This is a genomic window from Streptomyces sp. NPDC017448 (assembly GCF_044330565.1).
Lineage (GTDB): Bacteria > Actinomycetota > Actinomycetes > Streptomycetales > Streptomycetaceae > Streptomyces.
The window spans coordinates 55519-112213 of sequence record NZ_JBIRLM010000019.1 but is presented as its reverse complement, the minus strand read 5'-3'; the positions used below and the strand labels follow the sequence as shown (position 1 = coordinate 112213).

The following is a 56695-nucleotide window of genomic DNA, read 5'->3' as shown; positions in this document are numbered from 1 at the left end:
TGAGCCGGACGTCGTGCGAGAGCGCCCGCGCCATGGAGACGATCTGCTGCTGGGCGGCGGAGAGGTCCCCGACGCGCCGGGCGGGGTCGATCTCCGGGTGCCCGAGGCGGGCCAGCAGCGCTTTCGCGGCGGCGCGCCCCTCCCGGGCACGGACGATGAAGCCGGCGCTGGTGGGTTCGTGGCCGAGGAAGACGTTCTCGGCGACTGAGAGGCCCTCGACCAGGTCGAGTTCCTGGTAGATGGTCGCGATGCCCAGCCGCATGGCGGCGATCGGGGACGTGAGCCGGACCTTCCCGCCGCGCCAGGCGATCTCGCCGCCGTCGGGCTGGTGGGCTCCGGCGAGCACCTTGATGAGGGTGGACTTGCCGGCGCCGTTCTGGCCGAGGAGGCAGTGGACCTCGCCGGCCTGGACCTCCAGGTCGACGCCGTCCAGGGCGCGGACGCCCGGGAAGAGCTTGGTGATACCGGACATCGTGAGCAGGGGTGGTTCTGGTGCCATGACGAATCCCCTCGGCGAATGGGGTCTCCCCTGCTCGGGCGGTGCCGTGGGGCCGGGGAGGGCCGGTGAGCGGACAGGGCGCAGGGCTGGAGGTGCCGTGGAGCCGGCGGCACCGCGAACGGCTGCTGACGGGTACCTGACGAACCGAGGATCGGACTGACGGGTACCTGACCAATGAGGACGGGGCCTGACGGGTGGTGCGGGGCGCGCCGGGTGGTGCGGCGGGTGGTGCGGGGCGCGCCGGGTGGTGCGGGCGGTGCGGCGGTGCGGGCGGCCCGGGATCAGGCCGGTGAGAAGAGGTGGTCGCTGATGAGCCGGGCCGCGCCGATCACTCCGGCGGCGGGGCCCAACTCGCCCAGCACGATGGGGAGGTTGCCGGTGGCCAGAGGCAGGGACTGCTTGTACACCTGCGTGCGGACACTGGCGAGGAGGTTGTGACCGAGGCCGGTGACCCCGCCGCCGATCACCACCAGACCGGGGTTGAAGAAGCTGACCAGGCTCGCGATCACCTGGCCGAGCCGGTTGCCGCCGTCGCGGATCAGGTCGAGGGCGGCGGCGTCGCCGGCGGCCGCGGCGGCGGCCACGTCGGCGGCGGTGAGACGCCCCGCCGCCTCCAGCCGGGCGGCGAGTTCGGGTGAGCGGCCCTCCCGGGCGGCGTCCTCCGCGTCCCGGGCGAGGGCCGCGCCGCTGAAGTGGGCTTCCAGGCAGCCCCTGTTGCCGCAGGCGCAGGCCCGGCCGCCCGGGTCCACCCGGATGTGCCCGATGTCCCCGGCGCTGCCGGTCGTCCCCCGGTAGACCTCGCCGCCGACGACGATGCCGCAGCCGATGCCCGTACCGATCTTGACGCAGAGGTAGTCGCCCACGGAACGGGCCACGCCCGCGTGCTGCTCCCCCATCGCCATGAGGTTCACGTCGTTGTCGACCATGACCGGGCAGCCCAGCTCCTGGCTGAGCGCCTCGCGGACCGGGAAACCGTCCCAGCCGGGCATGATCGGCGGCGCGACCGGCACGCCCTCGGGGAAGCGGACGGGGCCGGGAACCCCGATGCCCGCGCCGTCGAAGCCCTCCGCGAGCCCGGTGGCCCGCAGTTTGGCGGCGAGCGACAGCACCTGCTCGAAGACGGCGACCGGGCCCTCGCGCACGTCCATCGGGTGGTTGAGGTGTCCCAGGACCTCCAGCTCCGCGTTGGTGACGGCCACGTCTATCGAGGTGGCGCCGATGTCGACGCCGAGGAAGCGCAGTTCGGGAGCGAGCCGGATGTTGTGCGAACGGCGCCCGCCGCGCGATGCGGCGAGTCCGTCGGCCACCACCAGGCCGGTCTCCAACAGCCGGTCCACCTCGACGGCGAGCTTCGACCGGGAGAGCTCGACCTGATCGCCCAGCTGCGCGCGGGAGTTGGGGCCCCCGTCACGCAGCAGTCGGAGCAGCCGTGCCTGATGCGCGTTCGCGGGTCGTGCCGTCATGCGTCTCACGCGTCCCTCCCCGCCACATCGGCCAGTCCGTCGGGCTTTCGAGGGGGAACGTAGCAGCGCTTTCCCGGAGGGGGAAGAAGTTGCGCAGGAATCGGCCCCAACTTTCTCCACACTCAGGACAAAGATGCCGGGGGACCCTCAGGAGGCCCCGCGGCGCGGGCTCCTCAGGGGCAGCGGATGACCTGGCCCGCGTACGAGAGGTTCCCGCCGAACCCGAAGAGGAGGACGGGCGCGCCGGAGACGACCTCGCCGCGTTCGACGAGTTTGGACAGGGCCATCGGGATGGAGGCGGCGGAGGTGTTGCCGGAGTCCACCACGTCCTTGGCGATGACGGCGTTGACCGCGCCGATCTTCCGGGCGACCGGCTCGATGATCCGCAGGTTGGCCTGGTGCAGGACGACCGCGCCCAGCTCCTCCGGCGCGACGCCCGCCCTCTCGCAGACCCGGCGGGCGATCGGCGGCAGCCGGGTGGTGGCCCAGCGGTAGACGGACTGGCCCTCCTGGGCGAAGCGCGGCGGCGTCCCCTCGATCCGGACCGCGTTGCCCATCTCCGGTACGGAGCCCCACAGCACCGGCCCGATGCCGGGCCCGCCCGGGGCGTCGGCGCCGGCCGGGTCGGCGGTGACGACCGCGGCGCCCGCCCCGTCGCCGAGCAGGACGCAGGTGCTCCGGTCGGTCCAGTCGCCGATGTCGGCCATCTTGTCGGCGCCGATGACCAGCGCCCGGGTCGCCGCGCCCGCCCGGATCGCGTGGTCGGCGGTGGCCAGGGCGTGCGTGAAGCCGGAGCACACCACGTTGAGGTCCATGACGGCCGGCGAGCCCATGCCGAGCCGGGCGGCGACCCGGGCGGACATGCTCGGGGACCGGTCGATCGCGGTGGAGGTGGCGACGAGGACCAGGTCGATGTCCGAGGGGTCGAGCCCGGCCCCGGCCAGCGCCTTGGCCGCGGCGTGCGCGGCCATCTCGTCCACCGGCTCGTCGGGGCCGCCCACGTGGCGGGTCTTGATGCCGACCCGACTGGTGATCCACTCGTCGCTCGTGTCGACCATGGCCGCCAGGTCGTCGTTGGTGAGCACCTTGGCGGGCTGGTAGTGGCCGAGCGCCACGACTCGCGAGCCGGTCATACGGGTTCCCATCGTCGGGTAGGGCAGGAAACCTCCAGTCTTGGTCGCTACCGCCGGGTACGCGTGCACGTGATCCCACAGGAATCCGGCTCACTCGTTGGAGCCTTGACAACACGCTGGTCGGCGTGGTGCACGGACGATCGCGACACGCCGGAGCGGGTGTCGGACAATGGCGGAGCCGGGTTCCGGTTCCCCGGTCCGGGGAGCCGCCGGCGCGCGGCGCCGGGCCTTCGCGGGCGGATCCACCGCCCGCGGGACCGGCGCACGGGAAGCCATCGCACACGGACAGGATCGGATTCACACCTATGGGACGGGCCACCGAACGCCGCCGCACCCTCCGCATCCGGGACGGGGCGGTCTCCACCCGTGCGGACACCCTGGTGGCGGAGGAGCCCCTGGAGATCCGGCTGAACGGCCGGCCGCTGGCCATCACGATGCGCACGCCGGGCGACGACTTCGCGCTGGCGGCGGGCTTCCTGGTGAGCGAGGGGGTGGTCGCCGAGGGCGACGAGGTCCAGTCGATCGTCTACTGCGCCGGGGCGACGGCGGAGGGCGGGAACAGCTACAACGTGGTGGACGTGAAGCTCGCGCCCGGCGTCCGCGTCCCCGACATCACCCTGGAGCGCAACGTCTACACCACCTCCTCGTGCGGCCTGTGCGGCAAGGCCAGCCTGGAAGCGGTCCGCACCACGACCCGGCACCCCGTGGCCGACGCGCCCCCGGTGCGGGTCTCCCCGGAGCTGCTGTCCGCCCTCCCGGACCGGCTGCGGGCCGCACAGCGGGTGTTCGACCGGACGGGCGGCCTGCACGCCGCCGCGCTGTTCTCCGAGGAGGGCGAGCTGCTGGACGTACGCGAGGACGTCGGCCGGCACAACGCGGTGGACAAGCTGGTGGGCCGGGCGCTGACCGACCACCGGCTGCCCCTGTCGCGGACGGTGCTGCTGGTCTCCGGCCGGGCCTCGTTCGAGCTGGCGCAGAAGGCCGTGATGGCGGGGATCCCGGTGCTCGCGGCGGTCTCGGCGCCGTCGTCGCTCGCGGTGGACCTGGCGGCGGAGGCCGGACTGACGCTGGTCGGGTTCCTGCGCGGCCCCTCGATGAACGTGTACGCCGGTGAGCACCGGATCGCCCTGGAGGGGGAGCCCGGCCGGGTCTGAGGCCCGCCCCGCCGTGGGAGCCGAGGCGGGGGCAGGGGCGGCGGGGGAGGTGCCTCTATGTCCTTCGTCAAGGTGTGACCGTGTGCCGCAGTCGGCGACCCTTGAGCACCCCGGCAACCATTCCGGCTCGGCGGGGGTCCTCCATACCAGGCCCCCGCTCGGGGCCATCGACGTAAGAGGGAGGAGCGCCATGGGGGTCCGCAGGGCAGCGAAAGGCGTCGGCGACTTCCTGGTCGAGACGCTGGGAGAAGCCGTCGCCGAGGTGATCCTCAGCCTGCTCGCCTGTGCCCTGCTCGGCTGTCTGGCTCTGATCGCCTACCTGAGCTGGTCCCTCAGCCCGCGCTTCACCATCGCGGGGGTCGGGCTGCTCAGCCTCCTCCTCGCCCACGGCGCCTGGCAGACCTTCCGCACCCCCGCGAAGGGGCGCCGTCGGGGCCTCGCAGCCCTGACCGCTGTCGGTTTCACTGTGACCGCCATGACGGCCCTCTTCCTGCTGCTCTACTCCACAGGATGCGACTGCCTGTGAGGCCGTTTGGTTCAGCTACGCAAGTCCGAAGCCGGTCATGCGGTAGCTGTTTCGGGGACGCGTGACTCGTAGAAGGTGCCGTCGCGGAGCATGGCGAACAGGACGCTGATGCGTTGGCGGGCGAGACGGAGGAGGGCTTGGGTGGGGGTTTTGCCGCGGGCTCGTTGCTTGTCGTAGTAGGTGCGGGAGGCCGGGTCGGCGTTCATGCAGGCGGAGAGGAACATGGCGCGTTTGAGCTGCCGGTTTCCGCCTCGGGGTGCGTGTTCGCCGTGGATCGAGGTCCCGGACTGCTTCGTGGTGGGGGCGAGGCCGGCGTAGAAGGCAAGGTGGGCGGCGGTGAGGAAGTTGGTGCCGTCGCCGACGGTGACCAGCAGGACGGCGGCGGTCCTGACGCCGACGCCAGGCATCGACGTCAGGACCGGGGAAAGAGGGTGAGCCTCCAGCAGGGCGTTGACCTGGGCTTCCATCGCCCGGCTCTGGGTGTGGACAGCGGCGAGCGAGGCGGCCAGGGAAGGGATGACGATGTCGAGGGTGCCGGTGCCCGGGACCACGACGGTCTGCTCGTCGAGGGCGTCGAAGACGTCGTCGATCAGCCTGGTGGCCATGCGCGGTGCCTTCGGGCGGATCAGCTCCACGAGTCTGCGGCGGCCTGCCTTGCGCAGGGCGGCCGGGGATCCGTAGCGCTCCAGCAGCCTGGCGTTGCGCCGGACCGGACGGTGGCCGGACCTCTGATCAGCGTCTCCGACGAACACCCCCGGCCCCGGTGACACCACCCCCCAGGTCATGCCTTCGGCAGGGGGACACAGTCATGCCGGGCCCGGAGGCCAGCGGCCCCATTGCGGAGCTGCGGAAAACATAACGGGGGGCGGGCGCTGGGAGCGGTGGTCGCGGGGACGGTGGGCGCCGGGGGCGGATTCGGTGGAGATCCGGGCGCAGGCCGCTCACCCCGCCTTCGAAACCGGCCCGGCCGTGCGCCCGAGCCTTGCCCATCTGGCCGGTTTTCGACGGCCGAGCTGTCCGGACGGACCGGGGTGAGGAGGCTCCCGGCCCCTCCCGCCGGGCTTCCGCGTGGGGTAGCGTCGCGGCGCTGTGCGGAGCGCCACGAGGAGCATGTCATTGCGCGATTTCACTGTCCCGCCCGTGCCGGCGGCGCCCCGGGTCGGTGGCCTGGCCGACGTGGTCTTCGACTACGCGGAGGACGATCCGCACCGCGTCGCGCTCGCCCGCAAGGACGCCGGGGGGCGGTGGCGGGAGGTGACCTCCGGGGAGTTCCGCGATCAGGTGCTGGCCCTGGCCCGCGGTCTGATCGCGCACGGGGTGCGGTTCGGCGACCGGGTCGCCCTGATGTCCCGCACGCGCTACGAGTGGACGCTCTTCGACTTCGCGCTGTGGACCGTCGGGGCCCAGTCGGTGCCGGTCTACCCGACCTCCTCCGCCGAGCAGGTCCTGTGGATGCTCCACGACGCCGAGGTGGTGGCGGTGATGGTCGAGCACGAGGACCACGCGATGACCGTGGGGTCGGTGATCGACCGGTTGCCCCGGCTGAAGCGGCTGTGGCAGTTGGACGCCGGAGCGCTGGACGAACTGGCCGCGGCGGGCGCGCACATCGGGGACGAGGTGGTGCAGCGGCACCGGCGGGCGGTGACGCCCGACTCCGTGGCGACCGTCGTCTACACCTCGGGCACGACCGGTCGCCCCAAGGGGTGCGTGATCACCCACGCGAGCCTCATGTTCGAGAGCGACACGATGGTGACGCGCTGGGAGCCGGTGTTCCACTCCAAGCCGGACGACGAGGCGGCCACCCTCCTCTTCCTGCCGCTGGCCCACGTCTTCGGGCGGATGGTCGAGATCGCCGCCGTCCGGGGCCGGGTCAAGCTCGGCCACCAGCCGGAGCTGTCCGCGAGCGCGCTGATGCCGGACCTGCTGACGTTCCGCCCGACGTTCGTCCTGGGGGTGCCGCACATCTTCGAGAAGGTGTTCGACGGGGCCCGGCGCACGGCCGAGGCGGAGGGCCGGGCCGGGGCGTTCGACAGGGCCGTCGAGGTGGCGGTGAAGTACGCGGAGGCCCTGGAGCAGAAGGCGTTCGGTCTCGGGCCGGGCCCCTCGGCCGGACTGCGCGTGCAGCACCAGTTCTTCGACAAGGTCGTCTACAAGAAGGTCCGCGACGCGCTGGGCGGCCGGATGCGGCACGCGATGTCGGGCGGGTCGGGCATGGACCGCCGGCTCGGGCTGTTCTTCGCGGGCGCGGGCGTGGCCGTGTTCGAGGGGTACGGGCTGACCGAGACGAGCGCGGCGGCGACGGCGAACCCTCCCGAGCGCACCCGGTACGGGACGGTCGGCCGGCCGGTCCCCGGTACCTCGGTGCACATCGCGGACGACGGCGAGGTGTGGGTGAGCGGGCCGAACCTGTTCTCCGGCTACCTGGGCGATCCGGCGGCCACCCGGGCGGTGCTGCGCGAGGGCTGGCTGGCGACCGGGGACCTCGGCTCGCTGGACGACGACGGCTATCTGACGATCACCGGGCGGAAGAAGGAGATCCTGGTGACGTCCGGCGGCAAGAGCGTCTCCCCGGCGGGCCTGGAGGAGCGTGTCCGGGCGCATCCGCTGGTGGCGCAGTGCATCGTCGTCGGCGACGACCGGCCGTACATCGCGGCCCTCGTCACCGTGGACCAGGAGTCCGTGGACCACTGGCTGACGATGCAGGGCCGCGCCCCGCTGAGCCCGGCCGATCTGGTGCGCGACCCGGAGCTGGAGATGGAGGTCCGCCGGGCGGTGGTGGCCGCCAACACGGCCGTGTCGCAGGCCGAGTCGATCCGTACGTTCCGGATCCTGGCGCACCCGTTCACCGAGGAGCAGGGGCTGCTGACCCCGTCGCTGAAGCTGAAGCGGAAGGCGATCGAGACGGCGTACGCGGTCGAGGTCGACGCGCTGTACCACTGACCCGGTCCAGGCCGCGGGCCGCCCGGCGGGGGCGGCGCCCGCCCCTGATCATCCGGAGGCGGCGGCGGGAATGTCCGGACCCGCCCGGTCGTTGTCGTGGAGGAGCCACCCACCGACGACGTTAGGATCGACCGCACGTGAGCCAGGTCCCCTCCATCACCCTCAACAACGGCCTCGACATGCCGCAGCTCGGTTTCGGCGTCTGGCAGGTGCCGGACGACGAGGCGGAGAGGGCGGTCGCCACCGCCATCGAGGCCGGGTACCGGAGCATCGACACCGCCGCGATCTACGAGAACGAGAGGGGCACCGGCAAGGCCGTCGCCGCCTCCGGAGTCGCCCGCGACGAGCTGTTCGTCACCACGAAGCTGTGGAACAGCGAGCAGGGCCACGACAGCACTCTGCGCGCCTTCGACGCCTCGCTGGAGCGGCTCGGTCTGGACTACGTCGATCTCTACCTGATCCACTGGCCGGTCCCGGCGAAGGACGCGTACACCGACACGTACAAGGCGTTCGAGAAGATCCTCGCCGACGGCCGCGCGAAGGCCATCGGCGTGTCGAACTTCCGGCCCGAGCACCTGAAGCGGCTGCTGGCCGAGACCTCCGTGGTCCCCGCCGTCAACCAGATCGAGCTGCACCCGCAGCTCCAGCAGGCCGAGTCCCGCGCCTTCCACGCCGACCACGGCATCGCCACCGAGGCGTGGTCGCCGCTGGGCCAGGGCAAGGGTCTGCTGGAGGTGCCGACCGTCGTCGCCATCGCCCGGAAGCACGGCCGCACCCCCGCCCAGGCGGTGCTGCGCTGGCACCTGCAGACCGGAAACATCGTGATCCCGAAGTCCGTGACGCCGTCGCGGATCAAGGAGAACCTCGACGTGTTCGGCTTCGAGCTGGACGCCGACGACCTCGCCGCCTTCGCGGCCCTGGACGAGGGCAAGCGGCTCGGCCCGGACCCGGCCGAGTTCAACGTCGGCGCCTGAGCGCGTCCGGCCGCCCGGCGCCCCCACCGTGAAGGCGGTGGGGGCGCCGTCGTCGGCCGGTGCGAGGGAGGTCCGCAGCGAACGGGGAGACGAAGGAACATGAGCGGGGAACGCGCACCGGTCGTCGAGGCGGGCCCGTACCGCCTGCGCAACGTCGGCAGCGGGCTGCTGCTGGAGGTGTACGGCGCCGCCAGGGGCAGCGGGGCCCGGGTCCAGCAGGGCGCGGACGACGGGACGGCCGCCCAGGTGTGGCGGCTCTCCCCCGTGCACGAGGGGGCGGCCCTCTTCCACCTGGTCAACGAGCACAGCGGGAAGCGGCTGGACGTGGCGGGCGCCGGCACGGCGAACGGCACCCGCGTCCAGCAGTGGAAGGCGAACAACTTCGGCGCCCAGGAGTGGTTGATCGAGCAGCACGCGGAGGCGCCCGGGACGGTGACGCTGGTGAGCTTCGTCAGCGGGCTCGTCCTGGAGGTCGCCGACGCCTCCACGGAGGCCGGGGGCGCGGTTCAGCAGTGGGAGGACACCGATTCCCCCTTCCAGTGGTGGCGGTTGGAGCCGGTGGCGTAGGGAGCCCGGGCGGCCGGGCCCTCAGGCGCGGCGGCCCAGGTGCACCGTGCGGGCGGAGAGCAGGTGGACGTCGGGGCGGTGGTGGAGGCCCTGGGGGTCCTCGGGGTCCAGCAGCCGCTCCAGTACGGCGTCGTCCTCGGCCGTCAGCAGGTCGCCCAGTACCTCCCGCTCGCGGGTGATGCTCGCGATGACGTGCTCGCGGGCGGGGCGGTCGAGCGGGGCGGGCAGGTCGAGGAGGAAGCTGCGGGTGCCCTGCGGGGCGAGTCCGACCGCGCTGAACAGGGCGCTCCAGTCCTCGATCTCCCGTTTGGCCCCCGGGAGTTCGGAGCGCATGCGCTCGAAGCGGGTGGCGGAGGCCGCGCCCATCCGGGCCTCCAGGCCGGGCTCCCCGATGCCGATGTCGCGGGGCAGCCGCCGGGTCGGGAGCCCGCCCTCGACGAGCGCGACCGTGCCGCCCGGTCGCAGCAGGGCGGCGAATCCGGCCAGAGCGGCGCGCTGGTCGCCCAGGTGGTGCAGGGAGTTGCCCGCCCAGATCAGATCGGCCTCGCCCAAGGTGTCGATGTCCTCGGGCAGTTCGGCCCTCAGGGTCCGGAAGCGGTCGCCCAGGCCGAGGCGCCGCGCCCGGTCCGACGCGCGCCGCAGGAGAGCGGGCGTCGCGTCCACGGCGACCACCTCGGCCTCGGGGAACGCCTCCGCCAGCAGGCAGGAGACGACGCCGGGACCGCTGCCGACGTCGAGGATCCGGCGGACCTCGGGCGCGGTGGGCAGGGCGGCGATCCAGCGGGCCGCCTCCTCGTACTGCGCGGCGTTGAGTTCGGCCTCCTGCTCCAGCAGGGGGCCGAGGACGTCCCAGTCGATGTCCGTCGCGGGGCCGCCCCCCGGTCCGTGCGCGTGTGCGTGCGCGTGTACGGGGGCGGAGGCGGGCGCGTCGTGGTGGCCGTGGCCGGCGTGGGTGCTCATGGGACCAGCGTCGCCAACGGGGTGGCTCACGGCAAGCTTTGTTGCCGGTCCGGCAATTCCTGGGCGTCCACGCGCGGCCCGCCGCGGAACTCCTGCGGGCTCACCCCTCGGGCCCGCTTGAACGCCGAGCTGAAGGCGAAGGGGGTGCTGTAGCCGACCTTCCGCGCCACGGCCTCCACCGTGGCGTCGCTCTCGCGGAGCAGGTCGGCGGCGACGGCGAGCCGCCAGGCGGTGAGGTAGGCCATCGGCGGCTCCCCGACCAGCTCGGTGAACCGCCGGGCGAGCCCGGCGCGGGACACCCCGGTGCGGGCGGCGAGCGAGGCGACGGTCCAGGGGCGGGCCGACTCGTCCTGGAGCAGCCGCAGCGCGACGCCCACGACCGGGTCGCCCATCGCCCGGTACCAGGCGGGGGCGTCGCCGCCGGGCCGGGCGAACCAGGCGCGGAGCACGGCGATGAGCAGCAGGTCCAGCAGCCGGTCCAGGACGACGCGCTGGCCCGGCTCGTCCTGGGCGATCTCCGCGTCGAGCAGGTCCAGCAGCGGCCCGGTCCGCGCGTCGGCGGGGACCGTGAGCAGCGGGGGCAGGGCGTCCAGCAGCCGGCGGCTGATCTCGCCCGCCAGGAGGTAGGTGCCGACGAGGACCGCCGTGCCGCCGTCGGCCGCGTTCCCCCAGGTCCGTACGGACAGCACCATGTCCTCGGAGAGAGGCCGCCCGTGCAGGGTGGTGCAGTGGCCGCCGGGCCCGATGAGCGCGTGCGGGGCCGTCCCGTCCGTGTCGCCCACGGTGTACGGGTCGGGGCCGCGGACCACCGCGATGCCGCCGGGGCCGAGCCGGACCGGTTCGCCTCCGCCGGGCGGGGCGATGCGCACCGTGCCGCGCCGGACCGACATGAGGCAGATCGGGGCCCGGTCCTCGATCCGGACCGCCCAGGGGGGTTCCATCACCATGCGGAGCAGGAACGCGCCCCGGGCCCGGGGGCCGTCCAGGAGTCCGGCGAGAGCGTCCATGGCCGTCAGCCTACCGACGCGGGGGCGGGACGGGCGCGCGCCGGGGAGCGTGGACGCAGGCGTAGGCGGCTGAGCCTTTGGAGCATGTCCGGGCGGGCGGCGGCCCGGGAGTCTGGAGCCATGACGGAGAACACGTACACGCAGCTGAACAACAACGACGACGACACGGCGATCCCTCACGGGGGAACCGTTCTGGTGACGAGCGGGACGGGCAAGACCGGGCGCCGGGTGGCGGAGCGGCTGACCGCCCTCGGGGTGCCGGTCCGCTCGGGCTCCCGCACCGGGGAGGTCCCGTTCGACTGGCAGGACGACTCGGGGTGGGCCGCCGCCCTGGACGGCGTACGGGCCGCCTATGTGGCGTACTACCCGGATCTGGCGGCGCCCGGTGCGGCGGAGGCGGTGGCCGCCTTCGGGCGGATCGCGGCGGCGTGCGGGGTGCGCCGGGTGGTGCTGCTGTCGGGGCGCGGAGAACCGCAGGCGGCCGTCGCCGAGGAGGCGTTGCGCGGGGCGGCGGGGACGGTGGAGGTCACGGTCGTCCGGTCGGCGTTCTTCGCGCAGAACTTCAGCGAGGGCGCCCTGCTGGACGGGGTGATCGGCGGGGAGCTGGTGTTCCCGGCCGGGACGGCGGCGGAACCGTTCGTGGACCTCGACGACCTGGCCGACGTGGTGGTGGCCGCGCTGACCGGGGACGGGCACGCGGGGGCGGTGTACGAGCTGACGGGCCCCCGGAGTCTGACCTTCGCGGAGGCGGCCGAGGAGCTGGGCCGGGCCACGGGCAGACCGGTGCGGTATGTGCCGGTCACCGGGCCCGCGTACGCCGCGCTGCTGGAGGAGTTCGGGGTGCCGGGGGCGGAGGCCGCTTTCCTGGCCGAGCTGTTCGCGACGCTGCTGGACGGCCACAACGCGGCGACGACGGACGGGGTGAAGCGGATTCTGGGGCGGGAGCCGAAGGACTTCGCCGTCTTCGCCCGCGAGACGGCCGGGGACGGCGTCTGGCACGGCTGAAGCGGAATCCTCCGCCCGCCGCCCGCCCCGGTCGGGGTACACCGCGTGTACACCGACCGAACGGTAGGCGGAGCACACATATTGCCGGGGTGCCTCCGGGACCATAACTTGCCTTTATGGAGCTGGAGTTGCGCCATCTGAGAACGGTCCGTGCCATAGCCGACACCGGCAGCCTCACCAAGGCCGCCGCCGCCCTGGGGCTCGCCCAGCCCGCTCTCAGCGCCCAGTTGAGACGGATCGAGAAAGCCCTGGGCGGCGCTCTCTTCGACCGCGACCACACCGGTGCGCGCGCCACCCCGCTCGGAGAACTGGTGCTGGACCGGGCCCGGGTGGTGCTGCCCGCCGTCAGCGAACTCCAGGCGGAGGCAGTGAGGTTCGCCAACGCCACGGGGTCGCTGGACCGGTTCCGGCTGGGCGGCACGCACGGCCCGCTGCTCGGCGGCCTGGTGGACCGGATGGCCGCCGCGCATCCGTCGGCGCAGGTGTCGACGTACACCTCGTGGTCGGTGGGGGAAATCGCCTCGCTGGTGATCGACGGGCGGCTGGACTTCGCGTTGATCGGGACGTGCGGCGAGAGCCCGCCGCCGCTGCCGGACCGGCTGGTGTGGGAGGTCGTCGGGGTGGACCCGGTCTTCGTGATGCTGCCGGAGCAGCACCCCTTGGCCGGTGAAACGGAATTGGAGCTGGCCGCGCTCGCGGACGAGGGCTGGGCCGACGTGCCGGGCGAGGGCTGCTTCGCCGACTGCTTCACCGCGGCCTGCGCCCGGTCGGGCTTCACCCCGGTGTCGGTGTTCGAGACGGACACCGCGTCCGTCGTCCACCTGGTGCAGGTGGGGCGGGCGATCGGGCTGTGCCGGGCGACGTTCCCGCCGACGCCCGGCGTGGTGACCAGGCCGCTGGCCGGCGCGCCGCTCAGCTGGCGCCATCTGGTGGGCTGGCACCCGCACTCCCCCGCCGCCGACGCGGCGGCGGGGGCGGTGACCGGGGCGGCCCGGGCGGCGTACACGGAGGCGGTGTCCCGCAGCCCGGGCTACGCGCAGTGGCTCGGCGCGCATCCGAGGTTCGGCACGGTGGCCTGAGCCGGACGGCGTCCCCGCGGGCAGCCCGGCGCGGGGCCTTCCGAGCAGCGCGGCGCGGGGCCGGGCCGCTCGGACGGGGCCGGCGGGCCCGTCGGCGGGCGAGGCCGCGAGGGGCTACTCGGCGCCGTGGGCCGGGGCGACGGCCGACACCCGGGCGGCGAGCGCGAAGTCCTTCTCGGTGACCGCGCCCCCCGCGTCGTGCGTACGGACAGAGAGAGCCACCGTGTTGTAGCCGAGGGTCAGCTCCGCGTGGTGGTTCACCTCGTCCTGGATCGCGGCGATGTGGACCGTCAGCGCGGCGGCGGCGAGGTGGGAGGGCAGCCGGAAGGTCCGGGCGATCCGGTCGCCTCCTTCCAGCGTCCAGCCGGGCAGGTTCTCCAGGCGGCGGTCGATCTCGGCGGGCGGCAGCGGCTCGGCGGTCATGGACGGCTCCCGTGGTGGTCGTGGGGTGGGTGCGCAGGGGGCGAGGTTACGGTCTGGGCATGACGACTGTCTTGCCCGACACGGGAGTAGGCCCGCTGCTGCGGGAATGGCGGGAACAGCGGCGCATCAGCCAGTTGGAGCTGGCCCTGCGCGCGGATTCCTCGGCCCGTCACATCTCGTTCATCGAGACGGGCCGTTCCCGGCCCAGCGAGGAGATGGTCCTGCGGCTGGCCGAGGAGCTGGACGTCCCGGTCCGTGAACGCAACGCCCTTCTCGTGGTGGCCGGTTACGCGCCCCGCTACGCGCAGACGCCGCTCGACGCCCCCGCCATGTCCTCCCTGCGCGAGAGCCTGGACCGGCTGCTCACGGCGTACGAGCCCTACCCGGCGCTGGTGGTGGACGGCGTCTACGGGGTCGTGGCGGCCAACCGGGGGGTCGCCCTGCTGCTGGAGGGGGTGTCGGAGGAGCTGCTGGCCCCGCCCGTGAACGCCATGCGGCTCACGCTCCACCCGGAAGGGCTCGCCCCGCGCATCGTGAACCTCCCGGAGTGGCGGGCGGACCTGCTGGCGCAGATGGAGCGCCAGATCGCCCTCCTGCGCTCGCCCGCCCTGCGCGAACTGTACGAGGAGGTGGCCGCCTACCCGGCCCCCGGGCCGGCCGCCGACGGGGCCCGCGCCGAGCGGCTCGGCGCCGACGGCGCCGCCGACCGGGCGGGCTGGACGGGCCGGGAACGGGCCGCCACCGCGTTCGCGTTGCCGATGCTGTTCGAACACAGGGGCCGGGTCCTGTCGTTCGTGTCGTCGATCGCGACGTTCAACACGCCGATGGACGTGACGGTGGCCGAACTGGCCATCGAGACGTTCCTCCCCGCCGACCGGGAGACCGCCGCCCATCTCCACGCCCACGTGGCGCGGGAGGTCTGACGCCGGCCCGGTGGCGGGCGCGGCCAGGGGGCAGGGCGGGCCAGGGGGCAGGGCGGGCCAGGGGGCAGGGCGCGGCCAGGGACAGGGCGGGGCCCTCAACGACCGCATCGGGTCGTTGAGGGCCCCGCCGTGCCGGGCTAAGGGCGTGACGCCCTCAGACGCGCGCCCCGTTGTCGAGCGGGTCGCGGCGGGGCGTGCGGGCCTTTCCGCGCGAGACGCCCTTCCCCTTCCCCGGCGCGGGCGGCGGCGGGGCCTTGGCGCTCCGCTCCAGGGCGAGGGCCCCGGGTACGGCGGTGAACACCGAGGACCAGGTGCCGACCACGATGCCGATGAGCAGGGCGATCGCGAAGTCGGCCAGCGAATCGCCGCCCAGCAGGGCGAGGGCCGCCAGGATGAAGAGGGCCCCCATGCCGGTGTTCACCGTACGCGGGACGGTCTGGAGGACCGCTCGGCGGGCGATGGCGTCCAGCGGTGTCCGCCGGTTCGCGCCCCACAGTTCCCGTACCCGGTCGAAGACCACCACCGAGTCGTTGACCGAGTAGCCGATGACGGTGAGGAGGGCCGCCAGGAAGATGCCGTCCACCGGCCGCCCCAGCCAGGCGAACGCCCCCACCACGAGGATCACGTCGTGCACCATCGCCACGACGCACGCCACCGCGAACGTCCAGCGGAACCGGACCGCGAGGTAGGCCAGCTGCACCGCCACCGCGACCCCCAGGGCGATCAGCGCGTTGCGCCGCAGTTCGTCGCCGAGGCTCGGGCCGATCAGCTCGTCGCGTACCTTCGTCGTCTCGCCGCCCTCCTTCGCGAGCGCGGTCCGCAGGGCGTGTTCGCCGTCGTTGTCGAGCTTCCCGGTGCGTACGGACAGATCGCCCTCGCCCGCCGTGGTGACCTCGGCGTCCTTGAACCCGGCGGCGGCGAGCGTGGACCGGGCCGTCTCGACGTCGACCGGGCGGCTGGTGGAGTACTCGACCAGCCGGCCCCCGGTGAACTCGACGCCCAGATCGACCCCGCGCACCACGATCCCGGCCGCCGCGACGGCGACCAGCGCCGCCGAGACGACGAGCCAGCGGAACGGCCTGCGGAACAGCTGCGGGTCCTTGCGGACCAGCCACGTCCGTACGGCCCCGGGGCGCCCGATGCCGTTGACGCCCCGGTAGTCGCTGACGAAGCGGGAGTTGGCGGCGAGCTCGGTGAGCGCGCGGGCGATGACCAGGGCGGAGAACATCGAGGCGACGACCCCGATGGCGAGCGTCACGCCGAAGCCCTTGACCGGCCCCGAGCCCAGGAAGAAAAGCAGCCCGGCCGCGATGAGCGTGGTGGCGTTGGAGTCGGCCACCGCGCTCCACGCCTTCTGGAACCCGGTGGCCAGCGCGGAGCGCAGGGAGCGTGCGGGCCGGTCGGCGCACTCCTCCCTGGCCCGTTCGAAGACCAGGACGTTCGCGTCGACCGCCATCCCGATCGCCAGGACGAAACCGGCCAGCCCGGGAAGGGTCAGCGTGACGCCGAGGGCGACGAGCGCCGCGTAGGAGATCAACCCGTACGCGCCCAGCGCCACGGCGGCCAGCGCGCCGAAGAGGCGGTAGACGAGGGTGATGAAGAGAGCGGTGGCGGCAGCCCCGATGAGGGCCGCCTGCGCGCTCGCCTCGATGGCCGCCGCACCGAGCGTGGGGCCGACGGTCCGCTGCTCGACGATCTCGACGGGTACCGGCAGCGCCCCGCCCTTGATGAGCAGCGCCAGATCACGCGCCTCGTCCGCGCTGAACGAGCCGGTGATCTGGGTGCTCCCGGACGGCAGCCCGACCCGGCAGCCCACGGAGGGGTCGACCTGCGGCGAGGAGATGACCTTCTCGTCGAGGACGATGGCGACCCTGCGCCGGTCGTCCCCCGCGGGGTGGCAGGCGGCCTCGCCGGTCAGCTTCTTCCAGTCCTGGCCGGCGCCCTTGTGGAACTTCAGCGACACGGTCCAGCCCGCTCCCCCCTGCGCGTCGAAGGCGGCGGTGGCGTCGTCGACGCCCGCGCCGGAGAGTCGGGGCGGACCGAGCGCCAGCGAACGGCCCTGCTCGTCGGGGAGGGTCAGCTCGTCGGGGGCGGGGGTCTTCTTCTTCCCGTCCGATCCTTCGGCCGCCGGGTCCTCGGCCCCCGGGCCCTCCACCGCGTGGAAGGAGAGCTGCGCCGTCCGGCCGATGACCTCGGCCGCCTGGCGCGGATCCTGGACGTCGGGCAGTTCGACGATGATCCGGTCCTCACCGGAGCGGGTCAGGGTCGGTTCGGAGACGCCGAGCGAGTCGATGCGCTGGCGCAGCACCTCCAGGGTGCGGTCGGTGGTCTCCCGGTCCGCCTTCACCGTGGCGGTGTCCCGGGCCTGGAGCACGATACGGGTGCCGCCCTGGAGGTCGAGGCCGAGTCTGGGCGACATGGTCAGAGTGATGAATACGGACGCGAGCAGGACGGCGACGGCCAGAACCGCTCGCACCGCGGTGGCGCGAGTCATGGAAATCCTCCGGTGGGGCGCCGGGCGCCCTCACCTCAGTGAGGACGTGACGCCGGATCGGCAGTACAGGACGGGTGACCGGTCGTGGGACCGGCGGTCCTGCCCGGAGGAGGTCCCCGTACGCCGGGGAGGGCGCCCCGGTGGCAGCCGGGTACGGAGAAGGTGTCCGCGGCGCACAGCCGCACGCCGCCGCGCGGCACGGTCGGCCCCGGCGCGGCGGGCGGAAGCGCGTCGTGCGGGGGCGGCGGGGCGTGCAGCAGCAGATACGCCCGGCCGGAGCCCGCCCGGGGGGTCTGCACCGGATCGGCGGCCGCCCGGGGGTGCTCGTGCTCGGCCCGCGCCACCGCGGCCGGACCGGACGCGGCGGCGTGCGCGTGGCCCCGCTTCCGCGGGCCCTGCCCGACGGCGGTCCGGGGGCCGGCGTCCCTGCCGGGTCCGGTGCGGTGCCCGGCGCCAGGGCCCGTCTCAGGGCCGGTGCGGTGCCGGAAGGGGGGTCCGGGGCGCTCGGTCGGCGGTGCGGACGGGCCCGGGGCCGCCGCCGGAGCGCCGGGCCCGGCGGTCGGGGCGGCGGGGGCCGCGCCGTTCGCCGTGGCGGCGCCGCCGACCAGGGTGAGGACGGTGAGGAGCAGCGCGGCCAGCAGGCACCGCAGCCGGGACGCGTCGGCCCGGGGCGGCCCCGGGTGCGGCGTCACCTCGGTCGGCCGGTGTGCTCGGGCGGTGCCGTCCGCCGGCGCAGCACGGAGCTGAGGATCTGGCCGGCGCCCCGCACGACCGTGGTCGACGGGTCGTCGGCCAGGCGCACCCGGGTGCCGAGGCGGCGGGCGATGCGCTCGGTGACGTCGGGGCGCAGCGCACCGCCGCCCGCCAGCACGGGGCCCTTGCGCAGGGCTCCACGGATCGCACCGTGCCGGTCGTGCCGCCACATGGACGTGATCATGTCGAGCACGGTACGGACGAGGGCGTCGGGCAGCGCCGCCGGGTCCAGGCCGTCGAGGTCGTCGAGGCCGCTCTCGGCCTGCCGGGCGTCGGCGACCAGACCGTTGACGAGGAGCGTGACCTCGGTCAGCTGGGCGCCCATGTCGATGACGAGGAGAGGGCCCGCCTCCCTCGGTCCGGCGTACGCGGCGGCGGCCCGTGCGCTGCTGAGGACCACGACCCGCGTCGTCCCCAGCCCGGCGAGCAGGGCCCGCGCGGCGGAGCGGTGTTCGGCCCCGGCGAGCACCGGGTGGCTGAGGACGATGACGCTGTCGCTGCGGTCGGGGCCGAGGGCCGCGTCGGCGATCCGGCCGAGCAGCCGGCCGCAGGACTCGGGGTCGACGATGCGCCCGCGCCGGACCGGCCGCTCGACGCCCGCGTGGGCGCCCGTCCCGGCGTACGGGTCGAGCACCAGCCCCCGTCCGGGCACCCAGGCCCGGGTGCGGGAGCTACCGAGGTCGAGGGCCAGGCCCCGGGCGGGCGGAGCGTCGCTCCACGCACCCCGGCGCTGATGACGCGTCCGCAGGCCGCCGGGCGCATGGTTGGCCCCGAACGCCCCGGCACCGCTTCCGTCACGAAGCGGACCGGGGCTCTTCCCCCAGGGGCCCGCGCCCGGGCGCAGCGGCCCTCGCCACTCGCCGGGCGCGGAGGTCGTCGGGGTGCGGCCGGCCGGTGCCGGCGTGGTCGGGAGAACGGGGGCGAAAGGGGTCCTCCGGTCCGCACCGGCGCCGGAGGACGACGAGGAGACGGCGCGACCAGGTCGCCGTCCGTCGTGCACAGAACGCATCGTCCCTCACCCCCGGCCGGCCCGTCCTGGCCGCCCACGCACCCGTCGGGCCACAGATAGTGAGGCACGACCGAGCCCTCACTATGCAATACGGGGTGGTGGAACGCCACTTCCTCGGTGATTCACAGGCACGCCCGCGCCGTGTGCGCGGCAGCCGCGGCTCACCCCTCCCCGTCCGCCGTCAGGAAGGCGCCCACCAGCTCCGCGAACTCCTCGGGCGCCGCGATCCGCACGCCCAGGCCCTCCGCCTTGGTGCGCTTGGACCCCGCCTTCTCCCCGGCGACCAGCAGGCTGGTGCGCGAGGAGACGCTGGAGGAGGACCGCCCGCCCGCCCGCTCGATCAGCTCGTTCACCTGGTTGCGCGTCAGCTTCTCCAGCGCTCCGGACATCGCGCCCGTGACCACCACGGTCATGCCCGCCAGGGGCGGCGCGGCGCCGGTCGCACCGGCTGCGGCGGCTCCCGCTCCGGCCTCGGCGTCCGCTCCGGCCTCGGCCTCCGCGGGGGTCTCCGTACCGGGCTCCGGGGGCGGGGTGGCGCCCGGCTCGGTCATGTTCACCCCGGCGGCGACGAGCTTGCCGATCAGCGGGGCCAGCTCCGCCAGCTCGGCGACCACCGCCGCGGCCTTCTCCTTGCCGATGCCGTCGACCCGCTGGAGGGTTTCGACGTCGGCGGCGACGATCCGGTCCATGGTGGCGAAGTACCGCGCGACGCGACGCGACATGGACCGCCCCGTACCCCGTACGCCCAGGGCGCAGAACACCCGCGAGAGCGGACGGTCGCGGGCCGTTCCGATGGCCGCCAGGAGGTTGTCCGTGGAGGTCTCGCCCATCCGGTCGAGGGCGAGCAACTGCGCCCGCTCCAGGGTGAACAGGTCCGCGAAGTCCGCGACGAGACCGGCCTCGACGAGCTGGACGACCCGGGTGGCGCCGAGGCCCTCGATGTCGAGCTGATCACGCCCCGCCGCGTACGAGACGGAGGCGACCAGCCGGCAGCTGCGGCCCCGGACACAGCGCCAGCGCTGCTCGCTCGTGTCGATGCCGGAACCGCACTGCGGGCAGCTCGCGGGGAACTCTACGGGTGTCTCCTCCCCGGTGCGCAGATGCACGACGGGGGCCTCGATGCGCGGGATGATGTCGCCGGCCTTGTAGACCATGACCTGGTCCCCGAGCCGCAGGTCGCGACGGGTGATGTCGGCGGGGTTGTGCAGGGTGGCGTAGCCGACGGTGGAGCCGTCGATCTCCACGGGCTCCAGGACGGCGCGCGGCGCGATGACGCCCGTGCGCCCGACGTTCCACTCGACGGCCAGCAGCCGGGTGATCTTCTCCACGGCGGGCAGCTTGTAGGCGATGGCCCAGCGGGGGGCGCGGCTGCCGGAGCCGGCCTCCCGCTGATCGGCCGCCAGGTCGGCCTTGACCACGATCCCGTCGATGCCGAAGGGGAGCGCCGCGCGCAGGGAGGCTATCGCCTCCACCCGCGCCTGGACCTCTTCCACCGTGGTGGCCAGGACCGGAGCCACCTCGGTGCCCGCCGCCGTGTGCACGCCGAGGTCCGCGACGTACGACAGGACCTCGCTGTGGGGCAGTTCCGCGAGCGTCTGCGCCAACGCGCCGGAATCGGGGAGCGGCAGCGCGCCGTAGGCGAAGAAGGTCGTCTCCACCCGGTAGGGACGGTCCTTGGCGCGCAGGGTGCCCGCCGCCCCGTTGCGCGGGTTGGCGAAGGGGACGCCGCCGTGTTCCGTACGGATCGCGTTGCCCTGCTCGAACTGCTCGTTCGTCATCAGGATCTCGCCGCGCACCTCGATGCTGACCGGGGCGGTCAGCCGCTCGGGCAGCCCGACGACGGCGGCGGCCGCGTGCGAGACGTCCTCGCCCGCCTGGCCGTCGCCCCGGGTGACGAGGCGCTCGAACCGGCCGTCGCGGTAGCGCGCGGCGACGGCCAGGCCGTCGAGCTTCGGCTCGACGCTCCACGCGGAGACCGGTCTGCCGATCCGCCGCTCCAGCGACGCGGTCCAGGCCGTGAACTGCTCGGCCGAGAACACGTTGTCCAGCGACAGCATGGGCGCCGTGTGCGGCACGTCCCCGATCGCCGCCCCGCCCGCGACCTTGCCCGTCGGCGAGGCGGCGAGCACCTCGTCGGGGTGGTCCGCCTCGTACGCGGCTATCCCGCGCGCCAACCGGTCGTAGGCGTCGTCGTCCAGCGCGCTCTCGCCCGTGGCGTAGTACGCGGCGGCGGCGAGGGACGCCTCCTCCACCGCGGCGGCGTAGGCGGCGGCATCGGCGAGAACGGCAACTGAGTTCGTCATGGCCGTCATTCTTCCGCCCCCCACTGACAACGCCCCGGCCCCGCCGGCGCCCGTCCTCCGGCGGCCGGCCCGCGCAAGCGTGCGGGACGTGCGGTCAGGCCGTCGTTCCCCTGGCGTCCGGCGCGGGGTTCCCCGGGCTTCCCGGGGGCGGCGGCCCGATCGCGTCCGCGGCGTCCGCAGCCGGGACGCGTGCGGCGGGAGGGTCCGGCGGAAACGGCTCGTCCACCGGCCCGGTCCCCGCGAAGTCCTCGGCCCCTACCGGCACCTGGGGGCCGGAGGACTCCTGGAGCCAGCGGGTCAGCACCCGGTGCACCGCCTCCGCGCCGACCAGCCCGCCGCCCTGCGCCGCGGGCGCGCCCGCGGTCTCGCCCTTCTCCGCGGCCTCCGCGGCCTCCGCGGCCTCCGCGGCCTCCGCGGCCTCCGCGGCCTCCGCGGCCATGATGTCGAGCGGATCCGACAGCCCGCGCGGCCACAGCAGGAACGGCCGGGACTGTTCGCCGCCGAGGCCGCCGTGCGAGCCGATCTGCTCCTCGAAGGCGTGCACGGCTCCGGTGCCCGGGTCGTACATGGAGTTGACCATCACGTCCGCGACGTGCGGGAAGGTGTCGGTGCGGCGTACGGCACGGGCCGCGCCGGCGCCGAACACGGCGAGCGGCCCCTCCCCGTCCGTCAGCTCCGCGACGGGGACCTCGGCCCCGCCCGGCCCGAGCACCACGGAGCCGTGCTCCTCGCTGCGGACGAGGAGGAAGCCGATCCCCGGGTGGTTGGCGAGCGTGGAGAGCAGCGCCGGGTGGCGGCGGTCGATCTGCTCCCGGGAGGCGCGGCCCTCGATGTCGGGGAAGGAGATCAGCCCGAGGTTGCCGGAGGCCAGCACGATCGGGTCGGAGGTCTTCGCGGTGTGCTCGTCCTCCTGCCCCTCGACCGGCCGGTGCAGGGCGATCCGTACCGCGTCGCGGGCCTCGGAGGCGCTGCGGGTGCGCTGGGCCCGGCGGGGCACGGGCAGGCCGCAGCCCGCCCGTACGAGGTCCTTGAGCGTCAGCCCGTACGCCCCCGCGAAGGTCTCCCCGGAGCTCTGGCCGTGGTCGGAGAGGAGCACGATCCGGTAGGCGCGCGGGGTGTGGTCGGCGATCCTGGCGATCAGGGCGAGGGAGCGGTCGAGGCGTTCGAGGACCTTCTCCGCGTCGCGGCTGTGCGGCCCGGAGTGGTGGGCGACCTCGTCGTAGGCGACGAGGTCGGCGTAGACGGCGGTGCGCCCGGCGAACATGTCGCCGAGGACGGCGGCGACGACCACGTCGCGCTCCACGACGGTGGCGAAGGCGCGGATGAAGGGGTAGAGGCCGCCGCGCTTGATCCGCGGCGCGGTCTTGCGGGCGCGGGCCCGGGTGGACTGGCCGATCTCGCGGGCGACCTCGGCGACGAAGGAGAGGGCGGTGCGGGTGGCGTTGGCCGGGTCGGAGAAGTAGGCGAAGTACCCGGCGCGGGAGCGGCGGCCCTTGCCGCGCCGGGCGGCCATGGAGAGCACCAGGGCCAGCTCTCCGGCCCCGCCGCTGAAGAGGTTGCCGCGGCTCGCGCCGTCGACGGTGAGCAGGCCGCCGTCGCGGGTGCGCTCGATGGCGCGGCGCTGCATTTCGAGGGCGCTGGCGGGGCGGCTGGAGACCATGAGGGTGCGGGTCTCCTTCTCGTACCAGCGGAAGGCGGGCACGTCGTGGTTGCTGCCGTGCAGGATGGCGAGCTGGCTGGCGCCGGTCTGGCTGGACCAGTCGGTGCGCCACGGGGTGAGCCGGTGGCCGGAGGAGTCCGCGAGCCAGTCGGCGACGGTCGGCATGAGCCCGGCGGCGGCCGCCTCGACCAGCACGTTGTGGCCGACGCCGTCGAGCTGGAGGAAGACGGTGCCGGGCGGGCCCTCCCGGCCGGGTCCGCCCGCCTCCGCCGGTCCGCCGCGTCTGCGCCGGTAGGCGAGCCGGGACAGCCGGCGGCGGTACGCCTCGTCGTCGCGGACGGCGAAGGCGGTCGAGGTGGCGGAGGCGACGGCGGACATCACGGCGGCGACGACGACCGCCGTCTCGGGCGCGGCGTCGCCGCGCCCGTCCGGGATGAGGCTCAGCGCTATCAGCAGCAGCGAGCCGTTGAGGAAGAAGACCAGTGCGCCCAGGACGAGGGCGGGCACGATGAGCAGGGCGCGCACGAGGACGGGCCAGACCAGGGCGGAGAGCAGGCCGAAGGCGCCCGCGCCCCAGGCGGCGGTGAAGGCCGTCCTGGTGGTGGTGTCACCGTCCTCGGACTGGAGCCGGAAGTCGGGCAGGACGCCGGCGAGGGCGAGCATGGTGAGGGTGGACACGGCCCAGACCGCGATCACGCGTATCACGGCGCCGCCCGCCCTGCGCCATTTCCCGTCGGCCACGCCGTTCCACCCGCGCCCTCTCGTCCCCGGGCCCGGTCGTCGGGGCCCGCCCCTCAGCTTGGCACAGCGCCGGCCCTGGTCCGGCGGCCCCGCGGCGGGCGCCCCCGGCCCCTGTCCCGGCCCCGGCCCCTGTCCCGGCCCCGGCCCCGGCCCCGGCCCCGGCGCGACGGTACGGGGGGCGCATAGGCTCTCGTATCGGCGGCGCACCCGTATCCGGACGGTGCGGACCGGACGCACCGGGGTACGACGCGACGTGTCAGAGGTCACCGAGCACGGGTGGCGGGGTACCGGGGCCGCGGCGGGGCAGGGACCACGGTGGGTCGATGGACGAGCGAGGAGGCGGAGCGCCGGTGGAGGTCACCTGGTGGGGTCATGCCACCTGCACGATCGAGGATTCAGGGGTGCGGGTGCTGACCGACCCCCTGTTCGCACGGCGCTTCGCGCATCTGCGCCGCCGCCGGGGCGAGGTTCCGCCGCCGCGGGCGGCGGTCGCCGAGGTGGTGCTGGTCTCCCACCTGCACTCCGACCATCTGCATCTGCCGTCGCTGGCCCGGCTGGCTCCGGGGAGCCGGCTGGTCGTGCCGCGCGGCGCGGTGGCGGCGGTGCCGGGGTTGCGGACGCTGCGGCGGCGGCTCGGGCTGCACGTCACCGAGGTGCGGCCGGGCGACACGGTCCGGGTCGGCGAGGTGCGGGTGCGGGCGGTCCCCGCGCTGCACGACGGGCGGCGGCTGCCGGTCGGACCGCACCGCGCCCCCGCCCTCGGCTATGTCGTCGAGGGCGAGGCCCGGACGTACTTCGCCGGGGACACCGGTCTCTTCGACGGAATGGCGGAGGCGGTGGGGCCGGTGGACACGGCGCTGCTGCCGGTGGGCGGCTGGGGCCCCTACCTGGGCCACGGCCACCTGGACCCGGTACGCGCCGCCGAGGCGCTGACCCGCCTCGCGCCGGCGTCCGCGATCCCGGTGCACTACGGCACGTACTGGCCGATCGGGCTCGACGGGGTGCGCCCGCACGAGTTCCACGCGCCGGGCGACGAGTTCGTCCGGCAGGCGGCGAAGCGGGCCCCCGGGGTGAGGGTGCACCTGCTGGGGCACGGCGAACGGGTCACGCCGGTGGCCGGCCGGTGATCCAGGAGATCCAGCAGCTGGTGCGGGACCTGCCGGCCGAGTCGACCCAGCAGGCGGTCGGCTATCCGACGCTGTTCACGCTGGTGGCGCTGGGATCGCTGGTGCCGGTGGTGCCGACGGGGGCGCTGGTGAGCTCGGCGGCGGTGGTGGCCTTCCACCAGACGTCGCCGCTCTCCCTGCTCTTCGTCTTCCTGGCGGCGTCGGCGGCGGCGTTCCTCGGGGACGTCTGCCTGTACTGGCTGGGACAGCGCGGGGTGCGCTCGAAGAACGGCTCGAAGTGGCTCTCCGCGATCACCCGCCGGGCCGCGCCGGAGCGGCTGGCCCAGGCGCAGGAGAAGCTGACGGACCACGGCGGGACGGTGCTGGTGCTGTCCCGGCTGATACCGGCGGGACGGATTCCGGTCATGCTGGCGTGCCTGCTGAGCCGGATGCCGCTGCGGCGGTTCGCCCGGGGGGACGTTCCGGCGTGCCTGGCCTGGGCGGCGACGTACCAGTTGATCGGCATCCTGGGCGGCTCGCTGTTCCCGGAGCCGTGGCAGGGGGTGGTCGCGGCGATCGTCCTGACCCTGCTGGTCAGTGGGGCTCCGGCGGTGTGGCGCAGGCTGCGGACGCGGTTCGGTCCGGGGACGGGCGACGCCACGGGGTGAACGCCGGGGCGGCCCCGCACGGCCTCTCATGGCCCCGGAGCCCGCGGGGGCGGCGGGCCCCGGCGGGGAGCGGCGGCGCTGCGCGGCGACCGGCGCCCGAGGCCCCCGGCCCGCTCAGCGCAGTGCGCCGAGGACCGCCGCGAAGCCGTCCAGGGCCTGCGCCACATGGGGAAGCGCCAGGGGCTCGGCGGCGGCGAGGGACTCCGCCCGCTGCGGCTCCGTGGTCCCCAGCAGCGGTCCGGTGCCCAGGCGTACGCGCAGCGCGCCCAGCTCGTCCCCGAAGCGGTGGCCCCCCGGGGCGGGTGCGCCGAGCCGGTCGGTCAGGTACTCCTCCAGCTCCAGGGAGTCCGTGACGCCCAGCTCCGCCAGCCGGGGGCGCAGCGGGCCCAGGTCGGCGTAGAGGTGGCGGCCCGCCTGGGGCGGCCGGGCCAGCGCGCCGGCGCCGAGGACCGCGCGGTGGGCGGCGGCGGCGACCTCGGCGTGGAGCGCGGCGGCCCGCCCGGTCCGGTCGCGTACGGCCTGCGGCTCCTCCAGGGCGTGCGCGGCGGCGTGGGCGACCGGACCGGCGACGAGGGCCCCGAGAGCGGTGAGGACGTCCAGGGCGCGGGCGTGCCGGGCGGCGGCCGGGGGCGTGTCGGGGAAGCGGGCGACGGCGACCGGCCAGGCGGCGGGCGTGAGGGCCCCGGAGAGGTCGGTGAGGACCGTGACGTCGTCCGGGCACATCTCGGCGGGGCTGAGCAGGAGGGTGTCCCAGGAGCGGTGCACGGTGTCGCGCCAGGTCTCGTCGCTGATGATGTGCAGCCCTTCCCCGACCGCCGCCTCGCACGCCTCGCGGACCAGTTCGGGCGGGGCGACGGTGGCCGTGGGGTCGTCGGCGACGGACAGGAGCAGCAGTTTCGGCCGGCCGCCCTCGGCCCGGACCCGGCGCACGGTCTCCAGCAGGGCGTACGGGTCGGGGATGCCGCCGCATTCGGCGGGGCTCGGCACGTGGTAGGCGGGCCGGCCCAGCAGCCGGGCCTGCGGCGTCCAGGCGGCCGGGCAGGGGCGGGGCATGAGGACGTCGCCGCCGTGCGCGCCGAGCAGGGCCAGGAGGAGCGGCTGGGCGCCGGGAGCGGCGGCGATCCCCGCGGCCGTGCCGTGCAGCCCTCGGCGGTCCCAGTACCCGCGGGCCGCCTCGCGCAGCGCCGGTCCCCCGCCGGGAGGCTCCGGCCGGGTCCTGCCGGAGGCGGCGGCGAGTACGGCGGCCAGCTCGGGGAGGACCGGAAGCCCCGGGTCGGGGGCGAGCGGACCGTAGCGGACGGGCCCGTGGTCCTCGTTCCCGCGCATCCGGCCCTCCTTCGCCGCTCGGCGCCGCGTCCCGGGCCCGCCCGCCGCGGCCGGCCACCGGGCGCGCACGCAGTGCCCTGTGCCTTTCTTTATACGGAGGTTCCGGGCGGCCCGCCCGTCCGGCGGGGCGCCCGCGCCGGACCCCTCCCCCGTGCCCGGGGCGGTGCGTGGCCGGCGTCCCGGCGCGCCTTCTGGTTCAGCGGGGCGCGGCCGGGTATTCGCTGGTGCATGGCCACACCGAGAACCACGTCCACCGTCGCCTCGACCGCCACCGCCCGATGGCGGGGCTGGTTGCAGAGCCGGGACCTGGCCGTCTTCCGGAGTGTCGCGGACCGGCACTGGCCGGGAGCGGACCCGCTGCTGCCCAAGCTGAGCCGGAGCGCCAACCACGGGCTGCTCTGGTTCGGGACGGCGGCCGGGATCGCGGCCCTCGGCAGCAGCGCGCGGTCGCGGCGAGCCGCGCTCCGCGGGGTGGCCTCGCTCGCCGTGGCGTCGGTGGCGATCAACACCGTGGGCAAGGGCGCGGTGCGCCGGGAGCGCCCGATACTGGATCTGGTGCCGTCCGTGCGGCAGCTCAAGCGGCAGCCGGTCACCACGTCGTTCCCGTCCGGGCACGCGGCGTCCGCCGCCGCGTTCGCCACCGGGGTGGCCCTGGAGTCCAGGGGCTGGGGCGCGGTGGTGGCCCCGGTCGCCGCGGCCGTCGCGGTCTCCCGGGTCTACACGGGCGTCCACTATCCGAGCGATGTGCTGGCGGGGGCGGCGCTCGGGGTGGGGGCCGCGTTCGCGCTGCGCGGGCTGGTGCCCACCCGGGGCCAGCTTCCCGCCCCCGGCCGCCCGCCCGGCGAGGCCCCGGCGCTCCCGGCGGGGAAGGGGCTCGTCGTGGTGGTGAACCGGAAGTCGGGCTCCGCCGCCGCGACCGCCTCCCTGGTGCGTGAGGCGCTGCCCGCCGCCGAGGTGGTGGAGGTGCCGCCCGGGGAGCTGCCGGCCGCTTTGGAGGGGGCGGCGGGCCGGGGCAAGGCGCTCGGCGTCTGCGGGGGCGACGGCACGGTGAACCTGGCGGCCTCCGTCGCGGCGACGCACGGGATGCCGCTGGCCGTCTTCCCGGGTGGAACGTTCAACCACTTCGCGTACGACCTGGGCATCGAGACGGTTCACGACACCGCCGCCGCCCTCAACGCCGGGGATGCCATCCGGGTGGACCTCGGCCGCTTCCGGCCGGGGCCCAACGGCCCGGACGGGGCGGACGGTTATTTCCTCAACGCCTTCTCGCTGGGCGCCTATCCGGAGCTGGTACGCACCCGGGAGCACTGGTCGCCCCGGATCGGCGGCTGGCCGGCGGGCGTGCTGGCGGCCTTCCACGTGCTGCGCGAACGACGGCCGCTGGAGGCCGAACTGCAGGGCCGCAGGAGGCCGTTGTGGCTCCTCTTCGTCGGCAACGGTCTGTTCCAGCGGATGGGCCCCGCGCCGGGCCGCCGCCACAACCTGGCGGACGGGTTGCTGGACGTGCGGGTGGTGCACGGGGGGCGCGGGCCCGCGCTGCGGCTGCTGGCGGCGGCGGTGGCCGGCCCGCTGACCCGCTCCCCGGCCCATGCGGCGGTGCGACGGCGCCGGGTGCGGATCGGCGGCCTGGAGCCGGGAACCCCGTACGCGTACGACGGGGAAGTGGGCCGCTCGGGAACGGAGCTGACGGTCGACAAGCTGCCGGAGGCCCTGACGGTGTACTGCCCGATGCCGGTCTGACCGCCGGGGCCGCGCACCCCCACCCACCCCGCCCCTATGTCCGCATGGCAAGACGCCTGTCTCAGCATCCGGCTCCCCGGCGTACCGTGGGCCCTGTCGCCGCGCCCCGGGCGCGGGACTTCCCGGAGAGAGGACGCGCCCCATGCCGAAGGAGACCGCCGTGTACACGCACGGCCACCACGAGTCGGTCCTGCGCTCGCACCGCTGGCGGACCGCGGCCAACTCGGCCGCGTACCTCCTCGGCGAACTCCGCCCCGGGCAGGCCGTGCTGGACGTCGGCTGCGGCCCCGGGACCATCACCGCCGACCTGGCCGCGCTGGTCGCTCCGGGCCGGGTCACCGCGGTGGACACCACCGGCGACATCCTGGGCCGCGCCGCCGCGGTGGCGGATGAACGAGGTCTCGGGAACGTCGAGTTCGCGGTGGCCGACGTCCACGCCCTGGATTTCCCCGACGACTCCTTCGACGTGGTCCACGCCCACCAGGTGCTCCAGCACGTGGGCGATCCGGTCGGGGCGCTGCGCGAGATGCGGCGCGTCTGCCGCCCCGGCGGCGTGGTCGCGGCCCGCGACAGCGACTACGCGGCGATGACGTGGTATCCGCAGGTCCCGGGGCTCGACACCTGGCTGGAGGTGTACGGACGCGTGGCGCGCGGCAACGGCGGCGAGCCCGACGCCGGTCGCAGGCTGCTGTCCTGGGCGCGGCAGGCCGGCTTCACCGACATCGCCCCCACCGCGGCCGCCTGGTGTTTCGCCACCCCGGAGAGCCGCGCGTGGTGGAGCGGCCTGTGGGCGGACCGCACGACGGACTCGGTCTACGCCGAACTGGCGGTGGCGGGCGGCCACGCGAGCGCCGAGCGGCTCACGGAGATCGCGGGGGCGTGGCGCTCCTGGGGCGCGGAGGACGACGGCTGGTTCATGGTTCCGCACGGCGAGGTGCTCTGCCGGGTGTGAGGGCCGGGTGCGTCCACCGGGCGGGGCGACACCTCGCGGGGGCGCCGGCCAGGCTCCCGCACGGCCCGGCGCCGGGCCCCGCGCCCCGAACGGCCGCCCGGTCCGGCCGGAATCGATCACATGGGTGGCGGCCGCCAACTACCCTCGTTCCATGGAGATCCTGGGAACCACGCTGCGTATCTGCGTCGACGACCTGGAGTCGTCGGTGGCCTTCTACGAGGGGCTGACGGGCACTCCGGCCCTGCGTTTCGAGCGCGGCGGGGTGTCGGTCGCCGCGATCGGCTGCTTCCTGCTGATGAGCGGGCCGGAGTCGGAGCTGGAGGTGCTGCGCAAGGTGGGGGCGACCATCGCCGTCAAGGACGTCGACGAGGCACACGAGGCGCTCACCCGGGCGGGCGCCCGGGTCGTGGCGGGGCCCGTACCGACCCCGGCGGGCCGCAACCTCATCGCCCTGCACCCGGACGGCTCGGTCTTCGAGTACGTGGACCGCAAGGCCGCCGTCTGACCCTCCCCCGCCCGCACCTCTCCTTCGCCGCGGTCGTCCGGGCGGCGGAAGAGGGAGCTGCCGCCGGGGGAAGGCGCGGACGTCAGCCGGCCGGGACCACCGGCAGCTCCAGCACGCCGGTGTCCTCGGGGGCGCTCACGACGGTGACGGGTTTGATGCCCCGGTTGCCGAAGTACGCGGTGTCGCTGGCGGCGATGACGAACTCCAGCCGGTGCCCCTTGCCGTACCGGTGGACGATGCCGGGCAGTTCGACCGTGAAAGGCCGGGTGACGTCGGGTACCCGGACCGGGGAGACGAGCCGGTTCACCAGCGTGCGGCCGCCGTCGGGGGCGACGTCGTAGACCTTGGCGAACAGGACGAGCTTGTCGGAGGCGTCGCCGCTGTGCTGGACCCGTTCTGCCTCCGGTGAGACGACCTCGAGGGTGGCCTTGGGCGCGCCGACGACGTCGAGGGGGGCGGCGAGGGGCTCGCTGCGCCACCCGAGGTAGGTGCCCTTCGTGTCGTACGGCTCGATGTCGGGTAGCCCGATCAGCGGGGCGATGGAACTCTCGGAGTGGCTGGTGGGCACGGGCCGGTTGGCGTACTGGCGGCTGCCGCGCACGACCTCGGAGCGGTCATCGACGAGCTTGCCGTCGCCGGAGAGGTAGAGGGACCGCGAAAGGGCGGGGACGTCGGCGGCCGTGCCGTAGCCGCTCTGCCAGTCGCGGTAGTAGGAGAGGGCGGGCCCGGTGTCGGCGGCCGTGTTCTTACGGAGGTGGCGGTCGAACCAGGCCAGCACCCGCCGTCCGACGTGGCTGGCCTCCAGATTGCCCCGGCCGAGGTCGAGTTCGCCGGGGACCCGGCCGCCGCTGTGCCCCCAGGACTGCCAGATCATCTTGGTCTCGGTGCCCCGGGCCTTGAGCGTCCGGTAGGTGGCGGTCGCCTCGTTGAGGTTGAAGAGGGTGTCGGCCTGGCCCTGGACGATGAGGGTGGGGGCCTTGACCCGGTCGAGGTAGGAGACCGGCGAGACGCTGCGCGCGTACGCGAGCATCCGCTCGGTCTGCCCGGCGGGGTAGCGGCCGGAGTTGAGCAGCCGGACGGTCTCGCAGACGGGGGTGGCGAAGTGCAGGCAGTCCAGCCGGTTGATCCGGGACGGGTCCGGCCTCGGGGTGAGCAGCGGCCGGCCTTCGCCGATCAGGTAGAAGCCGTTGGTCCACTGCCATTTGAAGACGCCGGGGGTGTCGGAGGTGACGCCGGTGCGCGCGCCGGTGTTGTTGGGGGCGAGTGCGTAGCCGAGGTCGTTCCAGGTGATCAGGGGGACGAGGGCGTCGACGCGCGGGTCCACGGCGGCGGTGGCCAGTTGGATCGCGCCGCCGTAGGAGCCGCCGATCATGCCGACGCGCGGATCGCCCTCGGCGTCCCGGGTGACGTAGTCGGCCTTCGTGCCGTCGTCGGCGGCGCGGACTCCCCCGAGGAAGTCGAGGAGTCCGCTCGCCGCCTCCCCGTCGACGGCGGGGTCGTCGAGGGTGATCAGACAGCCGGACCCGCCGAAGCCGAGGCCCGAGTAGACGAGGCCGACATAGCCGCGCTCGGCGAACGCCCTGCCGATGGCGTCGGTGGAGCCGTCGGACTTGCTGCCGCCGAACCCGTTGGTGGCGAGGACGGCGGGGGCGGGGCGGGCCGCGTCGACCCCGGCGGGCCGGTAGAGATCGGCGTCCACCGCGCAGGTGCGGTCGCCCGCCTCGACGGTGAACGTCAGCGGGGTGACGGTGTACGGGCCGGCCTCGGCACGGGCCGGGCCGGCGAGGACGAGGGGGGCGGCGAGGGCCGCCCCGGCGACCGCCGCGAGAAGGCCGCGCACGCGGGAGACGGCACCTGACACGAAGACCTCCACACCGAGGGCCTTACCGGCCGGTAAGCAGTGGGTCGCGCCCATGCTGTGACACAGCTCACCGCGTGTCAACGCACCGGGCGGCGACTTTTGACGGGTGTTCACCTTTCGCACCAAAGCGCCTCCCCACGCGCGGGCGCGAACGGCGTCCGCGGGGGCGCGGGCACGGCGGGGCCGAGGAGGTCAGCGCAGGGCGGGGGCCCGTACCGTCAGCGTGCAACGCCCGCCGTCCGCCGGCGCGTCGAGCACCGCCGCGACGCCCAGGGGGACCGTCAGCGACGTCGGGCCGTGCCCGAACCCCAGCTCCTCGACCACGGGTACGCCCAGCGTGCCGAGCCGGTCGGCGAGCACGGGCCGGACCTTCTCGTACGGCCCGCAGAGCTGCCAGGAACCGCAGGCGACCCCGGCCGCGCCGGTCAGCCCTCCGGACCGCAGGAGCCGGGTGAGGATGCCGTCGAGCCGGTAGGGCTCCTCCCCGGTGTCCTCGATCGCCAGCAGCCCGCCCCGGGCGTGGGTCCGCCCGCCGGGGGTGCCGGCGTCGGCGGCGAGCAGGCTGACGCAGCCGCCGTACAGGACGCCTTCGGCCCGTCCGGGGACCAGGGGGCGGGCCGTGTCCAGCCCGAGGGTGAGCACGGTCTCGGGTGCGAAGAGGGTGGCCCGCAGGTGCTCGCGGGTGGGCTCGTCCTTCAGGAAGGTCTCGGTGGCGACCATCGGCCCGTGCAGGGTCGCGAAGCCGGCGCGCAGCGCGAACGCCTCGTGCAGCACGGTGATGTCGCTGTAGCCGACGAAGACCTTGGGCCCGGCGGCCCGGATCGCCGCCCAGTCGAGCAGATCGACCATACGGTGGGCGCCGTATCCGCCGCGGGCGCAGAACACGGCCTCGACAGCGGGATCGCACCAGGCTGCCTGGAGATCCGCCGCGCGGTCCGCGTCCGTACCGGCTAGGTGGTCCAACTCCGGGTGCCTGGACCGGACATGGGGGCCGACGACGGGGTCGAGGCCCCAGTCGCGCAGGAAGGCGATCCCCTCCTCCAGCCGGTCGGCGGGGACGGGGCCGCTGGGTGCGACGACGGCGACCCGGGAGCCGGGCCGCAGCCGGGCCGGCCGGGCGAGCGGGGTGGCCGGTGCGGGGCCCCGGCCGCTCACGTGGTCAGCTCCAGCGGCGGCACGTCGGGCCGCTCGATGCCGAACGTGCGGGCGTAGAGCGACAGTTCGGCCTCCAGGGCGCGGACCAGGGTCTCCACGCGGCGGAAGCCGTGGCCCTCGCCCTCGAAGGCGATGTAGGCGTGGGCGACGCCCCGGCCGGCCACGGCGGCGAGGAACCGCTCGCTCTGGGCGGGCGGGCAGATCACGTCGTCCAGGCCCTGGAGCAGCAGGAACGGGGTGTTCAGCCGGTCGGCGCGGTGGAGCGGGGAGCGTTCCCGGTAGCGCTCGGGCACCTCGGCGAACGAGCCGACGAGGGAGTCCAGGTACCGCGACTCGAAGTCGTGGGTCTCGTCGGTGGCCCACCCTTCGAGGTCCAGCACCGGGTAGAGGATCGTCCCGCAGGCGTACAGGTCGGTGCTGGTCAGCGAGGCGGCGGTGGTCCAGCCGCCCGCGCTGCCGCCCCGGATCGCCAGCTTGCCCGGGTCCGCCGCGCCCTCGTCGACCAGCGCCGAGGCGACGGCCGCGCAGTCCGCCACGTCGACGACGCCCCACTCGCCGCGCAGGCGTTCCCGGTAGGCGCGTCCGTAGCCGGTGGAACCGCCGTAGTTCACCTCGGCGACCCCGATCCCGCGTGAGGTGAAGTAGGCGATCTCCAGGTCGAGGGCGAGCGGGGCGTGGCCGGTGGGCCCCCCGTGCGCCCAGATGACGTAGGGAGGTTTCTCGCCCTCGGGCCCGGTGCGTTCGGGGTGGCGCGGCGGGTAGACGTGGGCGTGGATCTCCCGGCCGTCGGGGCCGGTGAAGGTCCGGCTCTCGGGCCGCGGGTAGTAGGCGGGGTCGACTGCGTTCCGGTGGGGTGCGCCGATGGTGCGGGTGCGCCCGGTCGCGGTGTCCAGTTCGACGACCTCCGGCGCGCTGGACGGGCTCGCCGCGACACCGACGACCCGGCTGCCGTGCACGGTGAGGGTGTCGGTCCAGGTGGTCCAGGGGCCCGGGGCGTCCGCGAGTTCGCCGGTCTCCGGGTCGAGGACGCCGAGGCGCTGGTCGCCCTTGCCGTGCAGGACGGCGATCAGTCCGTTGTCCAGCGGGTGGAACCAGCGCAGCCCGATCTTCCAGAGCGGCCCGCCGAACTCCTCGCCCCGGGGCGGCAGGAGGCGGCTGCTGGGGACCGCGCCGCCCGCGACCGCGTCGGGGCGGATGCGCTGGAGCTCCCACCAGCCGGAGAGGTCGGAGACGAACAGGAGGCTGCCGTCGCGGTCCCACTCCACCTGGCAGACCGCTTCGTCGAGCCCCCCGACGAGGGGCCGGACACCGGTGAACCGGCCCGTGTCGGTCACGTCGGCCAGCATGACCACCGTGCCGTCCCAGGGCATCTCCGGATGGTCCCAGGCGATCCAGGCCGCCCGCCGCCCGTCGTGGGAGACCTTGGGACCGGTGACGAACCGGTGGCGGTCGTCGGAGAGTTCGCGGACCTTCGAGCGGTCGTCGGCCGCCGAGCCGTCCAGCGGCACGGCGGCGACGACCCGCCGTACGTCGGTGGGCGCCGGCCCGGTGAACTCCTCGAGCACGCACCAGACTTCGCCCGCCGCCCCGTGCTCGGCGCGCACCTGCGGGTCCACCCAGCGCAGCCCGCCCCCGACGCCGGAGACGGGGGTGAGCGGCCAGGGCCCGCGCTCCGGCCGGTCGGGGGCGTAGGCGTAGAGGCGCTGATCGGTGAAGTGGACGAACACCACGAGGAGTTCCCCGCCCTCGCGCACCGTGCCGGCCCAGGGTTGCCCGCCGTACTCGACGACCCGGCTGCGGGCGTTCCAGGGGGCGGGCAGCACGGGGTCGGTGGAGCCGTCCGCGCGGCGGCGGACCAGGGTGCGGCGGCCGCCCTCGGCGGGGCGCGGCTCGGTCCACCAGACCTCGTCGCCGACGGTGCCGAGGTGGTCGGGGCGGCCGTCGTGCGTGGCGGTGAGCGCCGCGTCGATCGGTGACGGCCAGGTGCCGTACGGGGCTGCTGCGGGCACGGTGTTCACGTGGGTCGTTCCCCCCGGGGACGATGCGGTCAGGCGGTACGCAGGTAGTGGTCGAGGACGCGGACGCCGAAGTGGAGGGCGTCGACGGGGACGCGCTCGTCGACGCCGTGGAAGAGCCGCTGGTAGTCGAAGCCGACGGGCAGCTTCAGCGGGGTGAAACCGTAGCCGGTGATGCCGAGGCGGGAGAACTGCTTGGCGTCGGTGCCTCCCGACATGCAGTACGGCACGGTGTGCGCGCCCGGGTCGAACCGCTCGACCGCGGCACGCAGTTTGGCGTACGTCGGGGAGTCGACCGGTGCGGTGAGGGCCTGCTCGCGGTGGTAGAACTCCCAGGAGACCGAGGGACCGGTCAGCCGGTCCAGGGTGGCGTGGAACTCGTCGTCGCCCCCGGGGACCATCCGCCCGTCGACGTACGCGGTGGCGTGGCCGGGGATGACGTTGACCTTGTAACCGGCGTCCAGCATCGTCGGGTTGCTGCTGTTGCGGATCGTGTTCTCGACGAGGGAGGCGGCCGGGCCGAGCTTGCCGAGGAGTTGGGCGACGTCGAACCCGGGGGCGTCGAGGTCGGCGGTGATGCCGTGCAGGGCGGCGATCTCGGTGATCGCGGCGCGGACGGTCGGGGTGAGGCGGATGGGCCATTCGTGCTCGCCGATCCGGGCGACGGCCGCGGCCAGCGCGCTCACCGCGTTCTCCCGGTTGACCTTGGAGCCGTGCCCGGCCCGGCCCTCGGCGGTCAGCTTCAGCCAGCCGGTGCCCCGCTCGCCCGCCGCGATCGGGTAGAGCGAGAGGCCCTCCCCTGCGTGGAAGGTGAAGGCCCCGGACTCGCTGATGCCCTCGGTGCAGCCCTCGAAGAGACCGGCGTGCTCCTCGGTGAGGAAGCCGGAGCCGTCCGCGGCGCTGTCCTCCTCGTCGGCGGTGTAGGCGATGACGATGTCGCGCGCCGGGCGGAACCCTTCGCGGGCCCAGCCCCGTACGACGGAGAGGACCATCGCGTCCATGTTCTTCATGTCGACGGCGCCCCTCCCCCACACGACCCCGTCGCGCACCTCGCCGGAGAAGGGGTGCACGCTCCAGTCGGCGGGTTCGGCGGGCACCACGTCGAGATGGCCGTGGACGAGCAGCGCGTCGGCCGTGGGGTCGGAGCCGGGGATCCGGGCGACCACGTTGGTCCGGCCGGGGGTGCGCTCCAGCAGCGTCGGCTCGATCCCGGCGTCCGCGAGCCGTTCGGCGACGTATTCGGCGGCGGGGCGCTCCCGGCAGTCGCCACCGCCCCGGTTGGTGGTGTCGATTCGGATCAACTCGGAGGTGAACGCCACCACTTCGTCGAGCGCCTGCTGGTCCACGGGTCCGAGCGGGTCGGGGGCCTCAGCCATACTGTTCCTCCACGGCGGCCGACACGATCGTCGTCACCGCCTTGAACGTGCGGATTCCTTCGTACATCGTCGCGCTGGTGTACGCCACGCGCCTCTCGCCGCTCGGCGCGACCCCGGGGACGACGGTGGCCGCCGCCGCCAGGTGCTCGGCGTCGAACTCCAGCTCCACGGTGAACGCCGTGCCGGTGACGGGGGGCCGGCGGCCCGCCAGCGCGGTGGCGCTCTTGGCCGCCGCCCGGATGTCGGCGGCGGTGCGGGCGGGGGTGCGGCAGACGGCCGCGTACCGCGACACGTAGTCCTTGACGGCGACCTTCCGGGCGTCCGGCGCGTACCCGTCGGCGTCCACGCAGGTCAGGTCGTCGCCGGTGACGAGGACGACGGGCACCCCGTACTCGGCGGCGACGTGCGCGTTGAGCAGCCCCTCGCTGGCGCGGACGCCGTCGAGCCAGACGCCGGTGATGGAGTTGGCCAGGTAGGTGTGGGCGAGGACGCCCTCCGCGCCGGCCCCGGTGTGGTAGCCGACGAAGGCGACCGCGTCCACGTCGCCGTGCTGGATGCCCTCCACCATGGACAGCGACTTGTGCTTGCCGGTGAGCATCCGGACCCGCTCGTCCATGTGCTCCAGGAGCAGGTTGCGCATCGACCAGTGGGCCTCGTTCACCAGGACCTCGTCGGCGCCGCCGTCGTAGAAGCCGAGGGCCGCCGCGTTCACGTCGGAGGTGAACATCGACCGGCAGCGCTCCCACTGCGGGGTCCCCGGCAGCACGTCGGCCGGCCAGGTGACTCCGGTGGCGCCTTCCATGTCGGCGCTGATGAGGATCTTCATGCCGCCACACCGTACGCGTCGTCGGCGGCGCGGGCCAGGGAGGGGCGGCGCGCCGCGGGGCCGGTCCGGCGGGGCGGCCGTCTCCGGTCCCGTACGGCGGTGGGGCGCCGCCCTTCGCCGGGGACGTACGCGTGCGGTCCGACGGGCCCGTCCCTGCCCAGGACATCGCGCGCGGCTGCCCCGCCCTCTGGCACCGCGGCGGGCCGTGCCGCGATACTGCGGCACCACCGTTCGAACGAAAGGACCCGCGTGACCCCCTCCTTCCCCGCGACGGCCCGGCTCGGCCTCGGCGGCACGGCGCTCCTGCTCGTCCTGACGGGCTCCGCCCTGCCCGCGTCCGCCGCCCCGGCGGACACCGCCCGCACCCCCGGGGCGGCGACCGTCGAGGAGCGGCGCCTCGACCGTGCCGCCCCGCAGGAGATCCTCCGGCGCAGCGGGTTCGACGCTCTCGCCCCGCGCTTCGCGCGGGCCCTGGAGCGCTCCCGCGGTTACGCGCAGGCCGAGCGGGCGGTCACCCGCCACGCTTCGGCGCTCTGGCGGCGCGCCGTCGACCGCGCCCAGGGCCGCGGCCCCGCCACGGGCGACCTGAGCCGGGGGGACGACCGGCCGCTGTACTGGGCCCGGCTCGCGCTCAGCCGGGAGCTGCGGGCATGGGCGCCTCCGTTCGCGCTCGACGCCGACCAGCGCGCGGCCCTGCACACCGCTCTGGAGAGCGCCTCGCGCGGCCAACGGGAGATCCGCTTCCCCGGCCCCCGGATGAAGCGGGTGCTCGTCACCGGTTTCGACCCGTTCACGCTCGACCGCGACGTGCGGATCGGCAATCCCTCGGGCGCGAGCGCCCTCGCCCTGGACGGCACCGTGGTGCGGACGGCCGACGGGCCGGCCCGGATCGAGACCGCCGTCTTCCCGGTGCGCTGGTCGGACTTCACCGAGGGCGTCGTCGAACGGGCCCTGGCGCGGCACCTGCCCCACCTGGACCTGTTCACCACGGTCAGCCAGGGCAGGCCCGGCCGCTTCGACGTGGAGCGCACGAACGGCGCCTGGCGCGGCGGCTTCCCCGACAACGAGAACGCGTCGAGCACCGGGCTCGTCCCCGTCGCCGGCCCCGGAACCCAGCCGCAGTGGACCTCCACCACCCTCCCCTACCGGCGGCTCGCCGAAGCGGACACGGGCCGCTTCCCGGTGTACGACAACACCGAGGTCACCGAGATCCCGGCGGGCGGCGCCCAACCGGTGACCAGGCCGGAAGGCCCCACCCCCGGCTCGACGGCCCGGGCAGGGGGCGGTGGCGACTACCTCTCCAACGAGATCGCCTACCGGGTCACCCTGCTGCGCGACCGGCTCCGGCTGCCGCACCTGCCGGGCGGCCATCTGCACACCCCGGTCCTGCGGTTCGGCGCGGAGAACACCGATCCGCAGACGGGGGCGGTCACCGACCCGGACTTCGAGCGCAACCGCTCGGACATCGTGCGCCAGGTGGGGGAGCTGGTGAGGACGGCGGTGACGGCCGCGGGCTGAGCCGCCCGTGCGGCCCTGCTTCCGCCGCACGGGCGGACCGGGGCGGCAGGCACCGTGCCCCGCGACGCCCACCCGGGGCTCGGCCGCTCAGCGCTGGGCTGCGAGGCGTCCGTCCGCCGGGGCGGCCGGGCCCTCCCGGAGGAAGGAGTGCCGGGCGTCGGCGTGGCCGGGGCAGAGGGCCGGGCGGCCGAGGGTGCTGCCCCGGCCTCCCCTTCCCGTCCGGGCCGGCGGCATCGACGGCAGCCAGGTCCGGTCCGGGTGACGGAAGCGCAGGTGCGACAGGACCCTGCGGGCCACGGGCCGCTCCGGCAGCGGGGTGGCGAGGCGGGTCGTCGTCCATTGGCCGGCCGGGCAGCGGGTGCACAACCGGTAGGAGATCTCCCCGACGACCTTGCGGTGGTGGACCAGGAGCAACTGGTGCTCGTCGGCGCCGTCTCCCGGCGGGCACGAGGCCCACTCCAGTGCGGCGAGCGTACGCGCCCGCCGCCTCGTCCGCGCCCAGCGGCGCCGGAGGGCCCCGGGGCGGCGGCGCCGGCGTGCGGGCCCTGGCCCGGTCCGCCGGACGCCGTCCGGACCGGGGTGGGGGCTCGTGCCGCCTGCCCGGGAGGAAAGCGGCGGTGCTGGAGAAATCCGCATGTCCGACGTGTGCCCCGGAGGCGGCGTCTGATGCCGATCGGATCTTCCGCCGTCTCCCGCCGCGCCCGGACCGGCCGGACCGGGGCCGCCCCGCGGGGAGGGCCCGGCCGGTGGGAGCCCGCCCGGTGGGGCCCGGTCCGGGCGGGCGCGACGTGCGGGGGCGCGACCCGCGTCAGCCGGTCTTCGCGTCCCGCAGCAGCTCCTCGATCCGGGCCAGCTCGTCCTCGGTGAAGTCGAGGTTCGCGACGGCCGCGACGCTGTTCTCCAGCTGGGTCACGCTGCTCGCGCCGACGACGGCGGAGGTGAGCCGGCCGCCGCGCAGCACCCACGCCAGGGCCAGCTGGGCGAGCGACTGGCCGCGCTCCTTCGCCAGGGCGTCCAGCGCGCGCAGCCGCTCCACCAGCTGCGGGGTGACGGCGTCGGCGGTCAGGAACGGGCTGTCGCCCGCCGCCCGGGAACCGGCCGGGATGCCGTTCAGATAGCGGTCGGTGAGGATGCCCTGCTCCAGCGGGGAGTACGCGATGGAGCCGACGCCCAGTTCGCCCAGGGTCTCCGGCAGCCCGTCGTCCTCGATGCGGCGGTCGAGCATCGAGTAGCGGGGCTGGTGGATGAGGAGCGGGGTGCCGAGGCCCTCCAGGATCGCGGCGGCCTCGCGGGTCTGCGCGGCGGAGTAGTTGGAGAGGCCGACGTAGAGGGCCTTGCCCTGCCGTACGGCGGAGTCGAGGGCGCCCATCGTCTCTTCGAGCGGGGTGTCCGGGTCGGGCCGGTGGGAGTAGAAGACGTCCACGTACTCCAGGCCGAGGCGCTTCAGGCTCCGGTCGAGCGAGGAGCGCAGGTGCTTGCGCGAGCCCCATTCCCCGTACGGCCCCTCCCCCATGTGGTAACCGGCCTTGGTGGAGATGACCAGCTCGTCGCGGAGGCGGGCGAAGTCGGTGGCCAGGGCGCGGCCCAGGGTGAGTTCGGCGGAGCCCGGCGGCGGGCCGTAGTTGTTGGCGAGGTCGAAGTGGGTGATGCCGAGGTCGAAGGCGCGGCGCAGGACGGCGCCCTGCGTCTCAGGGGCCCGGTCGCCCCCGAAGTTGTGCCAGAGGCCGAGGGAGAGCGCGGGCAGCAGCAGCCCGCTGCGGCCGGTGCGCCGGTAGGGCATGGCGGAGTAGCGGTCGGCGGACGGCAGGTACATGGAGGGCTCCGCGGGAGGGGTACGGGGGTGGCGCGCCGGGGCCGGCGCGGTTCGGGGACGGACTCCAGGCTTCCGCAGATGGTTCCAGCAGTCCAACAGGAGATTCCGCTCGGATTCATCGCCTAGATTGCTCAATCATGGAACTGCGTCAGCTGGAGCACTTCGTCGCCGTGGCGGAGGAGCGGCACTTCACCCGCGCCGCCGAGCGCCTCGCCGTCTCGCAGTCCGGGCTCTCCGCCTCCGTACGGGCGCTGGAGCAGGAGCTGCGGACGCCGTTGTTCAGCCGGACCACGCGCACGGTCCGGCTCACCGAGGCGGGGCGGGCGCTGCTGGTGGAGGCGGAGCGCACGCTGGCGGGCGCGCGGGCGGCGCGGGACGCGGTCGACGCCGTACGGGGGCTGCTGCGCGGCACGTTGACGGTGGGGGTCGAGCAGTGCGTGGCGGGGGTGAACCCGGCACGGCTGCTGGCGGCGTTCCACCGGGACCATCCGCAGATGGAGCTGCGGCTGCGCCAGGAGGGCACCAGCAGCCTGCTGGAGGGGGTGGCGGGGGGCCGGCTGGACCTGGCGTTCGCGGCGACGGTCGATCCGGCGAAGTGGCGCGGGGAGCTGGTGCCGCTGGCCCGGGAGCGGTTGGTGCTGCTGTGCGCGGCGGGGCATCCGTACGCCGGGCGCCCGGAGGTGGGGTGGCAGGAGCTGGCGGGGGCGTCGTTCATCGACTTCCACCCGGACTGGGGCCCCCGCCGGGCGGCGGACGGGGCGTTCGGGGCTGCGGGGGTGCGGCGGACGGTGGGCCTGGAGGTCAACGACGTGCACAGCCTGCTGGAGTTGGTGCGGGAGGGGCTGGGGGTCGCGGTGGTGCCGCACCACTTCTCCCGCAAGCCGGAGGCGGCCCGGCTGGTCACGGTGGAACTGGCGGGCGGCGCCCGGCCGGTGTACGAGAGCGTGGCGGTGCTGCCGACGGCCCGGCACACGGGACCCGGGGCGCGGGCGCTGATGCGGCTGCTGCGCGAGGACGCGGAGGCGGGGTGAGGCGGGGGGGGTGCAGCCGGGGCGGCGCGTACCCGGCACCCCGCACCCCCGTGTGCGCCCCTGCACCCGCCCGCGCCGTACGTCCCCGTCCCGTGCGCCCGCCCTCCGTACGTCTCGGTCCCCGTGCGCCTCAGTCCTCGTGGCCCAGCTGGAGGTCCCGTTCGGTGCGGCCGCCGCCCGTGACCTGGAGGACGGTGGCGACCGGCGGGTACCCGGCGGCGATCACCGTGTACTCGCCTGATGAGAGGTCGACGAACCGGAACGATCCGTCCGCCCCGGTGGTGAGGGTGTCCACCACGTTGCCCGCCGCGTCGAGCAGGGTGACCCGGGCGTCCTCGACGGGCCGTCCGCCGGTGGCCCGGACGACGCCGCGCAGGACGGCTCCGCCCGCCAGCTCGATGTCCTGCCGGGTCTCGCGGGCGGCCTGCACGCTGACCGGGAGGGCGGCGGGGCGGAAGGCGGGGGCGCTGGCGGCCAGGGTGTACTCCCCCGCGACCAGCTCGCCGATGACGTAGCCGCCCTCGCGCCCGGCGCGGGTGGAGGCGACGACTTCGCCGTGCACGTCGGTGAGGGTGACGGCCGCGCCCTGGACCGGGGCCCCGTCGGGGGTGAGGACGGACCCGGCGAGCCGTCCGGCGCCGCCGAGGACCACGTCCAGCTCGACGGGGCGCTCGCCCACGGTGACGCTGACGGCCTGCGGCTGGTGGCCGCCGGCGGCGGCGATCAGGACGTACGAACCGGCGCCGGGGACGCTGAGCGCGTACCGCCCGTCGTCCCCGCCGGCCCCGCGCCCGATCTGCCGCCCCTGGACGTCGATGAGGGTGAGGGCGGCCCGGGGGACGGTGGTGCCGTCGGAGTGCTGGACGCACCCGTGGACCGGGATCCCGGAGAGGCGGTCGGCGGCGGGCCGCACGGAGTCGGCGCGGGCCGCGGGGATCGGCATCGTGGTCTCGGCGGCGGCTTCGGGGCTGTGGTGGGACACCAGCGGTTTCTCCTTGAGGAAGAAGGCGAGGACCAGGCCGAGCACGAGCACCGGCACGAGGTAGAGGAAGATGCGCGGCATCGCGTCCACGTACGCCTGGATGTAGGCGTCGCGCAGCGCGGGTTCCATGGCGTGGACGATCTGCGGGGTGATCGACGCGGGGTCCGGCAGCTCGGCGCCGGTGGGCAGCCGTACGCCGAGCGCGTCGGAGAGCCGTCCGGCGAACAGCGTGCCGAAGACGGCCGCGCCGACGCTGCCGCCGATCTGCCGGAAGTAGTTGTGGGCGCTGGTGGCGGTGCCGAGGTCCGAAGGGCGTACGGAGTTCTGGACGGCGAGCACCAGGACGGACATGACCAGGCCGATGCCGGTGCCGAGAACCGCCTGGTAGAAGCTGTACGCCAGGACGGAGGTGTCCGCCTCCAACAGCGAGAGCAGGGCCATGCCGACGACGGAGACGGCGCTGCCGACGATCGGGTGGAGCCGGTAGCGGCCGGTGCGGGTGATGAGCTGGCCGGAGACGATGGAGCCGCCGACGATGCCCATCATCATCGGGAGCATCAGCAGCCCGGACTCGGTCGCGCTGACCCCGTCGACCATCTGGAGGTAGGTGGGCAGGTAGCTGGCGGCCCCGAAGAGGGCGATGCCGACGACCGCGCCGACCAGGCCGGTGACGTTGAAGACGGAGTCGCGGAACAGCCGTAGCGGAATGATCGGTTCTGCGGCCCGGCGCTCGGCGGCGACGAAGAGCGCGGTGGAGACGACCGCGCCCGCCGAGAGGCCCAGGATGGTGCCCGAGCCCCAGGCGTACTCCGTGCCGCCCCAGCTGGTGACCAGCACCAGGCAGGTGGAGGCGACGGCGAGGAGCGCCGCACCCAGGATGTCGAGGCGGGGGCGGACGGCGGGCCGGGGCAGCTTGAGGACGACCGCGATGACGGCCAGGGTGACCAGGCCGAACGGGACGTTGATGTAGAAGCACCAGCGCCAGGAGGCGTGGTCGGTGAAGAAACCGCCGAGGAGGGGTCCGGCGACCGAGGCGAGGCCGAAGACCGCGCCGATGAGTCCCATGTAACGGCCGCGCTCCCGGGCCGGGACGATGTCCGCGATGATCGCCTGGACGCCGATCATCAGCCCGCCGCCGCCGACGCCCTGGAGGGCGCGGAAGGCGATCAGCTCGTCCATGGTCCGCGACCAGCCGGCCAGGGCGGAGCCGATGACGAAGACGACGATGGCGAACTGGAAGACGCCCTTGCGGCCGAAGAGGTCGCCGAGCTTGCCGTAGAGCGGCAGGACGATGGTGGAGGCGAGGAGGTAGGCGGTGACCGCCCAGGACATCTTCTCCAGACCGTGCAGCTCACCGACGATCTTCGGCAGGGCGGTGGCGACGATCATCTGGTCGAGCGCCGCGAGCAGCAGGGTGAGCATCAGTCCGAGGAAGACCATGCGGACCTTGCGGGGGTCGATCTCCGCGGCCTCCGGCCCGGGGCCGGGTACAGGGGGCGGGGCGGCGGGGGTTTCGAGGGACGCCGTCGAGCCGTCCGGGGCCGAGACTCCCGGAGCCGGGCGGTCCGGTCCCGGCCTGTCCGGTTCGTCCTTCTCCAGCGTGATCCCACCCACCACGTAACGCTCCCCTCGTCGCACCTGCGCCGCCCATTTCTCGCATCGCGCGGCGAGGCGGGGCAAACGTGACAGGGGGCGCGCGAGGAGCACACGGTGGGCTTAAGCCCCGGTGGGAGCCGCTACGGCGCACAACCGGGCGCACCGGAAAACCACCCGTTCCGGTGAGGGCCCTCCCCTACCGGAGAGCGCGGCGCCCCGCCCCGGAGGCGGGAGCGACCGCGCACCGGAGGCCGCCGACGACCGGCCTCCGGTGCGGGGAGCGGGAGTTACTTCTCGACCTCGGCGGCGAGGTTCTGGAGGAGCTCGTCGTAGATCCGGCCGAGCCCCTTGGGCGCGAAGGTGCGCTCGAAGAAGCCGCCGATGCCGCCGGCGCCGTCCCAGACCGTGGTCACGACGGCCTTGGACTTGCCCTCACCGGCCGGGGTGACGGTCCAGGTGGTGACCATGGAGGAGTTGCGGTCCTTCTCGACGAGCTGCCCGTCGGTCGGCTCGCTGACCTCCAGCAGGCAGTCGCGGACCCGCTTGCTGGTCGCCTGGAGCTTCCAGTGGACGAGGGTGCCCTCGCCGTCTCCGCCCTCCCGGACCTCGTACTCGCTGAAGTGCCCGGTCAGCACCTTGCCGCGGACGTCCTTGTAGTCGGCCAGGGCGTCGAACACCGTGTCCGCGTCCGCCGCGATGATCCGCTCCGTCGTCGCCTCGACCTGCGCCATGGCTGTTCCTCCGGCTATCCGTGGTTCGGGGGGTGTGCTGAGCCAACCACCTCGGGCACGGCCGCTCAAAATCGGGGCGGGTCCGGCTCAGGGGCAGCGGGTGGCGAGGACGCAGAATTCGTTCCCCTCGGGGTCGGCGAGGACGACCCAGCCCGCTCCGCCCTGGCCGACGTCGGCGCGCCGGGCGCCGAGCGCGAGCAGCCGCTCGACCTCCTCGCCCTGCTCGCGGTCGGTGGGGTTGACGTCGATGTGGAGCCGGTTCTTGACGCTCTTTCCCTCGGGGACGCGGGCGAAGGTCAGCACCGGCGGCACCGGCCCCGGCCGGTCCTTCCCCTCGGGCACGGCGGGCGAGCCGATGGTGACGACGCCCTCCTCCTCGTCCTCCTCCCGCACCTCGTAGTCGAGGACCGCGCACCAGAAGCGGGCGAGCCGGGCGGGGTCGGCGCAGTCGATCGCGAGCTCGGTGAACTTGCCGGCCATGGGCGGGACCTCCCGGTCGCGTCGCGGTTCGTCGGGAAGCCACACGCTAGCCGCACCAACGCGGTCGGAGGGAGCGCGGCCCCGCCTCGCACGATCACGGGAACAAGTGTTCTATTCTGCGAGGAGTGCTACCGAGGAGGCGTCCATGCGCTGGGACCATCCGGTCGAGAAGAACCCGACGCCCGGCAACAGCGCGCTCTTCGCCGCGGACGCGGTGACCACGCGCACGTTCGACGCCCCCGAGTTCCGGGGCGTCACCTTCCACGAGATCCGGGCCCGTTCGATCCTGAACCGGGTGCCCGGGGCCTCGCGGATGCCGTTCGAATGGACGGTGAACCCCTACCGGGGCTGCACCCACGCCTGCGTGTACTGCTTCGCCCGCAAGGCCCACAGCCGTCTGGACCTGGACACCGGCCTCGGGTTCGACTCGCAGATCGTCGTCAAGACCAACGCCGCCGAGCTGCTCCGGCGCGAACTGGGGTCGCGGCACTGGCGGGGGGAGCACGTCGCCATCGGGACGAACGTCGACTGCTACCAGCGGGCGGAGAGCCGGTACCGGCTCATGCCGGGCGTCATCTCCGCCCTGCGCGACCGTGCGAACCCGTTCTCGATCCTCACCAAGGGCACGTTGATCCTGCGGGACCTGGAGCTGCTGCGACGGGCCGCCGAGAGCGCCGAGGTCGGCGTCTCGGTCTCCGTGGGCTTCAGCGACCGGGAGCTGTGGCGCACGCTCGAACCGGGCGCCCCCTCCCCCGATCGCCGGCTGGACGCGGTGCGCGCCCTCACCGACGCCGGTGTCGGCTGCTCGGTCCTGATGGCCCCGGTCATCCCCTTCCTCGGCGACCGCCCGGAGCAGTTGCGCGCCACCGTGGCGGCCGTCGCGGCCGCGGGGGCGACCTCGGTGACCCCGCTGGTGCTGCATCTGCGCCCCGGCGCCCGGGAGTGGTACCTGCACTGGCTGGGGCAGCGCCATCCGCACCTGGTGGAGCGCTACGAGCGGATGTACGGGGACGGGGCGTACGCCCCCACCTGGTACCAGCGCCGGGTCACCCGGCAGGTGCATGAGCTGGCGGACGCGTACGGGATCGGCCCGGCCCACCGCGGCGAGTCCCGCCGCGCCGCTCCGGTCCCGCCCCTCCCGGAGGCCGCCCCGCAGACCGCCCGCACCGGCTGACCCTGCTCCGAGGGCGGCGGGAGAGCCCCGGGGCGGCCGCGGGCCGGACCGGCCGCATGCGCCGATGGCGTGACCGCACGGGCCGAATCGCGCGGAAGGGGCCCTTCCGCCGCGCGAGTCGGGGAGCATGCGGCGGGGACCGGTGATCCGGCGCCGCGTCCCGCCACTCCGGGAGGCCCCATGACGAAACGTGCAGGAATTCTGGTCGCCGTCGGCGCGACCGTCGCCGGTCTGCTGACCGCCGCGCCCGGGCCGGCCGCCGCCACCGCCGCGAGCGCGCCACCCGACCCGCGGCCGAAGTGGACCGACTGCCCCACCGAGAGCTACCCCACGCTCCAGTGCGCGAAGGTGCGCGCCCCGCTGGACCACCGTCGTCCCACGGGCCGTCAGATCACGCTCGCCCTCTCCCGTGTCCCGCACACCGCGAAGACCTTCCAGGGTCCGCTGCTGGTCAACCCGGGCGGCCCGGGCGGCAGCGGTCTGTCGATGGCCGGGTTCGTGGCCTCCTCGCTGCCGAAGAAGGTGGCGGCGCAGTACGACGTGATCGGTTTCGACCCGCGCGGGGTCGGCAAGAGCACCCCGGCGCTGAACTGCGTGCCCGGCCACTTCGACCCGGTGCGCCCGGACACGGTGCCCGCCTCCTACCGCGCGGAGCGGGTCAACCGCGACCGGGCGGAGTCGTTCGCCCGCGCCTGCGGCGAGAAGCACGGCGACGTGCTGCCGTACATGGACACCGTCAGCGCGGCCAAGGACCTGGAGGTGATCCGCCGGGCGCTGGGCTCCCGGCAGATCAACTACTTCGGCTACTCCTACGGCACCTACCTCGGCGCGGTCTACGCCAAGCTGCACCCGGACCGGGTGCGCCGCCTGGTCCTGGACTCGGTCGTCGACCCGGACGACGTCTGGTACGAGGGCAACCTGGGCCAGGACTACGCCTTCGACGTCCGGCACAAGGCGTTCGCCGCCTGGGTGGCGAAGAACGACGCCGCGTACGGCCTGGGCGCCGACCCGGCCCGGGTCGAGGCCGCCTGGTACCGCATGCGGGCGGACGTGGCGCGGAAACCCGCGGGCGGCACGGTCGGCGCGAGCGAGCTGGAGGACACCTTCCTGCCCGGCGGGTACTACAACGGCTACTGGCCCTACCTCGCCGAGGCGTTCGCCGCGTACGCGAAGAACCGGGACGCCGAAGCGCTGGTCGAGGTGTACGAGAACTTCGGCGCGGTCGACGCCGGCGACGACAACGGCTACTCGGTCTACACCGCCGTCCAGTGCCGCGACGCCGGCTGGCCCGAGCACTGGAGCACCTGGCGCAACGACAGCCGGCGCATCCACGAGAAGGCGCCGTTCATGACCTGGAACAACACCTGGTACAACGCGCCGTGCGCGGACTGGCCGGTGCCTCCGCTGCGCCCGATGCCGGTGAACAACCGGCAACTGCCCCCGGCGCTCATCCTCCAGGCCACCGACGACGCGGCGACCCCGTACGGCGGCGCGCTCAGCATGCACCGCAAGCTGAAGGGTTCCCGCCTCGTCGTGGAGGAGGGCGGCGGCAACCACGGCATCACGCTGAGCGGCAACGACTGTCTGGACGCGCACCTGACGGCCTATCTGGCCGACGGCACGGTCCCGCGCGGCCGGGGCGGGGCGGACGCGGTCTGCGCCGCCCTGCCGGAGCCGAAGCCGCTGCCCGCCGAGAAGGCGGCCGCCCAGTCGGTGGACAACAGCGAGGGCAGCCGGCTGCACGGCCTGCTCGGCTTCCGCCGCTGACCCGGCCGACCGCCCCCGCCCCCGGTCGCCTCCCCGGGCGCGGGGGCGGTCCGGTGCGCAGGGGGCGCGAGCGCGTTCCGCCGAGGGGCGCGGGCGCGACGGTCCCGCTCACGCACCCGGCAGCCGGCTGAGCGCCGCCGCGGCCGCCGCGCCGATGCGGGGGTGCGGGAGGGCCGCCGTGAGGACCGGGCGGGCCTGTTCGTCGGCGAGCCGGCCGAGCCCCTCCACGCAGGCGAGGGCGACGCGCCAGTGGGGTTCGCCGGGGGCCAGCAGCCGGCTCAGGGTCTCGACGAGGGCGGGGACCGACTCCGGGGCGCGCAGGTCGGTCAGCAGCCGCACCGGGTGCAGGGCGTAGGCGGTGCGCAGGGCGTTGGTGGCGAGGGCGGCGGCGGCACGCGGGGTACGCGGGTCGCCCAGGAGGTACAGGGCGTGGGCGGCGGAGACGCAGCGTTCGGGGTCGCGGTGGTTGAGCAGGAGCACCAGCGTTTCGAAGGCCCTCCGGTCGCCCCCGCAGCCGAGCCGGAAGGCGGCTATCTCGCGGGCCCACAGGGGTTGGCGCGGCTCCACCAGGACCCGGGCCAGCTCTTCCGGGTCGTCGGCGGCGACGAGCCGGGGGTACGCCGGGGATCCCGCCGCCTCGGGTTCCAGCCGGTCCATGAGTGAACGGAACTCCTCATCCATGACGCTCAGCGTATCGACGGACACGCTCCGTACGGGGCGGGTTCGCGGAGGCGGTGTGGCCCAGGGCACACGAATCCAGGGGTGGCGCGCTCGTTACCCGCCGGTTAATCTCATCTGAGCGGGGCACACTCCCCGCAGGCTCCGGTGGCCTGGTGACGCAGCCACCCGGAGTGCTTGTCGGTTCGGCTCCCTGTGCGACGCGACTCCGGGACAGAGTCCGTCACCCCTCACGGCCGGGCGCGCGCTCTTCGCGCCTCGGCCCCGTGCTCCACGCGACACGCAGCTTCCGTACGCCACGCGCGCCGTGCTCCACGACACGCAGCTCCGTACGCCACGCGCCGCTCCCTCATCGCCGCGCGCGCCGTGCTCCCCCAGTCGTCACTCACCCTGGAGTCCCGTGATGGACACCCCTCTCTCCACCATCGCCGTCGTCGGCCTCGGCACCATGGGCGCCGGCATCGCCGAGGTCCTGGCCCGCGCGGGCCGCGAGGTCATCGGCATCGACATCAGCGAGACGGCCGCACGCGGAGCCGTCGCCTCCCTCGAAGCGTCCACCGCGCGCGCCGTAACCCGCGGGAGGATCACCGAGCAGGAGCGGACCGCCGTGCTCGCCCGGTTCCGTACGTCGGACACCCTCCGGGCCGCCGCCGGCGCCGAACTGGTCATCGAGGTGGTGCCCGAAACGTACGAGATCAAGCAGCAGGTGTTCCGGGAGCTCGACGCGATCGTCTCCCCCACCGCGATCCTGGCCACCGGCACCAACGCCCTCTCCGTGACCCGGCTGGCCGCCGAGTCGCAGCATCCCGAGCGCGTGCTCGGCCTGCACTTCTTCAACCCGGCGCCCGCGATGAAGCTGGTGGAGGTGGTCTCCTCGGTGCTGACCGCGCCGCCCGCCGTCGAGGCCGTCACCGCGCTCGCCCGGGAGCTGGGCAAGGAGCCGGTCGCGGTCGGCGACCGGCCCGGGTTCGTCGCGGACGGGCTGCTCTTCGGCTACCTCAACCAGGCCGCCGCGATGTACGAGGCGAACTACGCCTCCCGGGAGGACATCGACGCGGCGATGAAGCTGGGCTGCGGGCTGCCCATGGGCCCCCTCGCCCTGCTCGACCTGATCGGGATCGACACCGCCCGCACGGTCCTGGAGGCCATGTACGCCGAGTCCCACGACCGGCTGCACGCCCCGGCCCCCGTCCTCGGCCAGCTCAGCAGCGCCGGTCTGACCGGGCGGAAGGCCGGGCGCGGCTTCTACACGTACGACGCGCCGGGCGGCCAGGACGTGGTGCCGGACGCGCTGACCCCGGCGGCCGAGGCGGAGGCGGGCGCGGGGCGCGCGGTGGCGTCGGTGGGCGTCGCGGGCTCCGGCACCATGGCGTCGGGCATCGCGGAGGTCTTCGCGAAGGCCGGGTACGGCGTGGTGCTGGCGGCCCGGAGCCAGGAGAAGGCGGATCTCGCCAAGGGGCGGATCGCGAAGTCGCTGGAGCGGTCGGTGGCCAAGGGGCGGCTGACCGCCGAGGCCCGGGACGAGACGCTGGGCCGGATCACGGCGGCCGGTTCGCTGGACGCGTTCGCGGAGGTCGATCTCGCCGTGGAGGCGGTCGCGGAGGACCTGGAGGTCAAGCGGCAGCTGTTCGCCGCGCTGGACAAGGTCTGCCGGCCGGGCGCAGTGCTCGCCACCACCACCTCCTCGCTGCCGGTCGTCGCCGTCGCGCGGGCCACGGCCCGTCCCGAGGACGTCGTCGGGATGCACTTCTTCAACCCGGCCCCGGCGATGAAGCTGGTCGAGGTGGTCCGTACGGTCCTGACCGCCGACGACGTGCACGCCACGGTCCGCGCGGTCTGCGCGAAGATCCGCAAGCACCCGGTGGACTGCGGGGACCGGGCCGGGTTCATCGTGAACGCGCTGCTGTTCCCGTACCTCAACAACGCGATCAAGATGGTGGAGCAGCACTACGCCTCGCTGGACGACATCGACGCGGCGATGAAGCTGGGCGGCGGGTACCCGATGGGCCCGTTCGAACTGCTCGACGTGGTCGGCCTGGACGTCTCGCTGGCCATCGAGAAGGTGCTGCACCAGGAGTTCCGCGACCCGGGCCTGGCGCCCGCGCCCCTGCTGGAGCACCTGGTCGCGGCGGGCTGCCTCGGTCGCAAGACGGGGCGCGGCTTCCGCGAATATGCCCGTCGCTGAGCCGGGAGCCGGGTGGGGCGGGCTGCTGGGGCCCTCCGGCGGCCCGCCCCCGCAGGCGCGCTCTCCTGCACCGATGGGTTACGTTCATGCCATGTCCCAGCCCGCCAAGTCACCCCGTGCCACCGCCGCGACCGACGCCCCGGAGACCACCGCGGGGACGCGGGCGGCCGTCCAACGGCTCAAGATGCGCCGTGAACTGGCCGCCGCCGCGATGGAGCTCTTCGCCACGAAGGGGTACGAGGCGACCACCGTCGACGAGATCGCGGGCGCCGCGGGCGTCGCCCGCAGGACCTTCTTCCGGCACTTCCGTTCCAAGGAAGAGGCCATCTTCCCGGACCACGACGACACCCTCGTCAGGGCCGAGGCGGTCCTCAACGCCGCCCCCGCGCACGAGCATCCGCTGGACACCGTCTGCCGGGGCATCAAGGAAGTCATGAAGATGTACGCGGCCAAGCCCGCCGTCTCCGTGGCCCGGTACAAACTGACCCGTGAGGTACCGACCCTCCGGGAGGCCGAGATCGCGTCGGTGGCCCGCTACGAGCGGCTGTTCACCCGCTATCTCCTGGGCCACTTCGACGAGCGCGACCACCATGTGGGCAACGACGACCCGCTGCTCGCGGAGGTCGCCGCGTCCGCCGTGGTCACCGCGCACAACCACGTGCTGCGCCGCTGGCTGCGGGCGGGCGGGCAGGGCGATGTGGAGGCGCAGCTCGACCGCGCCTTCGCCATCGTCCGCGACACCTTCGGCACCGGTATCGGGGCGGGCCGCACCGCGGGGAACGAGCCGGAGCGGCCGGCCGCGTCGGTGGCCGCGGACGGCGAGGTGCTCGTGGCGGTGGCGCGGACCGACGCCCCGCTGGACGAGGTCATGAGGACCATCCAGCAGGCGCTCAAGGACCGCTGACCTCGGCCTCCCGCCGCTCGACGGGGGCCACCGCCTCCCAGGGCGGGGGCGCGGAGCCCTCGCTCCAGGCGGCCAGCTCCTCGGGGCCGTAGCAGAGGATGGCGCACTGCTCCGCGTAGTCGAGGGCGGGGTCGGTGAAGCCGCCGGTGGAGACGACGAGCGCGACGTCCGCCGCGTGCACGGCGTAGCAGGTGCCGCCGAAGCGCTGGAGCTCCTGCGAGCCGGCGCGGTTCTCCGGTCCGTAGCGCTTGCACTGGACGACGAGGCGGCGGCCGTCCGGGGTGGTGCCCAGCACATCGGCGCCCAGGTCGCCCGCGCCGCCCACCACTTCGGCGTCGGCGCAGCCGTCGCGGCGGCAGAGTTCGGCGACGGCCTCCTCGAAGGCGTAGGGGTCGAGCCGGGCGTAGTCGACGGGCGGTCCGGCCGGTTCCGGGGGCGCGGGACGGGCCTCGGCGCGGTCCGCCCCGGCGGCGTCCAGCTCCGCGAGGCCCTCTTCGACGATGTCGTAGGCGGTCTCGGTGACGGCCTCCGCGATCCGCCGGGCACGGCGGCGGCGGCGCGGCACCAGGACGGCCGCGGTCAGCAGCGGGAGGAGTACGAGCACGGCGACGACGGGGTGGCGGACGGCACTCTCCCAGGCCGCGCGCAGCGCCAGCCCGCCGCCCGCGACGACCAAGGCGATCAGGGCGAAGCCGAAGGAGGTGCGCCGGAGGTCGAAGGAGCCGCGCCCCCGCCGGTCGCCCCGTCTGCGGCGGCTCGGTATCGCCATCGCTGCCCCACCCCTGCCCTCTCGTCGCTTCAAGATCACTTCCTGTCGGACCGTGTGCCCCGTGCGGCGCTTTCGACGCGCCCGGCGGGGGCGTCCGGCGCGGCGTCGGCCGAAATCCGCTGGTCCGTCGGCCGCCGCCGTGCTGAGGTGCGCGGATGCGACCTACCGAGATCCGTGAACTGTTCGACCGCGAGCTGCGGGAGCACGCCCGTCCGGACGGGCCCGGCGTACGCGTCGAGCGCGCCGGGCCCGTGGTCCGCCAGGTGGGCGGGCCGCACGACTGGAACGGGGTGGTCTGGTCCGAGCCGGGCCTGGACGCGGCGGGGGCCGACGCGGCGATCGCGGCCCAGGTCGCGTACTGGGGAGGGCTCGGCCACGAGGAGTTCGAGTGGAAGCTCTACTCCCACGACGGGCCGGCCGACCTGGGCGAGCGGCTGCGGGCGGCCGGTTTCGAGGCCGAGCCCCCCGAGACCCTGCTCGTCGCCCCCGTCGGGGCGCCGGCCGCGCTGCCGGGGGCGGAGGTGCCCGAGGGGGTCGAGCTGCGCCCGGTGACCGACGCGGCCGGGGTCGATCTGATGGCCCTGGCCCATGAGCGGGCCTTCGGCACGGACGCCGGACGGCTGCGCCACCAGGTGCTGACGCGGCTGGAGCGGGCCCCGGACGAGGTCGTCGCGCTGGTGGCCCTGGCGGGCGGGGAGCCGGTCAGCTCGGCCCGGATGGAGCTGTACCCCGGCACGGGCTTCTGCGGGCTCTGGGGCGGCGGGACGGTTCCCGGGTGGCGGGGCAGGGGCCTCTACCGGGCCCTGATCGCGCACCGGGCGCGAATCGCCGCCGAGCGGGGTTACCGCTTCCTCCAGGTCGACGCGAGCGCCATGTCGGCCCCGATCCTGGCCCGGCTCGGCTTCACGGTGCTCGCCACGACGACGCCGTATGTGTACCGGCCGGGGCGGTGACCGCACGCCGACAGGACAGAACGCCTCGTAACGCCCATCGTGTTGCTCATGCGTGCCTACGAGATGACAAGTGAGAGAAATTGTTGGCACTGGGTGCCTTGTCAGGTGTCACGGAGTGCCATACGTTGAACGTGTCCGGGCGGCCGGCGTGCTGAGACCTCACACGTACGCCGGCTGTCCCCGCAACCACCGTGCTGCGCGCCCGGACGCCTGCGTCACAGGCACCCTTCTGCTCCACCGGGCAAAGCCGAGCTCCACCCGCCGAACCGACGGCAACACCTCCACACAGCACCCCCCTGCCAGCACAGGGGCCCCTCAAGCGTTCCCTCGACGCGCATCATCGGAGGCAACACCGTGAAGGAAATCCTGGACGCGATCCAGTCGCAGGACAGCACCGCCGCGGACTTCGCGGCCCTGTCCCTTCCCGAGTCCTACCGCGCCATCACCGTGCACAAGGACGAGGCGGAGATGTTCGCGGGGCTGGAGTCCCGGGACAAGGACCCCCGCAAGTCGATCCACCTGGACGACGTCCCGGTCCCCGAACTCGGCCCCGGCGAGGCCCTCGTCGCCGTCATGGCCAGTTCGGTGAACTACAACTCCGTCTGGACCTCGATCTTCGAGCCGGTCTCGACCTTCAACTTCCTGGAGCGGTACGGGAAGCTCAGCGAGCTGACCAAGCGCCACGACCTGCCATACCACATCATCGGCTCCGACCTGGCGGGCGTCGTCCTGCGCACCGGCCCCGGCGTGAACGCGTGGAACCCGGGCGACGAGGTCGTCGCGCACTGCCTCTCGGTCGAGCTGGAGTCCTCGGACGGCCACAACGACACGATGCTCGACCCCGAGCAGCGGATCTGGGGGTTCGAGACGAACTTCGGCGGCCTCGCCGAGATCGCGCTCGTCAAGTCCAACCAGCTGATGCCCAAGCCGAAGCACCTCAGCTGGGAGGAGGCCGCCGCCCCCGGCCTGGTCAACTCGACCGCCTACCGCCAGCTCGTCTCGCGCAACGGCGCGGGCATGAAGCAGGGCGACAACGTGCTGATCTGGGGCGCCAGCGGCGGACTCGGCTCCTACGCCACCCAGTTCGCGCTGGCCGGCGGCGCCAACCCGATCTGTGTCGTCTCCAGCCCCGAGAAGGCCGACATCTGCCGCGCCATGGGCGCGGAGGCGGTCATCGACCGCAACGCCGAGGGCTACAGGTTCTGGAAGGACGAGCGCACCCAGGACCCCAAGGAGTGGAAGCGCTTCGGCAAGCGCATCCGCGAGTTCACCGGCGGCGAGGACATCGACATCGTCTTCGAGCACCCGGGCCGCGAGACCTTCGGCGCCTCGGTCTACGTCACCCGCAAGGGCGGCACCATCACCACCTGCGCCTCCACCTCCGGCTACATGCACGAGTACGACAACCGCTACCTGTGGATGTCCCTCAAGCGCATCATCGGCTCCCACTTCGCCAACTACCGCGAGGCGTGGGAGGCCAACCGCCTCATCGCCAAGGGCAAGATCCACCCGACGCTCTCCAAGACGTACGCGCTGGAGGACACCGGCCAGGCGGCGTACGACGTCCACCGCAACCTGCACCAGGGCAAGGTCGGCGTCCTCGCGCTGGCCCCCCGCGAGGGCCTGGGCGTCCGCGACCAGGAAATGCGCGAGCAGCACATCGACGCCATCAACCGCTTCCGCAACGTCTGAGGTTCTGCGATGAACGAGCGCCAGAAGGACCGGCCCTGGCTCATGCGGACGTACGCCGGCCACTCCACCGCCGAGGCGTCCAACGAGCTGTACCGCCGCAACCTCGCCAAGGGCCAGACGGGTCTCTCGGTCGCCTTCGATCTGCCGACGCAGACCGGATACGACCCGGACCACATCCTCGCCCGCGGCGAGGTGGGCCGCGTCGGTGTTCCCGTCTCGCACCTCGGTGACATGCGGCGGCTGTTCCAGGACATCCCCCTGGAGCAGATGAACACCTCGATGACGATCAACGCGACCGCCATGTGGCTGCTGGCGCTCTACCAGGTGGTGGCGGAGGAGCAGGGGGCCGACCCGGCCAAGCTCCAGGGGACCACCCAGAACGACATCGTGAAGGAGTACCTCTCGCGCGGGACGCACGTCTTCCCGCCGGCCCCCTCGCTGCGGCTGACCACGGACATGATCACGTACACGGTCAACCGCATCCCCAAGTGGAACCCGATCAACATCTGCAGCTACCACCTCCAGGAGGCGGGCGCCACCCCCGTCCAGGAGATCGCGTACGCCATGTCGACCGCCGTCGCGGTGCTCGACGCGGTCCGCTCCTCGGGCCAGGTGCCCGAGGAGAAGTTCGGCGACGTGGTCGCCCGCATCTCCTTCTTCGTGAACGCGGGCGTCCGCTTCATCGAGGAGATGTGCAAGATGCGCGCCTTCGGCCGCATCTGGGACCGCGTCACCCGGGAGCGGTACGGCATCACGAACGCCAAGCAGCGCCGCTTCCGCTACGGCGTCCAGGTCAACTCCCTCGGCCTGACCGAGGCACAGCCGGAGAACAACGTCCAGCGCATCGTCCTGGAGATGCTGGCCGTCACCCTCTCCAAGGACGCCCGCGCCCGCGCGGTGCAGCTGCCGGCCTGGAACGAGGCGCTGGGGCTGCCCCGGCCCTGGGACCAGCAGTGGTCGCTCCGCATCCAGCAGGTGCTGGCCCACGAGAGCGATCTGCTGGAGTACGAGGACATCTTCGCCGGTTCCCACGTCATCGAGGCCAAGGTGGAGGCCCTGGTCGAGGAGTCGCTGGCGGAGATGGACCGCATCCAGCAGATGGGCGGCGCGATGGCGGCCGTCGAGTCCGGCTACCTCAAGTCCGAACTGGTCGCCTCGCACGCGGCCCGGCGGGCCCGGATCGAGACCGGCGAGGAGAAGATCGTCGGCGTCAACGTCTACGAGTCCACCGAGCCCAGCCCGCTCACCGCCGATCTCGACGGCGCGATCATGACGGTCG

The 56695-nt window shown here is 74.4% G+C and carries 46 protein-coding genes and 1 pseudogene (2 of these 47 running past the window's edge); 22 read left to right on the top strand and 25 right to left on the bottom strand.

Annotated elements, in window-relative coordinates:
* The 3 genes from ACH4K1_RS26580 to ACH4K1_RS26570 all read right to left on the bottom strand — a co-directional run.
* Nucleotides 1-499: the start of a sugar ABC transporter ATP-binding protein gene (locus ACH4K1_RS26580; RefSeq protein ID WP_398092068.1), read on the bottom strand. Its footprint begins 1025 nt before the window's first position; only the first 499 of its 1524 coding nucleotides appear in the window; the start codon lies at nt 497-499; the stop codon falls past the left edge of the window.
* Nucleotides 500-780: 281 nt separating this feature from the next.
* The gene (locus tag ACH4K1_RS26575; protein WP_398092067.1) at nt 781-1962 is read right to left on the bottom strand and encodes an ROK family protein; all 1182 of its coding nucleotides are present in this window, start codon (nt 1960-1962) and stop codon (nt 781-783) included.
* 173 nt (nt 1963-2135) lie between these two features.
* The gene (locus tag ACH4K1_RS26570; RefSeq protein WP_398092066.1) at nt 2136-3095 is read right to left on the bottom strand and encodes a beta-ketoacyl-ACP synthase III; all 960 of its coding nucleotides are present in this window, start codon (nt 3093-3095) and stop codon (nt 2136-2138) included.
* A 305-nt stretch (nt 3096-3400) separates the two neighbouring features.
* Between ACH4K1_RS26570 and fdhD the strand changes: the two genes are divergently transcribed.
* Entirely contained in the window at nt 3401-4249 is an 849-nt protein-coding gene (gene fdhD, locus ACH4K1_RS26565; RefSeq protein WP_398092065.1) for a formate dehydrogenase accessory sulfurtransferase FdhD, read from the top strand.
* A gap of 190 nt (nt 4250-4439) precedes the next feature.
* Nucleotides 4440-4775, top strand: a complete 336-nt coding sequence (locus ACH4K1_RS26560) for a lysine transporter LysE (RefSeq protein ID WP_398092064.1) — start codon at nt 4440-4442, stop codon at nt 4773-4775.
* A 35-nt stretch (nt 4776-4810) separates the two neighbouring features.
* Here ACH4K1_RS26560 and ACH4K1_RS26555 read toward each other — a convergent pair.
* Nucleotides 4811-5467 (bottom strand): annotated as a pseudogene (locus ACH4K1_RS26555) (transposase); the annotation flags it as partial.
* A gap of 448 nt (nt 5468-5915) precedes the next feature.
* Between ACH4K1_RS26555 and ACH4K1_RS26550 the strand changes: the two are divergent.
* The 3 genes from ACH4K1_RS26550 to ACH4K1_RS26540 all read left to right on the top strand — a co-directional run bounded on the left by ACH4K1_RS26550 (nt 5916) and on the right by ACH4K1_RS26540 (nt 9256).
* The gene (locus ACH4K1_RS26550; protein WP_398092118.1) at nt 5916-7715 is read left to right on the top strand and encodes an AMP-dependent synthetase/ligase; all 1800 of its coding nucleotides are present in this window, start codon (nt 5916-5918) and stop codon (nt 7713-7715) included.
* A gap of 137 nt (nt 7716-7852) precedes the next feature.
* Nucleotides 7853-8689: an aldo/keto reductase gene (locus tag ACH4K1_RS26545; protein WP_398092063.1), complete on the top strand. Its 837-nt coding sequence runs from the start codon at nt 7853-7855 to the stop codon at nt 8687-8689.
* A 99-nt stretch (nt 8690-8788) separates the two neighbouring features.
* A complete protein-coding gene (locus ACH4K1_RS26540; RefSeq protein WP_398092062.1) occupies nt 8789-9256 on the top strand; it encodes an RICIN domain-containing protein in 468 nt (155 codons plus the stop codon).
* A gap of 21 nt (nt 9257-9277) precedes the next feature.
* Here the strand turns inward: ACH4K1_RS26540 and ACH4K1_RS26535 are convergent, their stop codons facing one another.
* Nucleotides 9278-10216, bottom strand: coding sequence for a class I SAM-dependent methyltransferase (locus ACH4K1_RS26535; RefSeq protein WP_398092061.1), 939 nt, complete (start codon nt 10214-10216; stop codon nt 9278-9280).
* Nucleotides 10217-10242: 26 nt separating this feature from the next.
* Nucleotides 10243-11223, bottom strand: a complete 981-nt coding sequence (locus ACH4K1_RS26530) for an AraC family transcriptional regulator (protein WP_398092060.1) — start codon at nt 11221-11223, stop codon at nt 10243-10245.
* Nucleotides 11224-11343: 120 nt separating this feature from the next.
* Between ACH4K1_RS26530 and ACH4K1_RS26525 the strand changes: the two genes are divergently transcribed.
* A complete protein-coding gene (locus tag ACH4K1_RS26525; protein ID WP_398092059.1) occupies nt 11344-12228 on the top strand; it encodes an NmrA family transcriptional regulator in 885 nt (294 codons plus the stop codon).
* A gap of 116 nt (nt 12229-12344) precedes the next feature.
* On the top strand, nt 12345-13307 hold the full coding sequence (locus ACH4K1_RS26520) for a LysR substrate-binding domain-containing protein (RefSeq protein WP_398092058.1): 963 nt from the start codon (nt 12345-12347) through the stop codon (nt 13305-13307).
* Between the two features lie 114 nt (nt 13308-13421).
* On the opposite strand, the gene ACH4K1_RS26515 is transcribed toward ACH4K1_RS26520, so the two are convergent.
* Entirely contained in the window at nt 13422-13730 is a 309-nt protein-coding gene (locus ACH4K1_RS26515) for a 4a-hydroxytetrahydrobiopterin dehydratase (RefSeq protein ID WP_398092057.1), read from the bottom strand.
* A gap of 59 nt (nt 13731-13789) precedes the next feature.
* Between ACH4K1_RS26515 and ACH4K1_RS26510 the strand changes: the two genes are divergently transcribed.
* On the top strand, nt 13790-14653 hold the full coding sequence (locus ACH4K1_RS26510) for a helix-turn-helix domain-containing protein (RefSeq protein WP_398092056.1): 864 nt from the start codon (nt 13790-13792) through the stop codon (nt 14651-14653).
* 154 nt (nt 14654-14807) lie between these two features.
* Here ACH4K1_RS26510 and secD read toward each other — a convergent pair whose 3' ends face one another.
* The 5 genes from secD to ACH4K1_RS26485 form a co-directional block, all read right to left on the bottom strand.
* Nucleotides 14808-17147, bottom strand: a complete 2340-nt coding sequence (secD, locus tag ACH4K1_RS26505) for a protein translocase subunit SecD (RefSeq protein ID WP_398092055.1) — start codon at nt 17145-17147, stop codon at nt 14808-14810.
* Between the two features lie 35 nt (nt 17148-17182).
* On the bottom strand, nt 17183-17839 hold the full coding sequence (locus tag ACH4K1_RS26500; protein ID WP_398092054.1) for a hypothetical protein: 657 nt from the start codon (nt 17837-17839) through the stop codon (nt 17183-17185).
* Nucleotides 17836-18552 (bottom strand): rod shape-determining protein MreC, encoded by a 717-nt coding sequence (locus ACH4K1_RS26495; protein WP_398092053.1) that lies wholly within the window; start codon nt 18550-18552, stop codon nt 17836-17838. Before ACH4K1_RS26495 ends, ACH4K1_RS26500 begins: the two co-directional genes overlap by 4 nt.
* Before the next feature lie 518 nt (nt 18553-19070).
* Nucleotides 19071-21212: an NAD-dependent DNA ligase LigA gene (ligA, locus tag ACH4K1_RS26490; RefSeq protein WP_398092052.1), complete on the bottom strand. Its 2142-nt coding sequence runs from the start codon at nt 21210-21212 to the stop codon at nt 19071-19073.
* A 94-nt stretch (nt 21213-21306) separates the two neighbouring features.
* The gene (locus tag ACH4K1_RS26485; protein WP_398092051.1) at nt 21307-23613 is read right to left on the bottom strand and encodes a phage holin family protein; all 2307 of its coding nucleotides are present in this window, start codon (nt 23611-23613) and stop codon (nt 21307-21309) included.
* Between the two features lie 323 nt (nt 23614-23936).
* Between ACH4K1_RS26485 and ACH4K1_RS26480 the strand changes: the two genes are divergently transcribed.
* Both ACH4K1_RS26480 and ACH4K1_RS26475 read left to right on the top strand, forming a co-directional pair.
* Nucleotides 23937-24740, top strand: a complete 804-nt coding sequence (locus ACH4K1_RS26480) for an MBL fold metallo-hydrolase (protein ID WP_398092050.1) — start codon at nt 23937-23939, stop codon at nt 24738-24740.
* Nucleotides 24737-25387, top strand: a complete 651-nt coding sequence (locus tag ACH4K1_RS26475) for a DedA family protein (protein ID WP_398092048.1) — start codon at nt 24737-24739, stop codon at nt 25385-25387. The genes ACH4K1_RS26480 and ACH4K1_RS26475 overlap by 4 nt, the downstream gene beginning before the upstream one ends.
* A 114-nt stretch (nt 25388-25501) precedes the next feature.
* On the opposite strand, the gene ACH4K1_RS26470 is transcribed toward ACH4K1_RS26475, so the two are convergent.
* Nucleotides 25502-26713 (bottom strand): aminotransferase class I/II-fold pyridoxal phosphate-dependent enzyme, encoded by a 1212-nt coding sequence (locus ACH4K1_RS26470; protein WP_398092047.1) that lies wholly within the window; start codon nt 26711-26713, stop codon nt 25502-25504.
* A 228-nt stretch (nt 26714-26941) separates the two neighbouring features.
* Between ACH4K1_RS26470 and ACH4K1_RS26465 the strand changes: the two genes are divergently transcribed.
* The 3 genes from ACH4K1_RS26465 to ACH4K1_RS26455 all read left to right on the top strand — a co-directional run bounded on the left by ACH4K1_RS26465 (nt 26942) and on the right by ACH4K1_RS26455 (nt 29910).
* Nucleotides 26942-28453: a bifunctional phosphatase PAP2/diacylglycerol kinase family protein gene (locus ACH4K1_RS26465; RefSeq protein WP_398092046.1), complete on the top strand. Its 1512-nt coding sequence runs from the start codon at nt 26942-26944 to the stop codon at nt 28451-28453.
* 142 nt (nt 28454-28595) lie between these two features.
* A complete protein-coding gene (locus ACH4K1_RS26460; protein ID WP_398092045.1) occupies nt 28596-29405 on the top strand; it encodes a class I SAM-dependent methyltransferase in 810 nt (269 codons plus the stop codon).
* Nucleotides 29406-29556: 151 nt separating this feature from the next.
* Nucleotides 29557-29910 carry a VOC family protein gene (locus tag ACH4K1_RS26455; RefSeq protein WP_398092044.1) on the top strand — a complete coding sequence of 118 codons (354 nt, stop codon included), beginning with the start codon at nt 29557-29559 and terminating at the stop codon, nt 29908-29910.
* An 82-nt stretch (nt 29911-29992) separates the two neighbouring features.
* On the opposite strand, the gene ACH4K1_RS26450 is transcribed toward ACH4K1_RS26455, so the two are convergent.
* The 5 genes from ACH4K1_RS26450 to ACH4K1_RS26430 all read right to left on the bottom strand — a co-directional run bounded on the left by ACH4K1_RS26450 (nt 29993) and on the right by ACH4K1_RS26430 (nt 37143).
* Complete coding sequence (locus ACH4K1_RS26450; protein ID WP_398092116.1) at nt 29993-31750, bottom strand: CocE/NonD family hydrolase; 1758 nt, start codon at nt 31748-31750, stop codon at nt 29993-29995.
* Between the two features lie 213 nt (nt 31751-31963).
* The gene (locus ACH4K1_RS26445; protein WP_398092043.1) at nt 31964-32926 is read right to left on the bottom strand and encodes an LD-carboxypeptidase; all 963 of its coding nucleotides are present in this window, start codon (nt 32924-32926) and stop codon (nt 31964-31966) included.
* A complete protein-coding gene (locus ACH4K1_RS26440) occupies nt 32923-34944 on the bottom strand; it encodes a S9 family peptidase (protein WP_398092041.1) in 2022 nt (673 codons plus the stop codon). The genes ACH4K1_RS26445 and ACH4K1_RS26440 overlap by 4 nt, the downstream gene beginning before the upstream one ends.
* A 29-nt stretch (nt 34945-34973) precedes the next feature.
* On the bottom strand, nt 34974-36317 hold the full coding sequence (locus ACH4K1_RS26435) for a M20/M25/M40 family metallo-hydrolase (protein ID WP_398092040.1): 1344 nt from the start codon (nt 36315-36317) through the stop codon (nt 34974-34976).
* The gene (locus tag ACH4K1_RS26430; protein ID WP_398092039.1) at nt 36310-37143 is read right to left on the bottom strand and encodes a M55 family metallopeptidase; all 834 of its coding nucleotides are present in this window, start codon (nt 37141-37143) and stop codon (nt 36310-36312) included. The genes ACH4K1_RS26435 and ACH4K1_RS26430 overlap by 8 nt, the downstream gene beginning before the upstream one ends.
* 249 nt (nt 37144-37392) lie before the next feature.
* Here ACH4K1_RS26430 and ACH4K1_RS26425 point away from each other — a divergent pair, with 249 nt between their 5' ends.
* Nucleotides 37393-38661, top strand: coding sequence for a pyroglutamyl peptidase (locus ACH4K1_RS26425; RefSeq protein ID WP_398092038.1), 1269 nt, complete (start codon nt 37393-37395; stop codon nt 38659-38661).
* An 87-nt stretch (nt 38662-38748) separates the two neighbouring features.
* On the opposite strand, the gene ACH4K1_RS26420 is transcribed toward ACH4K1_RS26425, so the two are convergent.
* Nucleotides 38749-39075: a hypothetical protein gene (locus ACH4K1_RS26420; RefSeq protein ID WP_398092036.1), complete on the bottom strand. Its 327-nt coding sequence runs from the start codon at nt 39073-39075 to the stop codon at nt 38749-38751.
* 394 nt (nt 39076-39469) lie between these two features.
* Complete coding sequence (locus ACH4K1_RS26415) at nt 39470-40474, bottom strand: aldo/keto reductase (RefSeq protein ID WP_398092035.1); 1005 nt, start codon at nt 40472-40474, stop codon at nt 39470-39472.
* A 137-nt stretch (nt 40475-40611) separates the two neighbouring features.
* Between ACH4K1_RS26415 and ACH4K1_RS26410 the strand changes: the two genes are divergently transcribed.
* Nucleotides 40612-41505 carry a LysR family transcriptional regulator gene (locus ACH4K1_RS26410; RefSeq protein ID WP_398092033.1) on the top strand — a complete coding sequence of 298 codons (894 nt, stop codon included), beginning with the start codon at nt 40612-40614 and terminating at the stop codon, nt 41503-41505.
* Nucleotides 41506-41635: 130 nt separating this feature from the next.
* On the opposite strand, the gene ACH4K1_RS26405 is transcribed toward ACH4K1_RS26410, so the two are convergent.
* The 3 genes from ACH4K1_RS26405 to ACH4K1_RS26395 form a co-directional block, all read right to left on the bottom strand.
* Nucleotides 41636-44104, bottom strand: coding sequence for an MFS transporter (locus tag ACH4K1_RS26405; RefSeq protein WP_398092032.1), 2469 nt, complete (start codon nt 44102-44104; stop codon nt 41636-41638).
* A 266-nt stretch (nt 44105-44370) separates the two neighbouring features.
* Nucleotides 44371-44814 (bottom strand): SRPBCC family protein, encoded by a 444-nt coding sequence (locus ACH4K1_RS26400; RefSeq protein ID WP_398092030.1) that lies wholly within the window; start codon nt 44812-44814, stop codon nt 44371-44373.
* Between the two features lie 87 nt (nt 44815-44901).
* The gene (locus tag ACH4K1_RS26395) at nt 44902-45294 is read right to left on the bottom strand and encodes a VOC family protein (RefSeq protein WP_398092029.1); all 393 of its coding nucleotides are present in this window, start codon (nt 45292-45294) and stop codon (nt 44902-44904) included.
* A 145-nt stretch (nt 45295-45439) separates the two neighbouring features.
* On the opposite strand from ACH4K1_RS26395, the gene ACH4K1_RS26390 reads away from it, so the two are divergent.
* Together ACH4K1_RS26390 and ACH4K1_RS26385 are read left to right on the top strand one after the other, a co-directional pair.
* Nucleotides 45440-46468 (top strand): Rv2578c family radical SAM protein, encoded by a 1029-nt coding sequence (locus ACH4K1_RS26390; RefSeq protein ID WP_398092028.1) that lies wholly within the window; start codon nt 45440-45442, stop codon nt 46466-46468.
* A gap of 180 nt (nt 46469-46648) precedes the next feature.
* Entirely contained in the window at nt 46649-48235 is a 1587-nt protein-coding gene (locus ACH4K1_RS26385) for an alpha/beta hydrolase (RefSeq protein WP_398092027.1), read from the top strand.
* 108 nt (nt 48236-48343) lie between these two features.
* On the opposite strand, the gene ACH4K1_RS26380 is transcribed toward ACH4K1_RS26385, so the two are convergent.
* Nucleotides 48344-48916 (bottom strand): adenylosuccinate lyase, encoded by a 573-nt coding sequence (locus ACH4K1_RS26380; RefSeq protein WP_398092026.1) that lies wholly within the window; start codon nt 48914-48916, stop codon nt 48344-48346.
* A 400-nt stretch (nt 48917-49316) separates the two neighbouring features.
* Here ACH4K1_RS26380 and ACH4K1_RS26375 point away from each other — a divergent pair, with 400 nt between their 5' ends.
* Together ACH4K1_RS26375 and ACH4K1_RS26370 are read left to right on the top strand one after the other, a co-directional pair.
* Nucleotides 49317-51098 carry a 3-hydroxyacyl-CoA dehydrogenase family protein gene (locus tag ACH4K1_RS26375; RefSeq protein WP_398092025.1) on the top strand — a complete coding sequence of 594 codons (1782 nt, stop codon included), beginning with the start codon at nt 49317-49319 and terminating at the stop codon, nt 51096-51098.
* A gap of 91 nt (nt 51099-51189) precedes the next feature.
* Nucleotides 51190-52002 carry a TetR family transcriptional regulator gene (locus ACH4K1_RS26370; RefSeq protein WP_228989143.1) on the top strand — a complete coding sequence of 271 codons (813 nt, stop codon included), beginning with the start codon at nt 51190-51192 and terminating at the stop codon, nt 52000-52002.
* On the opposite strand, the gene ACH4K1_RS26365 is transcribed toward ACH4K1_RS26370, so the two are convergent.
* Nucleotides 51989-52771, bottom strand: coding sequence for a restriction endonuclease (locus tag ACH4K1_RS26365; RefSeq protein WP_398092023.1), 783 nt, complete (start codon nt 52769-52771; stop codon nt 51989-51991). The genes ACH4K1_RS26370 and ACH4K1_RS26365 overlap by 14 nt on opposite strands.
* A 155-nt stretch (nt 52772-52926) precedes the next feature.
* Here ACH4K1_RS26365 and ACH4K1_RS26360 point away from each other — a divergent pair, with 155 nt between their 5' ends.
* The 3 genes from ACH4K1_RS26360 to ACH4K1_RS26350 form a co-directional block, all read left to right on the top strand.
* Nucleotides 52927-53724 (top strand): GNAT family N-acetyltransferase, encoded by a 798-nt coding sequence (locus tag ACH4K1_RS26360; RefSeq protein ID WP_398092022.1) that lies wholly within the window; start codon nt 52927-52929, stop codon nt 53722-53724.
* A 354-nt stretch (nt 53725-54078) separates the two neighbouring features.
* Nucleotides 54079-55416: a crotonyl-CoA carboxylase/reductase gene (ccrA, locus tag ACH4K1_RS26355; protein WP_398092021.1), complete on the top strand. Its 1338-nt coding sequence runs from the start codon at nt 54079-54081 to the stop codon at nt 55414-55416.
* Between the two features lie 9 nt (nt 55417-55425).
* Nucleotides 55426-56695, top strand: partial view of a protein meaA gene (locus tag ACH4K1_RS26350; protein WP_398092020.1) — the 5' portion only. The gene runs 743 nt beyond the window's last position; only the first 1270 of its 2013 coding nucleotides appear in the window; it begins with the start codon at nt 55426-55428; the stop codon falls past the right edge of the window.

Bases quoted from the DNA above. Each gene is read 5' to 3' on its own strand.
- ACH4K1_RS26400 (WP_398092030.1), bottom strand. From the start codon at position 44,814: ATGGCGCAGGTCGAGGCGACGACGGAGCGGATCATCGCGGCGGACGCG.
- ACH4K1_RS26560 (WP_398092064.1), top strand. From the start codon at position 4,440: ATGGGGGTCCGCAGGGCAGCGAAAGGCGTCGGCGACTTCCTGGTCGAG.
- ACH4K1_RS26480 (WP_398092050.1), top strand. From the start codon at position 23,937: ATGGACGAGCGAGGAGGCGGAGCGCCGGTGGAGGTCACCTGGTGGGGT.
- ACH4K1_RS26395 (WP_398092029.1), bottom strand. From the start codon at position 45,294: ATGGCCGGCAAGTTCACCGAGCTCGCGATCGACTGCGCCGACCCCGCC.
- ACH4K1_RS26380 (WP_398092026.1), bottom strand. From the start codon at position 48,916: ATGGATGAGGAGTTCCGTTCACTCATGGACCGGCTGGAACCCGAGGCG.
- secD (WP_398092055.1), bottom strand. From the start codon at position 17,147: ATGACTCGCGCCACCGCGGTGCGAGCGGTTCTGGCCGTCGCCGTCCTG.
- fdhD (WP_398092065.1), top strand. From the start codon at position 3,401: ATGGGACGGGCCACCGAACGCCGCCGCACCCTCCGCATCCGGGACGGG.
- ACH4K1_RS26470 (WP_398092047.1), bottom strand. From the start codon at position 26,713: ATGCGCGGGAACGAGGACCACGGGCCCGTCCGCTACGGTCCGCTCGCC.
- ACH4K1_RS26370 (WP_228989143.1), top strand. From the start codon at position 51,190: ATGTCCCAGCCCGCCAAGTCACCCCGTGCCACCGCCGCGACCGACGCC.
- ACH4K1_RS26390 (WP_398092028.1), top strand. From the start codon at position 45,440: ATGCGCTGGGACCATCCGGTCGAGAAGAACCCGACGCCCGGCAACAGC.
- ACH4K1_RS26465 (WP_398092046.1), top strand. From the start codon at position 26,942: ATGGCCACACCGAGAACCACGTCCACCGTCGCCTCGACCGCCACCGCC.
- ACH4K1_RS26410 (WP_398092033.1), top strand. From the start codon at position 40,612: ATGGAACTGCGTCAGCTGGAGCACTTCGTCGCCGTGGCGGAGGAGCGG.
- ACH4K1_RS26455 (WP_398092044.1), top strand. From the start codon at position 29,557: ATGGAGATCCTGGGAACCACGCTGCGTATCTGCGTCGACGACCTGGAG.
- ACH4K1_RS26360 (WP_398092022.1), top strand. From the start codon at position 52,927: ATGCGACCTACCGAGATCCGTGAACTGTTCGACCGCGAGCTGCGGGAG.
- ACH4K1_RS26415 (WP_398092035.1), bottom strand. From the start codon at position 40,474: ATGTACCTGCCGTCCGCCGACCGCTACTCCGCCATGCCCTACCGGCGC.
- ACH4K1_RS26430 (WP_398092039.1), bottom strand. From the start codon at position 37,143: ATGAAGATCCTCATCAGCGCCGACATGGAAGGCGCCACCGGAGTCACC.
- ACH4K1_RS26570 (WP_398092066.1), bottom strand. From the start codon at position 3,095: ATGACCGGCTCGCGAGTCGTGGCGCTCGGCCACTACCAGCCCGCCAAG.
- ACH4K1_RS26435 (WP_398092040.1), bottom strand. From the start codon at position 36,317: ATGGCTGAGGCCCCCGACCCGCTCGGACCCGTGGACCAGCAGGCGCTC.
- ACH4K1_RS26535 (WP_398092061.1), bottom strand. From the start codon at position 10,216: ATGAGCACCCACGCCGGCCACGGCCACCACGACGCGCCCGCCTCCGCC.
- ACH4K1_RS26515 (WP_398092057.1), bottom strand. From the start codon at position 13,730: ATGACCGCCGAGCCGCTGCCGCCCGCCGAGATCGACCGCCGCCTGGAG.
- ligA (WP_398092052.1), bottom strand. From the start codon at position 21,212: ATGACGAACTCAGTTGCCGTTCTCGCCGATGCCGCCGCCTACGCCGCC.
- ACH4K1_RS26385 (WP_398092027.1), top strand. From the start codon at position 46,649: ATGACGAAACGTGCAGGAATTCTGGTCGCCGTCGGCGCGACCGTCGCC.
- ACH4K1_RS26460 (WP_398092045.1), top strand. From the start codon at position 28,596: ATGCCGAAGGAGACCGCCGTGTACACGCACGGCCACCACGAGTCGGTC.
- ACH4K1_RS26520 (WP_398092058.1), top strand. From the start codon at position 12,345: ATGGAGCTGGAGTTGCGCCATCTGAGAACGGTCCGTGCCATAGCCGAC.
- ACH4K1_RS26540 (WP_398092062.1), top strand. From the start codon at position 8,789: ATGAGCGGGGAACGCGCACCGGTCGTCGAGGCGGGCCCGTACCGCCTG.
- ACH4K1_RS26375 (WP_398092025.1), top strand. From the start codon at position 49,317: ATGGACACCCCTCTCTCCACCATCGCCGTCGTCGGCCTCGGCACCATG.
- ACH4K1_RS26575 (WP_398092067.1), bottom strand. From the start codon at position 1,962: ATGACGGCACGACCCGCGAACGCGCATCAGGCACGGCTGCTCCGACTG.
- ACH4K1_RS26530 (WP_398092060.1), bottom strand. From the start codon at position 11,223: ATGGACGCTCTCGCCGGACTCCTGGACGGCCCCCGGGCCCGGGGCGCG.
- ACH4K1_RS26365 (WP_398092023.1), bottom strand. From the start codon at position 52,771: ATGGCGATACCGAGCCGCCGCAGACGGGGCGACCGGCGGGGGCGCGGC.
- ACH4K1_RS26510 (WP_398092056.1), top strand. From the start codon at position 13,790: ATGACGACTGTCTTGCCCGACACGGGAGTAGGCCCGCTGCTGCGGGAA.
- ACH4K1_RS26525 (WP_398092059.1), top strand. From the start codon at position 11,344: ATGACGGAGAACACGTACACGCAGCTGAACAACAACGACGACGACACG.